The sequence below is a fragment of the Methylomonas lenta genome, from assembly GCF_001644015.1.
Classification (GTDB): Bacteria; Pseudomonadota; Gammaproteobacteria; order Methylococcales; family Methylomonadaceae; genus Methylomonas; species Methylomonas lenta.
The window spans coordinates 1-53,468 of record NZ_LUUI01000151.1; the positions used below are offsets into that span (position 1 = coordinate 1).

Consider the following 53,468-nt stretch of genomic DNA (forward strand, 5'->3'; position numbering starts at 1 on the left):
CGCGAAGCGGTTTAGTCCAGGGGTCGCTATGGATAGCTATCCATGGCGACCCCAAGCGGCCGTATCCGCAATATTTCCAAATGGCTGATGTTTGCCATAAAGCTGACACACAGGTAGGATGCGGTGAGGCACGAACCGCATCGCTCGACAAAATTAATAGCATAAAATAAAACGATGACAGAATATCGTCGCTTTCGGCATCCCGGCGCTACATGGTTTTTTACGGTTAATTTGGCTGAGCGCCATGACAATCGGCTGTTAACGGATCGGATTGACCTGCTGCGAGAGGCCTTTTCTCATGTTAAAGCCAAGCACCCTTATAAGATTGATTCCGTTGTTATTTTACCAGAACACCTTCATTGCATCTTGACTTTGCCGATGGGTGACTCTGACTTTTCAACTCGCTGGGGATTGATCAAAGCCTATTTTTCCCGCAATATCACAAAAAGTGAAAGGATCTCCAAAAGCCGCGATAAGCGGGGCGAACGTGGCTTATGGCAGCGACGGTTTTGGGAGCATCTAATTCGCGACGAAGCCGATTATCAGCAGCATGTCGACTATATCCATTGGAATCCGGTCAAGCATGGTTGGGTGGAACGCGTGAAAGATTGGACGCACTCAAGTTTTCATGGTTATGTGCAACGTGGCCTTTATCCTGAAAACTGGGGTAATGATATTGATTTTTATAAGGTATCCGCAGGAGAATAACTCGATCGATGCGGTTCGTGCCTCACCGCATCCTACCGCGCTGATGGCTTAATTGATGAATTTTAATTGTCAACGTTTAGTTGCAATTGCATAAACTACATTGGTGTTAATCGACGTAACCTGCTCGCGATGAAGACAGGATAGATTGGCATTACGCACTCGTTCAAACGTTTCGACGTCTAATTGCGCAAGGGTCCCGCGATATCCACTACCCATAGCAATGGCCCACCAGTCATTTGGCGAATTCAAAGCATGCATGCCACTTTCCGCCAGAATGTCATCAGCATATATACCCGCTTCAGCGAACAGCTCACGCAACCCTGCTGGTTTTGAAATGCGATCCCATGGATTAAAGCTGCGCTGAAGATCTGGGCGTGCGCTGCCTATGGCATCCCAAAAAGCACTATTAGCTGGCTCAAAAAGATCAGGTCCCCAAGTGGTGATAGCCAATCGACCTCCGGGTTTAACCATGCGCCATAGTTCCTTAACGGCGTCTGCCATATCCGGTACAAAAAAGATGCCAAACACGCAAACCACAGCATCGAAACTGCCATCTGGATACCCCAAGTCAAGCATGTCCGCTACGCGAAATTCTATGTTGTCGAGTTTTTTGACTTCGGCCTTGGCTTTCGCTAACGCAATCAAACGTTCCGCAAGGTCTGCGGCGATGACTTTGCCCTGCGACCCCACTTGCTCGGCTGCCGGCAGTGCAGAGCCGCCACTGCCTGAACAAACGTCCAAAACTGAGTCCCCTGGACGTAAAGCCATACGTTCGATGGTTTGTCGTCCAAAGCAATGCCAGAAAGAACTCACGGGGTGGTCAAAATAATCTGCCGCCGTGTTGTAAGTTGCCGCCGCTTTAGCTTTGGCTATTTCATGCCCGTTCATTAAATTCACTCGGTATAACTCGTAGCCGTATTTAGAATTTTAATTATTGCACAGCAAATAGCTGTTTTCTGAAAAAAACACCACATTCAGCAGCGTAATCATCACCGGTACTTCTTATTAGTGGCCCACTGGCTGCAGCCATGATGCTACAAGCCGAATTACCCGTACAGAGGAATTAAACGTTATAGGTCTTATCGGTCATTGCAACGCCCTGATACCATCAATGATGGCCGGCTAGTTCCAACAAACGATCAACGCCGACGGGTTCTTCGCGCAACAGCGGTACGACGGCATAACGCGGCGCGTATTGCTGGACTATCGCGTCAATCTCTTGCAGTTCATTCGCTGCACGTTGCCGTAATAACGACGAATGCACCGTGGTCGCAGCAACGCTGTTGTTGATCACCCAGGCCCAGGGCTCTATCCCGGCACGACGCAGATCGGCTTGCAGATTGGCTGCTTCCAATACCGGCGTGGTTTCCGCAAGCGTAACTAGTAGTACCTTGGTTTGTTTGGGGTCTTGCAGTTGCATCATCGGTGTCAGGTAATGGCTATTGCTACCCATCTGCCGACTGACTTCGCGGTGATAAGCGCCCGTTGCATCCAGCAGCAACAAGGTATGGCCGGTCGGTGCCGTGTCCATCACCACGAACTTTTTACCGGCTTCACGGATGATGCGTGAAAAAGCCTGGAATACGGCAATCTCTTCGGTACAGGGCGAACGCAAATCTTCTTCCAAAAGCGCTCTGCCCGGTGCGTCCAGATTAGCGCCTTTGCTTTCCAACACATGTTGGCAATAGCGTTCAGTTTCGGCGTGCGGATCAATACGACTGACGGTGAGATTATCCAATACACCGTTTAGTGTTTCTGTTAAATTGGCAGCAGGGTCTGAGGTGGTGAGATGTACCGGTAAACCTCGTTGTGCCAGCTCCACGGCTACGGCGGCGGCTAGAGTGGTTTTACCGACGCCGCCTTTGCCCATTAACATCACCAAGCCATGACCATCGACCGCAATCTCATCGACCAGTTTTGCGAGATTGGGCACCTGAATGGCCTGTGTCGCCACCTCGCTGACAGAGCTCGTCAGTAAGGCAGTCGTCAGCAATTGCCTTAGCGCCGCCAAACCCACCAGATTAAACGGTTTCAGTTCGATGCAATCTAGGGGCAGCGTCTTTAGCACTTCAGGGATTTCGGCTAGTGCCCGTTGTTCACGCTGGCAAATAGCGATTGCCAAGGAATCTTGCCCCGCTTCAGCCTCAGGCAAAATGCCATTCACGACTAAATATTGCTGGGTAAGGCCGATAGCGTCCAACTCTTCGTGGGTGCGTGCTACTTCTCGCAAGGTCGATTGCTGAGCGCGTGCGACCAGAATCAAACGACTACGTTGCGGATCGGCAAGTGCATCGACGGCTTCCTTATATTGGCTACGTTGTTTTTCCAGGCCAGCCAAGGGACCAAGACAGGACGCATCGCCTTTGCCTTCATCGAGAAAGCCTGTCCAGGCACCGGGGAGTTGCAATAGGCGGATGGTATGGCCGGTGGGGGCGGTATCGAAAATGATATGGTCGTAATCTGCCGTAAGGGTTGAATCGGTTAGCAGGGCGGTGAATTCATCGAAGGCGGCAATTTCAGTGGTGCAGGCGCCGGACAATTGTTCTTCAATACCTTTCACCACGGTTTCAGGCAATACGCCTCGCACAGGGCCAACGATACGATCACGGTAGGCTTGTGCTGCAGCTTGCGGATCGATTTCCAATGCGGCCAAACCTGCTACCGCTGCAATAGGGGTAATTTGGTTGCCAATACTGATACCGAAAACCTGGCCGACATTCGACGCCGGGTCGGTGCTGACCAGCAATACCTGTCGTCCGGCATCCGCCAGTTGTATGGCAGTAGCGCAAGCGATAGACGTCTTGCCGACACCGCCCTTACCGGTAAAAAACAAAAAACGGGGCGGTTGGTCGAGAAAATCTAGTTCGGTCATAACAGCAACTCCTAATGGTGACGCCACACTTTTATTGCCGAAATCAGCTGGATCAAGGCGAGAAAGGGTAGCAGCACACCCTCTGGAATAACGCCCAGCAACCGATCACCCAAGAATGCACCAACCAGGGGGCTGGCAGCACTTGCTAAACTGGATTAGCCTGCCCTCAGGCAGCGATCAATCAGCAGCAACGACTACCACCGCAGCAACCGGACTCAGACTTTTCTTCAGTGGCAACCATGCCAGTCCAACGTGCTAATTCAGTACGATTAGGGTAACGACCGGCTAAAGCCACCTCACCATCGACCAAAATCAAAGGCAAGGCTTCTGCACCGGAACGTTCCAGAAAAGCTTTTACTACTGCGTTTTCGGCGAAAGCCATCGGTTGTTGAGCCAGATTAAAACGCTCGATTTGAGCGCCATTTTGTTTGGCCCAATCCAGGTCGGCGGAAAAATCGACCAATTGCTGATCGACGTCCACACCGCAGACGCCAGTGCTGCAACATAAGGCAGGATCAAAAATATGAATAGTGCTCATAACAAACTCCCAATAATCAAGGTAACAAGGTGCCGATTCGATCCAGTTCAGCTTTCAGACGTGCTGGATCGTTCTTCAGTTCATCTAATGGCAAGGCCAGAAATGTCTCGATGCGGTGACGCAAAATGCCATAAGCGGTCTCAAATGCCGCTTTGATTTCGGCTTCGGTACCTTCCGCGTGTGCCGGGTCTTCCACCCCCCAATGTGCACGCATGATCGGGCCAAGATAGGCGGGACAGGTTTCGTTAGCGGCATTGCCGCAGACGCTGATGACGATGTCCGGTGTGACAGGTAAATCGTTCCAGGATTTGCTGTAATAGCCTTCGGTCGAGATCCCTTTTTCTTCAAGTAAAGCCACGGCTCCGCTGTTTAAACGACCGATGGGCTTGCTACCCGCGCTGATCGCATGCCAACCTTCTGGGGCCAAATGATTAAAAGTGGCTTCTCCCAGCAAAGAACGACAGGAATTGCCGGTACATAAAAATAAAACATTCATGGTGGATAGTTCGTAGCTGTAGATGGAAAAAATTAGTCGCTATCACAACACCCCGAAGCTTCACCGGTATCGAGACAAAGTTCCGGATGACCTGTGCAGCATTCGGCCGTCAGATAATCGATTAGCGACTGCATGACGGTTAAATTGGCTCGGTAACGTTGATAGCGTCCTTCTTGGGTGACGTTGACCAAGCCCGTATGCGTCATAGCTTTCAGATGAAATGACAGATTGGTTGGCGGTAAAGCCAATTCGCTGGCAATTTCCCCGGCAACCAAACCGGTTGGCGCATGTTTGACCAATAACCGAAATACATCCAATCGAACACCGGATGACAGTGATTCAAAAAGTGAATTAGCAAGTTCTTTATTCATGCTATTACTATACAACTATAATTGAAGTATACAAATGAAATTACTAAGTTCAGGTAAGTATTTTTCATTCGCGGCAATGAGCTCTCTAAACAGCGTCATGTCACTTTTGATAAAAATCTGCTCCTCAACCATCACCTTAGCTGGATGGGGGGCTACTTTAGTATGGATTTAGGCGCACTCTGCGCTGCATGAAGCTGCAAGAATTTCGGCAACCGGAAGAGTCAACAAATTTTCGGCAAACCGGCAGGCTTGTTGCAGGTTTTTGCTGGCGGCCGGACTCAAGGCTTCACCCAGTTCAAATGATTCTGCTTTGATACTGAATAAAAAACTGGGTGGAGCTGTCTGGCCGGTGACGCTTTCATAAACCTGCAACAAAGATGCCGGACTCATGGCATGCGTGGTGTAGCTGTTGTCACGGCAGGCTTGCAGGGGCTTGAATGCGAAAGCGCTCTCCCCTGCTACCGAGGCATCAACAAACACCACTAATTCACGCCCCTGCAAATCAAGCGCATGTTCGATCTGTAGCTGGAAATCGCAGAGCAATTCAATCTGTGTCAGATCAACAAATTCCTCCAGATATTCCAGTAACAATGGGCCTACCGCATCGTCACCACGACTGAGATTACCGTAGCCGAATACCAATATCGGTTTCATAGTTTTAATCAATGCTCGAAGCGGCCATCACTGTGGCGAACCAGCTTATCGACCATTTGCCCGTCTGCAGCGATTAATTCCAGCTGTAACGGCATTTTACCCACAGCATGCGTTGCACAGGACAAGCATGGGTCGTAAGCGCGAATAGCCACTTCCAGATTATTTAACAAAGGTTCGGTTAACTCCTGGCCGGATAGATATTCAGCCGCTACTTGTCGCACCGATTCATTCATACCCATGTTGTTGTTGGTAGTAGACACAATCAGGTTGGCTTTAGTGACAATGTCGTTTTCATCGACTTGGTAATGATGCAACAAGGTGCCGCGTGGCGCTTCGATCACCCCAATGCCTTCGTAACGTTTTTCGCCGGTTGCCATCAAGTCATTACTCATGATGTCAGGATCGTGCAGCAAGGTTTTGATACTTTCCGCACAGTGAAGGACTTCGATCATGCGTGCCCAATGAAAGGCCAGTGTACTGTGCACCATGGCTTCGCCGCTATGCTGCTTGAATTCCACCCGAGCGGCTTCTGCCATCGGCGTGTCGATAAAGTCGCAGATGTTCACGCGCGCCAAAGGTCCTACGCGATACCAACCTTGGTCTTTGCCGATCGATGTCAAATAGGGGAATTTCATGTAGCTCCAGGAGCGCACTTCTTCGTGTATCAAATCGGTGTAATTACAGTAATCGAAATGATCCACCAAGGTTTCGCCACGGTCATTTTTGGCGCGTATGCCGCCGTGATAAAGCTCCAGAGCGCCATTGGTTTTAGTCAACCCCAAATAATTGCTACGGATGGTAGCAAAATCATCGTAATACGGCAGATTGGAGGTATGGACTTTCTTGATCAGCGCAACAGCGGCGGCTGACCAAGTAATGATTTGCTCAATATCCTGCAGTAAATAATCCCGTTCTTCCTTGCTCAAGGCTTTATTCATGCCGCCAGCAATTGCACCTGTGCCGTGTATACGTTTGCCTGAAACCATGCGTATCACTTCCTGGCCGTATTTACGCAGCTTGACACCTTGTAAGCCTATCTCGGGATAGTTGGCTAGCACGGCGATGATGCTACGTTTACTGATCTCGCTTTCAAAGCCAAACAGTAAATCCGGACTGGATAGGTGAAAAAAATGCAGCGCATGCGATTGTAATACTTGACCGAAATGCAGCAAACGGCGCAATTTATCAGCGGCTGGCGTCAGATTTTCGGGGTCGACTCCCACCAATTGATCGATGGCTTTAGCAGCGGCCAAATGGTGGCTGACCGGACAAATACCGCACAATCGCTGTACCAGTACCGGCAATTCCCAGTAAGGGCGGCCTTGAATAAATTTTTCAAAGCCACGGAATTCAACGATATGCAATCTTGCTTGCTGTACTTTGTTGTTTTCATCCAGCAGCAGAGTGACTTTGCCGTGACCTTCGACGCGGGAAACAGGGTCAACAACGACACGTTTCAATGTAGTGGGATTTTCTGCGGTTTCGAGATGTTCGTACATAATCAGTCTCTCTTGTGTATTTTGGCTGGGCAAGGCCCGGGCCTTTTAATCGTAATGAACCAATTCGTAAGGATACGAGGGCTCACGGCCTTCCAGCAATGCGGTCAAAAAAGCCCAGAATACATCGGCAGAGGGCGGGCAGCCAGGGAGGTAATAATCGACTTTGACCACTTCATGTATCGGGTGAACTTTGTCCAGTAATAAAGGTAGTTCCGGATCATTGGGGATTTGTGCGTTTTCCACGCCTATGCCATCCCGATAGGCCTCCAGCAAACAGTCTTCCAGGGAAATGTGATTGCGCATCGCCGGTAGGCCACCGTTAATTGCACAAGCTCCCACCGCAACCAATATCTTGCAGTTTTTGCGAAATTCACGCAGCACGTGTACGTTTTCGGAATTGCAAACCCCGCCTTCAATCAGGCCGATATCACAAGGGCCGCAATGTTCAATGTCGGTAATGGGGGAACGGTCGAATTCGGCTACTTCAGCCAGGGCTATTAAACGCTCGTCAAGATCGAGAAACGACATGTGGCAACCGAAGCAACCGGCCAATGAGGTGGTTGCCACTTTGATTTTATTTGCCATGTTCGCGCTCCTCCATTAAAGCGACTTCACTAATGTCGTGATGATCGTAAATACGTTTACCGATGGGGACTTGATAACCCGTGCGCTTGATTAAAATAGCGCCGGTTGGGCAAATGTGGGCGGCACAATCGTTAACATCGATGTCGCTGTCTTTCAATTGCCCGCTATCTGAATTGATAATCAGTCGTTTGTTGATGCCACGTCCGCTAATACCAAATACGTTTTTGCCGTCTTTTTCACGACTAGCCCGCACGCATAAGTTACAGAAAATACAGCGATTGTGATCGATCAAAATATCCGGGTGCGAAGCGTCCATTTCCCGATTTGCAAAAAAATGTGGGAAGTGGTTATCCAGCATATTCAAATGATAGGCCACACCTTGTAATTGACAGTTACCGGTTTTTTCACAAGACGGACAGAAATGATTGCCTTCCACGAACAACATTTGCGTCATGCGGCGTCTATCCTGCTCCAATTCCGCACTGTTATTGACTATCGTTTGCCCCTCTACAGCAGGAAATGTGCAGGCTGAGCAGTTACGTCCGTTGACATTAACCGTGCAAACCTTACAGCTACCATGCGGGGTATAGCCGGGTTGATGGCATAGATGCGGAATATATACACCCGCTGCGGTTGCAGCCTCGATTATGGTTTGGCCTTCCTCGAATGGAATATTTTGGCCGTCGATATTGATAGTGCCTGACATTTTAATCCTCCACTTGAGACAAGTGCGCGGCGGCATCGTCTCGATGCGCCATGCGGCGAGCAATTTCCAATGAGCCATCCAGATCAAAACCGGGTTCGTAGCTGATACTTTTCAACTGCTTTTCATATACATCCGGATAACGTTGCAAGGTCGATAAAATCGGGTTGGCAGCTGTTTGTCCCAAACCACAGTGGCTATTACTTTTTACCAATTGACACAAACTTTCCAGCTCGACTACGTCGCCGGCTGAGCCATGACCTTCGATGATTTTATCCAACTGCTTTTTCAGCAAAGCGGTACCGACTCGACACGGCGTACAAAAACCGCAGCTTTCATGGGCAAAAAAGTGTGTGAAATTTTGCACGATTTCGAGAATGTTGCGGCTATTATTGAAAATAATGAACGAACCGCCAGTGGCCAGATCTTCAAACGCCAGTTGACGATTAAATTCTTGGTTAGAAATAAAAGTACCGGATGGACCACCAACCTGAATGCCTAAAACATTCGATGCCCCGCAATCAGCCAGAATTTGTTCTATGCTGACACCGAAGGGATATTCATAAATGCCAGGTCGGCTACAATCTCCACAAATGCTTAATATTTTGCTACCGGCAGATTTTTCAGTACCAAAACTGGCAAACCAGTCTCCGCCCTCAATTGCAATTTTGGCGACGGCAAGAAAAGTCTCTACGTTATTAACCACGGTGGGTTGATTTAAATAACCACTAGTAACAGGATAAGGCGGACGGTTGCGGGGTATGCCAGGCTTGCCTTCCATCGACTCGATCAATGCCGACTCTTCTCCGCAGATGTAGGCGCCAGCACCAAGCCGAATTTCTATATCAAAATCAAGACCTTGACCAAGAATATTAGCGCCTAACAGTCCAGCATTACGACGCTGCTGCAAAATAGCCTGTAACTTATCGAATATATGTAAGTATTCGCCACGCAGATATAAAAAACCCTGATTGGCACCAATAATGGCTGCAGCAATAGTCATACCCTCAAAGACTTGCTCGGCATGACTGTTTAATAAGACTCTATCTTTAAAAGTGCCCGGCTCTCCTTCATCAGCATTACAGACCACAAAGTGTTGCTCGCTTGGCTCTTCAGCACAGAAGCGCCATTTCATCGCGGTTTTAAAGCCGGCACCACCGCGTCCACGTAATCCGGCACGATCAAGCTCTTCCAGCGTATTGTTTATGCCACGAGTATATGTGGCCTGAATGGCTGCTCCATTTTCAATAGGCCCATTCAGTAACAAACCGGCTTTATAAATGTTATCGTCCACTGCAAACAAATGTGGCGGCCATTCGCCAAGCGGTTTTTGCTGTTCCACTAATGCCGCAATTTCGTCGATACGGGGTCTGTCCAGTTTGGTCAATGCGTGTCCGTTGACAAGTCCGGCTGGCCCCTGATCGCACATGCCGGTGCAGGAGGTATTATTAAGACTGACGAGTCCGTCGTCACGCACTTGCCCCGCTTTTACCTTAAGAGCGCTGGACAGGTAACCCAGCAGATTTTCTTTGCCCTGCATGCGATCGGTAATTGAATCGCTGATTAAAATGTCGTAACGACCTTGTGGTGTTAAATGCAGAAAACTGTAGAATTCGACCACCGCGATGATCTGTGTGCGGGGGATGTTTAGCGCGTCTGCCAAAATATCAATGGCATCTATCGGTATGTGCTGGTATTCGGCTTGCAAGGCTCTTAATATGGTTAGCAATCTAGCCGGTTGGTAGTCTGCATCTGTCAGCACTTTTTGTATAAACGTTTTCATCATTGTGTTACCGCTTATTTAAGTTACTTGGAAGGGTATGAATCGCTCAAAAAAATCAGTTTTCAAGACGGCCCTGGATTTTGAGTTTAGGCCGATGGTGAAATGCTTGGAAATCATCGCCGAACAACAACAGTTGCTAAGGCTTGTTCGGATGGCATTACCCATAAGCATAGCTGAACATGCGACGCATTGTGTGTTAAAGGATGCTATTTTGTTGGTTTATACCGACTCGGCGGTTTGGGCATCGCAAATTCGATTTTACCAGGAACAAATACTAAGCAAAATGCACACCTCAGGCCGGCTAAAGATCAGTCGGATACAAGTCAAAATAACTCAACCGGTCGATATACCCGCTGTACATCGAGGGGCACAATTCCCTAGTAACGATACTGTTTTAGCAATTTTGAGCCAGGTCAATGATAAAAGCAATGATGTTTTGGATTTAGCTTTGGCAAATTTAGCCAAAACCTTGTTAAAGCGAAGTAAAGACTGAAGCCTGCTGCTAAAAAAGCAGACTTCAATGTGTTCAATTATCTACCTAGTCAGCTATCGAGGCAGACGTTTGCGCAGAACGCATGAATGAAATCGGCGCTTGATCAAGACTGTCGAAAGTTACCATTTCCCAGGCATCTTTATTTTCCAGCAAGGTCAACAACAATTTATTGTTTAACGCATGACCGGATTTGAAGCCTTTGTATTCACCAATCAGGCTGTGTCCTAATAAATACAAATCACCTATCGCATCGAGAATTTTGTGTTTTACAAATTCGTCAGCGTATCGCAGACCATCTTCATTTAAAACCTTGTCATCATCCACAACGATGGCATTATCCAGACTACCGCCCAACGCCAGATTGTTTTCCCGCAAAAACTCAATATCCCGCATGAAACCAAAGGTACGTGCGCGACTAACTTCCTTAACAAAGGTCGTTGACGAAAAATCCATCACAGCGGTTTTCAAATGATCGGAAAACGCAGGATGTTCAAAATCAATGGTAAAAGTGACTTTAAAGCCATCGAAAGGCTCGAAAGCAGCCCATTTGTCGGCATCTTCTACCTTAATAGCGCGCTTGATGCGAATGTAATGTTTGGGTGCGTCCTGCTCGACCACGCCTGCTGATTGCAGTAAAAAAACGAATGGGCCCGCACTACCATCCATGATAGGCACTTCCGGTGCGCTAACATCGACAATTGCGTTATCAATGCCTAAACCGGCCATGGCCGACAATAAATGTTCTACGGTCGAGACTTTGATATCGCCACGAGTCAAGGTGGTAGAAAGCATGGTTTCTCCCACATTCTCTGGGCGCGCCTCTATCATGACCGGAGTTTCCAGATCCGTGCGACGGAAACGAATCCCGGTATTGACTTCGGCCGGGTGTAAGGTCAGATAGACTTTGTCGCCTGTGTGCAAGCCAACGCCAGTGGCTCGGATAGTGTTTTTAAGAGTGCGTTGTTTGATCATTAAAAGCCGACAGATAAATAAAACGAAGCAGGGGAGTCTATCATATTTTACCTAATAGCTCCCCGCGGAGGCATGATGCTTTTAGTCGGCCTGACGTCTTAAAAACGCAGGTACATCCAAGTACTCCAGATCGGCATCAGATTTAGGTTGCGCGCCAAAACGAGTTTCCCGGGTAGGTGCTTCAGGTTTTTGACGCATAACAGTGGGTTTTTGCAATTGGTCGTAATTGATTTCACCTGCAGCCACTTTTTGCACCAGCTTGATGGGTGCATTGACTTTGGCTCTTTCACCCATACCGGTAGCAACCACGGTGACTTTCACTTCATCGCCCATGGACGAATTGACCGCCATACCGATTTTGATGTCGGCATCGTCGGATGCGAAAGCATGCATGATGCTGCCGATTTCGTCAAACTCGTTCAGCCCCAGATCGCCGTTAGAGGTAACGTTAACCAGAATACCCCGTGCGCCTTGTAGATTAATGTCTTCCAACAAGGGACAGGCAATGGCTTTTTCTGCCGCTAATCGCGCGCGGTTTTCACCATTCGCCACACCGGTACCCATAATCGCGCTACCCATATTGGACATCACGGTTCTGACGTCGGCAAAATCCACGTTCATCAAGCCTGGATGGGTAATTAACTCTGTAATGCCTTGTACAGCATCCAGTAGCACATCGTTGGCAACGCGGAAAGATTCCACCAACGAGCGGTTGTTACCTAAGGTAGGCAACAGTTTTTGGTTAGGAATAATGATCAGAGAATCAACCAACTTTTCCAGATCGCGCAGGCCACTTTCAGCCACAGATTTTTTCTTGGTACCTTCAAAATCAAAAGGCTTGGAAACCACAGCCACCGTCAGCACGCCCATTTCTTTAGCTTCTTCAGCAAAAACGGTTATTGCGCCGGTACCTGTTCCGCCGCCCATACCTGCGGTCAAAAACACCATATCGGCACCCTGGATGACTTCACGGATACGCTCGCGGTTTTCTTCCGCAGCTGCTCGACCCACTTCAGGACGGGTGCCAGCACCCAGGCCTTTGGTCAATTCCACACCCAATTGCACGATACTATCGACATTCATTTGTCTCAGTGCCTGAGCATCGGTATTGGCACAAATAAACTCCACGCCATCAATACCGGTTTCTATCATATGATTAACGGCGTTACCGCCGCCACCGCCTACACCAATGACTTTGATAACGGCATTGCCACTATTGTCCATTAATTCATATTTCATTTTCACACCCTCCAGACACACATATATTAAAAATTACCTTGAAACCAGTTTTTGATATTTGACCACAGACTGGCGCCGTCATTGTTTAAACCTAATGCACGACCATGATGATCTTTGCCGTAAATCAGCAAACCTACCGCAGTCGAGTAAATCGGGTTATGCGCCACATCAGTCAACCCTGACACATGTAACGGTGTACCCATACGGACCGGCATGTGGAAAATTTCCTCAGCCAGTTCCGTCAACCCCCTTATTTGTGAACTACCGCCAGTGATAACCATGCCGGCAGCGATCAAATCTTCGTAACCACTCCTTCTTAGTTCCGCCTGCACCAACAACATTAACTCCTCGTAACGCGGCTCAACGATTTCAGCTAGATTCTGAGCAGAGATTTTGCGCGGTTCGCGATCACCAATACTGGGTACATTGATCATATGCTGAGGATCGGCCATATCGGTCAATGCACAGGCATGCTGCCGCTTAATTTCCTCAGCATTCTTGGTCGGCGTTCTTAATGCGACGGCGATGTCGTTGGTGACTTGATCGCCGGCGATAGGAATCACCGCCGTATGCTTGATAGCTCCTTCGGAAAATATCGCCAGATCAGTGGTGCCGCCGCCGATATCTATCAAACATACGCCCAAATCCTTTTCATCATCAGTCAGTACCGCAGAACAAGAGGCAAGTTGTTCCAGAACGATATCATCCACATCCAGACCACAGCGGCGGATACATTTGACGATGTTTTGTTCGGCGCTGACGCTGCTGGTGACCATATGCACTTTGGCCTCCAGCCGAATACCGGACATGCCGATAGGTTCCTTGATACCTTCCTGCTGGTCGATCACAAACTCCTGCGGCAAAATGTGCAAGATTTTCTGATCGGCCGGAATCGCCACGGCACGCGCAGAATCGATGACTCGATCGATATCATGCTGCGTCACTTCTTTTTCCCTTATCGCTACGATACCGTGCGAATTCAAGCTTTTGATGTGACTACCGGCAATACCGGCAAATACAGATTTTATCTGGCATCCGGCCATCAATTCCGCTTCTTCGATCGCGCGTTGAATGGAATGTACGGTAGATTCCAGGTTAACCACGATACCTTTTTTCAGGCCCTTGGAGGGTGCGGTGCCGATACCGATGACTTCAATTTCGTCACCGCCACGGAATTCACCGACTATAGCTGCCACTTTCGACGTGCCGATGTCCAAGCCCACTAATAAATTTCGATCTGTCTTTTTGGCCATTTTTTTTGCTCTATAAGCGTTCACCCCTAAGGGCATAAGTAAATCAGGATTTAATTTTTCCGGCGTCCGTACCTGACGGTACTGTACCGTCTACTTCCGTGTGTTTCTCTGTAACTGCTTTCCAATCGATTTTAGGTGTATCCGGTTTCCAGGTTACGGCATAGCCATTGGGATATCGAGTATCAACGCTGGCTATCATGGCCAGTTGCTCTTCACCCAACAAATCCATGGTTTTCAAAAAGCGCTGCATATTCTCCAACGGTGCCTTTCTACCTAACTGCATCTCCAGACCGTTAGCGAGCTTAATTTGCCAGGCCCGCCTATCATTGACATGGAACTCAGCCAATTGCATCGATTTATCCTTTAATACGATGTAAATACCCTTCATGATTTCCAATAATTTCTTTTCCTGCCCCTCGGGACCGGTAATTATCGGCAAATTTTTAAATTCGCTGATATTGTCGGGTGTCAACACATCCCCCTGTTTGTTAAGCAACGCGTGATCCCCCCAACGCACAATCGGCGTTTGTTCAGTGATCTTAATATGCACCGCATCCGGCCATACCCGCTTTACATCCACTTTTTCCACCAAAGGCAAATGACTGATCAAATGATGGATGTTATCCATATCAGCATGGTAAAACCCCCGCTTCATCTCAGGTGTGAGCACCGCTTTTAATCTGTCCTTACTGGTGTACTGAAACGCCCCTTCTATCTTTACATAGCGTATCGGCTTGCTGATGGCATCTTGATTGTGCATACGTTGCCAGCCATACCAGCTACCGGCAAAAACCAGCAAAACAAACCCGATAAATTTCAATCCAGCCATGTTTTAATCTACCAGACTGGTTTCCAGGATACGCCATACCAACTCATTAAAATCCACACCTGCGACTTTTGCCGCCATCGGCACCAGACTATGATCTGTCATCCCCGGCACAGTGTTGACTTCGATGAGTTGCGAACTACCGTTAGCGTCAATAAAAACATCGACTCGGGCCCAGCCTTCAATAGCCAAACCTTGGCAGGCTTTAACAGCCAATGCCTGCAATTGTTGTTCGCTTTCTATACTCAGACCACATGGACAATGGTATTGCGTGGTGTTAGCCCGGTATTTGGCATCAAAATCATAAAATTCGTTTGGGGTTTGCAAACGGATGACGGGAAGTGCTTCGCCATCCAATACGCCAACGGTATATTCCTGACCTTGAACCCATTGCTCGGCATATACATCGCATTGATATTGTTGCGCTAATGTAAAAGCCTTCGTCAGCTCATCTTGGTTATTGGCTTTACTCATGCCTATGCTAGAGCCTTCCTGGGCCGGCTTCACAATCAGCGGAAAACCTAGAGCAGCTATACAGCTGTCTATGTCTTGTGCACTTTGCATGACAAACCATTTAGGTGTAGACAAACCCATGCCCTGCCAACACAACTTGGTACGCAGTTTGTCCATGCTTAACGCCGAAGCCATGACACCGGACCCGGTATAAGGTAGCCCCAAAACCTCTAATACAGCCTGCAGCACACCATCTTCGCCACCACGGCCATGAATAATGTTGAAGACCCGATCGACTTTTACAGCAGACAAGGCCTCGATCGGACTAGCGATCACATCAACAGCAACCACATCTACGCCTTGATTTTTCAGCGCTTGATACACTGCATTTCCGCTATTCAAGGAAATCTCGCGCTCTGCAGCAGAACCGCCCATCAGTACTGCAACTTTACCGAAATCTGCCGCATTGGTTATTTTCAGTGCTTTCATGCTTTTTCACCTATCCGACAGACTTCGGTCTGTAAAGCGATACCAAACTGAACTTGCACCTGGTTTTGAATATGTTCGATCAAGGTTTCAATATCCACAGCAGTGGCGTTTCCTTTGTTCTCAATGAAATTGGCGTGCTTTTCAGATACCACTGCCCCACCGACTGTAAAACCTTTCAGGCCGCAGCTTTCGATCAAGCGTGCAGCAAAATCACCGGGCGGATTTTTAAACACGGAGCCGCAGGTCGGTTTATTAGTCGGCTGGGTGGTATTACGTTTTTCCAATAAGGCTTTGATTTGTTGCTGACTGGTTTGACTATTGCCGGTTGCCAGCTTCAATTGTGCCGACAAGAACCATTCATTTTCCAAGCCTTTGACGGATCGATAAGCGACTTCAAATTCATGATGATCACGCTCGATGACCTCGCCATGCAGATTGATCATTTCTACCCGATCGACTATGCTCCAGGTTTCGCCACCGAAGGCACCGGCATTCATCCTCAGCGCGCCACCCATAGTGCCTGGGATACCCGCTAAAAATTCCGCACCGGTCAAACCTAAATCGCTACAAAATCGAGCTACATGTGCGCAGGGTATGCCAGCTTCAACATAGACCCGCCCGGAATCAATCAATTTCATGTCCTTCAGGCGACTGCGGGTATTGATAACAGTGCCGCGCACACCGCCATCACGCACCAGTAAATTACTCCCGAGTCCTATCCAAACCAGAGGCTCACCTTCCGGCAGGCTGGCGATAAACTCGATCAGATCAGCTTTGTCTTCCGGTATATACAGACGCTGCGCAGGACCACCAACACGCCAGCTAGTGTATTTGGCCAGCGGTTCGTTGTTGAGCAAAGTGCCTCTTAATTTTGGCGCTGTCAGCATGCCAACGCCTCCTGCAATTTTTGTGGCAACTCAGCGGCGATTTGAGCCACATTACCGGCCCCCATAGTCAGTAACACATCATCCTTTTGGACGATGCCTGCCAAAATGGTGGCTAAATCATCGCGATTTTGTACAAAGACAGGATCGACTTGGCCGCGAATACGGATGGAGCGACTTAAGGCTTTACCGTCGGCACCGTTGATTGGGGCTTCCCCGGCCGGATAAACATCCAATAAAATTAAAACATCAACACTGGACAGCACTTCAACAAAATCTTCAAACAAGTCGCGGGTCCGTGTGTACCGATGTGGTTGAAACACCACCACTTTGCGACGATCGGGCCAGGCTTGACGCAAGGCTTCCAAGGTTGCTGCCAGTTCACGCGGGTGATGGCCGTAATCATCCACTAAAGTCAGTTTGCCGCCATCGACAGCCAGATCACCGTTAATTTGAAAACGTCTACCGACACCGTTGAATTCCGCCAAGCTTTTTACAATGGCCGCATCATTCACGCCCAATGCAGTAGCTATTGTGATGGCTGCCAAGGCATTGAGCATGTTATGCCAGCCGGGCAAATTCAATGTCACTCTTAACGCCGGTAGATCATCCCAGCGCACCACAGTGAAATGCGTTTGCAAACCATCTTGGTGAATCTCGATAGCTCGCACATCGGCTGCTTCAGCAACACCATAGGTTTTCACCGGCTTGGAAATTGATGGCAAAATTTCGCGAACACCCTCATCGTCAATACACAATACTGCCAATCCGTAAAAAGGCAGTTGATGTAGAAATTTTACAAAGGTATCTTTCAGGCGATCGTAGCTACCGCCATAGGTTTCCATATGGTCCTGATCGATGTTGGTGACAATCGCCATCATCGGTTGCAAATATAAAAACGAAGCATCGCTTTCGTCAGCTTCGGCGATCAGATACTTACCTAGCCCCAGTTTGGCATTGGTGCCGGCGCTATTCAGTCGACCACCAATCACAAATGTTGGATCTAATCCACCCTCGGCCAGCATCATGGTTGTCAAACTGGTCGTCGTGGTTTTACCGTGGGTGCCGGCAACCGCAATACCAAAACGAAAACGCATCAGTTCAGCCAACATTTCCGCTCTAGGAATCACCGGAATACGGTTTTCATAAGCGGTAGTAATTTCCGGATTTTTGCGATCAACGGCGGTTGATGTGACAACTACATCCACATTGGCCACGTTTTCGGCAGTATGTCCAAAAAAGACTTTTACGCCCATGCGTTGTAGATGATCGGTAACCGCCGAGGCTTTGATGTCTGAGCCGGAAACGCTATAGCCCAAATTCGATAAAACTTCGGCTATGCCGCTCATGCCTGTACCACCGATACCGACAAAATGAATTCTATCGATGCTACCGAGCACTTGTGCGGGATGAATACTAGGGTTATTCATAGCCTAGCCTCTGCTGCACAAATATCGGCTACAGCTTGCGTGGCATTGAGCTTGGCTAGGCTTTTAGCTGTCCGGCTCATCATAGGTAAAGAGGTCATAGTTTGTTCAATCAGTTTGCGCAAGTTACTTGCGTTTAATTCGGGCTGCGCTAGCAACAAAGCCGCGCCGCTCTCGCATAAATAGTGGGCATTAGCCGTTTGATGGTCGTCTATTGCATTTAATAGAGGAACAAAAATGGCCGGTAAGCCGCAAGCTGCGACTTCACTCACAGTCATTGCACCAGCACGGCAGATAATTAAATCTGCCCATTGGTAGGCAGCGGCCATATCTTCGATAAACGCCAAAATCTCTGCATTAACCCCCAGACGTTGGTAGCGATCTACCACTTCAGCCTGCATGGCATTGCCAGTCTGATGTTTAATGTCTAAATTGCTTAAGCCGGCCAATGCGTCCGGAACGTTGTCGTTCAAGACTTTTGCGCCTTGGCTGCCACCCAACACCAAAACTCTTAAAGCACGTTGAGACGCAGGCGTCCATTCGGCTTTTTCAGACAATCCATTAAATGCCTTACGTAATGGATTTCCGGTGCAGATAGCATTAATCGATGCAGAAAAACTGCCGGGAAAAGCTTCTAAAACTTTGCTCGCCGCCAGCTTTACCAGCCAACGATTGGTGGTGCCGGGGATTCTATTTTGTTCGTGTATCACCAGTGGGATGCCCAGCACTTTTGCCATCAAACCACCCGGACCGGCGACAAATCCGCCCATACCCAAAACTACATCGGGTTTGCGTTGACGCAAAATACGCCGCGCTTGCAAGCAAGCTTGTGCCAATCGCCAAACAGCTGTGAATTTAGACAACAGCCCTTTACCCCGCATGCCTTCTACGGATAACCAGTCAATGTCAATCTTGTGTGCGGGAACCACACGACCTTCCAGACCTTTGCGAGTACCCAGCCAGCTCACTTGCCAACCGCGTGCGCGCATTTCCTCAGCTACGGCCAATGCCGGGAATACATGTCCGCCGGTGCCGCCGGCCATGATTACGATAGCAGGGGTGGCTGTGCGATTGCTGTCAATAGCGCCACTCATCGCCGAGCTCCTTTCACATTACTCTTATGCAGTTCTGTCACTTCGTAATGAATGCGAAACAGCACAGCCATTGCACCACACATAATGATCATGCTACCGCCGCCATAACTCATCAGTGGCAGCGTCAAGCCTTTAGTCGGCAGGATGCCCATATTGACACCCATATTCACAAAAGATTGGAAACCAAACCATATAGCTAAGCCATATGCCACCAAGGCAGAAAATTGTTCACCGGCTTGCTCTGCTTGCTGGCCAATAGCGAAGCCACGAAAAATCAGCGTCGTAAACAAGGCAATAACGACTATAACGCCGATCAAACCAAGCTCTTCTCCCAGTACGGAAAATAGAAAATCAGTGTGTGCTTCCGGCAGATAAAATAATTTTTGTAGACCATTGCCCAAACCAACCCCGGTTACTTCACCGCGACCGAAAGAGATTAAGGCCTGAGTCAATTGATAACCACTATCTCTGGCATGCTCCCAGGGGTCGACAAAACTGGTGATACGTTTCAAGCGGTAAGGCGAGGTATAAGCTAATACAACTGCGGCACCTGAAACCAATCCCACGAGCGCAACAAACGGCGACAGACGAGCACCACCCAGAAACATCATGCCCATTGCAATGATTAATATCACCACGGATGAACCAAAATCCGGTTCTAACAGTAATAAAATACTCGCCAGCGATAACAACATGAGTGGTCGTAACAAACCAAATATGGAGTTTCGCACATGCTCCCTATGCCGAGTGATGTAACCTGCCATATAAACCACAGAGATGAATTTCATCACTTCCGAGACCTGGATACGCAAGCCCAAAATTGATAACCAGCGGGTACTGCCGTTAACTTTGACCCCGATACCCGGGACCAAGACGACTAATAACAATACCAGGCCTGCGATAAATAGGGGCTGGCCGATACGCTGCCAATATTTCATTGGAATCATCAGAATGCCCGCTGAAAAAACCAAGCCTAAAATGATGTGTAATAATTGTTTAAACGGGTAGTAAGACACATCATCCGCCATCTTTACCCCCAAATGCATGGAGGAAGATGCCACCATGACAAAACCTATGCCAAGCAGACACAAACAGGTTGTAAGCAAAGTTTCATCGATATGAAACTTCTGATTAGGGCGAGATTTGGGAGATGCATCGGCCATCAGATCAACTCCAGCACGGCTTCTGTAAACTGATTGCCGCGATCGGCATAACTTTTATATTGATCCAGACTGGCGCAGGCCGGTGATAACAATACGCTATCGCCAGCTTGCGCCAAACCGGCTGCAATATTCACCGCTTGCTTCATGCTGCCGGCAAAATGTGTGGGTACTGAATGATTGATGGCCTGATCGATTACAGACGCATCTTTGCCCATCAAAATGACTGCTTTGGCTTTTACCTGTACTACAGGCGCCAATTCAGTCATATCAGCGCCTTTGGCATCGCCACCTGCTATCAAAATGACTTTGCGGTCATAACCATTCAATGCGGCCACGCAAGCGCCGATATTGGTGGCTTTGGAATCGTTAACCCAGCGGACACCCTGGATATCTGCGACTTTTTGCATGCGATGTGGCAAGCCTTTAAATTTTCTTAATGCCCGGCACATCGCATTAATATCCATACCCATAGCGTGACCCAATGCCAGAGCAGCCAAAGCATTTGCGATGTTATGACTGCCTTCCAAGTTCAGATCAGTGGTGTTCATCAAAGCTTGATCGCCCTGCATGATGCGATCAACCTCACCCCGTTGCAGATAAAAGTCGGCTGTTTGTTGCACGGAAAAGGTGAAGCAGGTTCGCCGGCTATCTTGCATGGCCATCACCATAGCGTCATCCGCATTAAGTATCATGACGCCATCGCCACGAAATATGCGTTGCTTTTCTTCGGCATAACCGGCCATGCCGTCATGTCTATCCAGATGATCAGCGCTGACATTTAATACCGTAGCCGCACTGGCATTAAGCGCAGTGGTGCGCTCTAGTTGAAAGCTGGACAGTTCCAGTACATATAAATCAGCATCCTGTTTTAATAAATCCAATGCAGGCGTGCCCAGATTGCCACCGATGGCGGTTTTAAAGCCTGCTGCACTCCCCATGTCGCCCAACATGGTTGTGACAGTGCTTTTACCGTTTGAACCAGTGATGCCAATAATGGGTTTATCGGTAGCACAGGCAAACAAATCAATGTCACTCATGACAATGACGCCGGTTTGCACTGCTCTACGGATGGCTTTTTCGTTGAGTGAAACACCTGGGCTGATCAGTAAATGGGTGGCGACATCAAACGCTGACTGATCGAAGCCGCCGCAAAATACCGGCACATCCGGCATTTGTTCTCGCAGGCTATCAATTTGTGGCGGATTGCTGCGGCTATCGATGACGGCAAACTTGATTGGCGTGGCTTGCAAAAATTGCGCGGCAGAATAGCCGGTCGCGCCCAATCCCACAATCAACAGCCTTGCATCGGCCGGATTCAGCTTGAATCGGGTTTCCAGAGCGTTGAGAAAGGTATCGTTATTCATGATTATCTCAGCTTCAAGGTCGCCAAACCAATCAACACTAGAATGACGGAAATTATCCAGAATCGCACGATGATACGTGGCTCAGGCCAACCTTTTAACTCGTAATGATGATGAATCGGCGCCATCAGAAACACACGTTTTTTGCGCGTTTTGTAGGAACCCACTTGAATGATGACTGAGATGGTTTCCACCACAAAAATACCGCCCATGATCACCAGCACTATTTCTTGCCTGACCAGTACCGCAACAATGCCCAATGCCGCACCCAAGGCCAGTGCACCGACATCGCCCATAAATACCATAGCGGGATAAGCGTTAAACCATAAAAATCCCAAACCGGAACCAACCAGAGCCGCGCAAAACACTACCAATTCACCGGATTTAGGTAGATGTGGAATATGTAAATATTGGGAAAAGTTAACGTGTCCGGATAGATAGGCAAAGATAGCTAAAGCGGCTGCTATCATGACGGTTGGCATAATGGCCAAGCCATCCAGGCCGTCTGTCAGATTGACGGCGTTGCTGGAGCCAACGATGACAAAATAGGTCAACACCACGTAACCCCAGCCCAAATTCAAGGTTACACTTTTGAAAAATGGCACGATAAGCTGCGTTTCTGCCGGTACTTGCGCGGTCTGATACAGGTAAATACCGGCGCTTAGTGCGACTACCGATTGCCAAAAATATTTGGCTTTAGCCGATAAGCCATCGCTGTTCCCTAGCAATACTTTTCGGTAATCATCGATAAAACCGATCACACCATGGGCCAGGGTAACCAGCAAAACCACCCAAATATAGCGATTACTTAGATCCGCACACAATAAAGTACTGGTGGCTACTGCAAACAGAATCATGGCACCACCCATAGTGGGCGTGCCGGACTTGGATAAATGACTTTGTGGACCATCGTCACGCACACTTTGACCAATTTTTTGTCGCGTCAGCTTTTCGATCATAACCGGACCGATTAAGAAGGAAATAATCAGCGCTGTCAGCACACCCAAAATGGCACGAAAGGTCAGATAGTTTAAAACTCTGAAACCGCTGTCTAAACTGATTAGATAGTCTGCAAATAAAAGTATCATTATGCCGCCCTAAAATTGTCTACCAGCGCAGCAACCACATTTTCCATTTTTTGTGCACGCGAGCCTTTAACTAAAATAATTTCCTGACCCGTTATAGCCTGGTCCAAGGTATTGATTAACTGATCTTGTTTATCAAAGAATTGACCATTGTCGCCATAGGCATTGACGGTATGCCTGGCCAATTCACCGGTTGCGAATAGCCTGCTAACCGGCATGCTCTTGATCATTGCCCCCATCTCGGCATGAATTGTGGCGCTGTCGCTACCCAGTTCACCAAAAGCGCCCAGCGCCAACCAAATGGGTTGTTGGCATTGACTGACGGCATCCAGAGCCGCTTGCAATGATGCCGGGTTGGCGTTGTAACTGTCATCTATGATGATATTGCCTTTGCGGCCGACTAAAGCTTGCATACGACCAGTGACAGGCGGCATGCTCTCTAACCCGCGCTTGATAGCCGCTAAATCAATGCCAAACTGAAGCGCGACGGCTGCTGCTGCCAAAGCATTTTTTACGTTGTGATTCCCGGCCAGTTTTAATTCGATACTGACGCCGCCATTTGGCGTTTTTAAATCAAACCGGGTGACAAAGCCTTGTTGATCCAGACGCGATTGAATGTTTTCGGCACGAATATCAGCCGCAGCAGAAAAACCAAAAGATACGGACTTACGTTGTCCGGCTTTTTTCACTAATAATTCGTAAAAAGCGTCATCACGATTGATGACGGCTATGCCATTTGAGCTCAGGCTTTCGATGATCTCGGCTTTAGCGTTGGCAACCCCGAGGATGTTGCCGAAGCCTTCAATATGCGCTGGCCCTATGTTATTAACGATGCTGACAGCAGCTTGCGCATAATGACTGGTGTAGGCAATCTCTCCAGCATGATTTGCGCCCATTTCTATCACGGCAAACTGATGCTCTTCGTTTAAGCGCAATAAAGTCAACGGTACGCCAATATCATTATTCAAGTTACCCTGGGTAAACAAGGTGTTGCCTTGCGTAGCAAAAATCGCCGCTATCATTTCTTTGACGCTGGTTTTACCGTTACTGCCGGTGACACCCGCAATTTTGACAGGCAACTGTTTACGCCAATAGCCGGCTAACTCCGCTAATGCTAAACGAGTGTCGTTAACCAGAATTTGCGGTAATGGACTCGATATAGACTGGCTGACAAGTAAGGCTGCGGCACCGGCTTGCATAGCATTGGCGATAAAATCGTGACCATCAAAATGCTGACCTTTGATGGCGACATACAAATCACCGCAACTCAGCGTGCGAGTGTCTATACCCACGCCACTAATCGTCAGGTCGTTACCCAGCAGACGGCCCTGGACGGCGTTTGCAATGTCGCTTAACTGCAATTTCATGCTTTGGGCTTCCATGTGGCTAATGCCTGTTGCACCACAGCTTGATCACTAAATGGAATTTTGACACCTTTGATCTCCTGATAATTCTCATGGCCTTTACCGGCGATAACGATGCAATCATTTTGAGCTGCTTGGTGTATCACTGTATTAATGGCTAGTGCTCTGTCGTTAATAATGCTGACTTTTTGGGTTACGCAGCCCTGCAAAATATCCTGAATAATTGTCTCCGCTGCTTCTGTACGTGGATTGTCATCAGTGACTATCACATGATCGGCACAACTTTCGGCAATTCGACCCATTTGCGGACGCTTTCCAGTGTCCCGGTCGCCGCCGCAACCGAATACAGCCCATAACTGCCCATTGCCTTTACAACTAAGCAGTACTTTCTCTAATGCATCCGGAGTATGTGCATAATCCACAATCACTGCAGGCTTATCTTGCCCGCCAAATTTTTCCATACGCCCGACTACGGGTTTTAAGTTGGCCAATTGCGCCACGGCTTTAGCAAACGGCCAATCTTGGGCTAGTAATACACACAACACTGTCATGACATTTTGCAGATTAAACGTACCGACTATCGGTGTGCTTGCCTGTGCGGTCTGGCCAGCCCAGTTCACATCAAAAAAAATACCATCCTGGCGATGCTGAACATTGCTGGCTGTCAGGCATTCCGCGCCCGCCACCGTTTGATTCGAAGTACTGAATGTCCAACGCTTTACGTCTTTCTTAACCGCTTGCAATACTTGCGGACTGTTAGGATCATCCAGATTTACAACCACAAACTTTAAAGCCGAATTAGTGAACAAACCCAGCTTGGCTTGTAAATAAGACGCCATGCTGCCGTGATAATCCAGATGGTCTCGGCTTAAATTGGTGAATACAGCGCCTTTAAAATCAACAGCATTAACCCTGCCCTGTTGTAATCCATGGGATGACACCTCCATAGCCACAGCAGATTTTTTTTGTTCTACAAACTTAAGTAGCATTTTCTGTACAGCCACAGCATCCGGGGTGGTGTTTGCAGTGTCCTGTAATTGCCCAAGCTCGCCCCAGCCTAATGTGCCGATAACGCCACAGCCGGTTAAGGCTTGCGCGATCAACTGGCTACATGTGGTCTTGCCATTGGTACCCGTTACGCCTATCACATCAAGCTGTCGCGAGGGATATTGATAAAAGCGTGCTGCAATTTCACCCAGTTGTTGAGATAAATCTCTTATCGGCATCGCTATAAAACCTGCGGTTTTATGTTGCGGCTGTTTAAATCCTGCAGGATCGTAAATTACTGCAATCGCACCATTTTTGATGGCCTGATCGACATAGTTAAGTCCATGCTGCAACGCACCATTCAAGGCAATAAACAAATCACCCTGTTTTGCGAATCTGCTGTCCAGACATAGCCCACTGCATTCGATATCAGTATCGACTTCAACTATGCTATTTAATAATGCGCTTAGCTTCATTCTTTGGTCAGCAATAAGGGCATAGTGTCCATGCCATCCGGTTCTACACCGTAAATACGTAATGCACCTGCCATCACTCGGGAAAATGCAGGCGCAGCCACCAAACCACCGTAATATTGTCCGGTGGTAGGCTCATCGACGACGACAGCAATCACAAAACGCGGATTGCTAGCTGGCGCCATACCAACGAATACCGATAAATATTTATCGTGGGTATAACCACCAGTTGCAGAGGCTTTTTTTACTGTGCCGGTTTTACCAGCAACTCGATAACCCTCTACTCTGGCTTGATAAGCTGTACCTTGTTTGCTAATAACACGCTCCAACATGGCTCTAATACTTCGCGCTGTTTCCGGTTTGAAGATCTGTTTTGCATCCGGATCTTCATCGCGCTTTAATAATGAAACAGAATGTACGATACCGTCATCCGCAATGGCCGTATAAGCCCTGGCTAGTTGCAAAACCGAGGTCGATACACCGTAACCGAATGACAAAATGGCCTGATCAAATTCATGCCAGCCCTGGTAATCCAGTAACGAGCCACTGGCTTCGCCAGGAAAACCAACACCCGCCGAGTTCCCGAATCCAAGACTGTTATAGATGCCCCAAAAATATTCCGGCGGCATGCTCATCGCAAGCTTGGTGACTGCGATGTTGCTGGATTTTTGCAACACCAGCGTCAAGTCCAGCGTGCCGTAATTATGTACGTCTTTCACAACGTTTCTGCCGACGTGATACACACCATGAGTTTCAATCATTGCATTTGGCGCCACATATCCGCCATCGAGTGCAGCGGCTACCACAAATGGTTTGACCGTCGACCCCGGTTCGAAACTATCCACCATGGCTCGATTACGATAGCGATTACTGCGCAATTCTTTTCTGTTGTTCGGATTAAAGGCCGGCTGGCTGACTGAAGCCAGTACATCACCATTTTTTGCATCTAAAACCACCAGTGAAGCCGAATGCGCCTTATGATTAAGTACAGCTGTTTGCAATTCCCGATAGGCCAGATATTGAATCCGCTCATCTATGGTTAAAACTAAATCCTGTCCGGGCACCGCTTCCTTGATGTTTTCCACGTCTTTGATGATGTGGCCTTTGCCATCTTTTATGACGCGTTTTTTACCAGGGTTACCGCGCAAAATGTGTTCATAACCGCGCTCCATGCCTTCTTGACCGATATCGTCGATATTTGTGAAGCCTAGTAAATGCCCCGCTGTTGCGCCGGCTGGGTAATAGCGCTTGAACGCACGCTCAAAATAAACCCCGGTAATTTCCAACGCTTTAATCTTTTCGGCTAAATCCGGGTTGATTTGACGTTTCACGTAAACAAATCGCTTGCCGGCTTCTTTCTTTAAGAATGCATCAAAATCTTTGCTGGGCATGCCAAGTATTTTGGCCATTTCCCCAAGTTTTTCTCTGTCACCGTCTTTTATTTGACGCATGTTCATCCAGATTGATTGCACTGGAGTACTGATCGCCAACGGCTCACCGTTACGATCTTTAATTTGTCCACGATAAGCTGAAACATCAACAACGCTGACATGTTGCAAATTCCCTTTGTCTTTTAAAAATACTCTATCAAGCACCTGTAAATACACGGCGCGTCCCGACAACACCAACATCGCAGTTGACATGATTCCCAACAGCAAATATCGCCTGACGGGAAAGTCTAGCGATGGCTGTATGGTTGTCCTGACTCCAGTCGAAATACGCATTAGGGTTTGATATACACAATTTCATTTTGGACCGGCAAAGTCAGCATCAGCCGGTTTCTTGCCTCAACCTCGACCCGCGTCTCTTCGGTAAGCGTGGTCAGCTCCAGCTGCAATCGCCCCCATTCCACCAGATATTCATCCAGTTGCTTTTCCTTGTTCTGAACTTCAATAAACAACAGTCTTGACTGATATTTACTGTAAATAACGGCCACAGCCGACAGCATCAACATGGCAATTAAAATACTCAGAAAAATGGTTTTTATGGCGGCCATTAAATTTTCTCAGCCACCCGCATAATCGCGCTTCGGGCTCTTGGGTTTTGCTTTATTTCTTGTTGTTGAGCGCGTATCGATTTACCCACTTTTTTTAATAAGCCTTTTGCAATATCCTGTTCTTTTATCGGCAATTTACCGGGATCATGCTTGTGACCGGACTCGCTCCTGATAAAGCGTTTTACAATTCGATCTTCCAATGAATGAAATGCAATGACGACTAAGCGCCCACCCGGAACCAAAACCTCAACCGATTGTTTTAAAACAGCTTTAACCTGCTCCAACTCCTGATTAATTTCAATCCGGATGGCTTGGAAACTCCGCGTAGCCGGATGCTTGTATTTATCTTTAAAAGGCACACAATCTTCAATTAACTTTGCCAACTGCAAAGTGGTTTGCAATGGCTGTTTTTGTCGTTGCTCGACGATTGCCCTCGCAATACGTCTGGCAAAGCGCTCTTCGCCGTATTCAAACAACACTTTAATCAGATCCTGTTCTGCGACCTGAGCTAAATACTGAGCGGCGGTTATCCCTTGACTGGTATCCATGCGCATATCTAAGGGGCCATCGCGTAAAAAACTAAAGCCACGTTCGGCACTATCCAGTTGGGGCGACGAAACGCCTAAATCCATCAAAACGCCATCTATCTGGCCGAAATAACCTAATTGTTCTACGGCTTTTGCCAGCTCTGCAAAACTTGCGTGGTGTAGGCTAAAGCGCTCATCCAGCAATAATTGTTGAGCTTGATGACTGTTGATAGCCTCAATATCTCGATCAAATGCCAGTAAACGCCCAGACTCGCCCAGCTGCTGCAAAACACCAGCGCTATGACCACCGCGACCGAAGGTGCAGTCTATGTAAACGCCATTAGCTTTAACGTTTAGGCTGGCCAAAGCCTCCTCAAATAAAACAGGCTGATGCGGCGGCATGCTGATCAAAATGATATATTGCCGAGCTCTTCCAGACCCTCGGTATCACTACCGTCCAACCACTCTTGTTCTTTTGCCTCCCAACTACTATCACTCCAAATTTCAAATTTATTTAGCTGTCCAACTAGAAAAATATGCTTTTCCATCCCAGCAAATTCACGCAATTTTTCCGGTAGCAATAATCGTCCCTGCGCATCCATTTCGCATTCTGTGGCATGCCCAATAACAAAACGGCGCAGCTTACCTGCCATTTTATTGAGGGTTGGTAACTTGCTGATGGTTTGCTCAAGCTTTTCCCATTCCGGCAGTGGATAGAGCCATAAACAGCCAGGCTCCCCGATACACTTGTCATCGACGGCAACGGTTACAACCATCTGGCGGTCGCAGCATTCCTGTAACTCCTCCCGATATCGGGTAGGAATTGCAATGCGCCCTTTCGCATCCAAATTGATCGAACTTATGCCTCGGAACAAAACCTGCCTCAATTAAATCTAAAAAAACCCTTTTTAACCACTTTACATCATTTTTAAACCACTATAGTTTTCAATACAGGCTTAGTCAAGAGGCTTTCAGATTAAAATCTTTCTTTTTCTACAACGACTTACGAATTATTTGCAGATACAGAAAACTGTCGAATATTTAAAAAGATAAAGTTGATTTGTTTCAGCTGCTTAATCGTTTTTTTTGAAGTGATGTGTATCTAAGTTAATAGAACTTTTTTTGATGGTTATTTTGCCAAAATGAAGGCTGCATAACAGTTTTTGAATACCAACCTGTGATAGATCAATAGTGGGATTTTTTTTCAGCGCAACAGATGAGCTAAAGCAGTAAACCGCTTAATTTTCCGGCTTTTGATCGCGAGCCAACAGATTTTGTACGGCTTGTTTCGGTGGGAGATTATTGAATAAGACCTGGTAAATTTGTTCAGTAATCGGCATCTCAACCTGGTGTTTTTTTGCCAAAAGATAAGCTTCGCGAGCGGCGTAGACACCCTCTACTGACTGATCAATTTCTTGAGCCGCCTGCTCCAGGGTTTTACCTTGACCCAAGGCCAGGCCAAGGCGACGGTTTCGGGATTGATTGTCAGTGCAGGTTAAAATTAAGTCACCCAACCCAGCCAACCCCATGAAAGTATCAGGCTGCCCACCTAATACGATACCTAAACGCATAATCTCAGTTAAGCCACGGGTAATTAATGCCGCGCGGGTATTGGCGCCAAAGCCTAGCCCATCAGCTATGCCGGCCGCAATGGCAAGCACGTTTTTACAAGCTCCGCCTACTTGTACGCCAATAATGTCTCTACTGGTGTAGACTCTGAAACGATGATTATGAAATAAAGCAGCAACTTGCGTCGCAAATACGTCAGATTTGGATGCCACTGTAATAGCTGTCGGCAAACCATCCGCAACTTCACGGGCAAATGTCGGGCCGGAAAGGGCTGCAGTTAAAGTATCTTGTCCAAGTATTTCAACCACCACCTCACTCAGCAGCGCCCCCTGAACACGATCAAAACCTTTGCTGGCCCAAGCTATTTGCTTAGGATGCTGTAAAATAGGCTTGATGTTTTGCAGGGTTACCCGGAACGCATGACTGGGTACAGATAGCAGCACAAACGAGCTGAAACTGACGCATTCTTGCAAGTCGCTAGTGACTCTTAAATTGGATGGAAAGGCAGCGCCAGACAGGTAGCGCTGATTCTCTGCCATCTGCTGCAGCACTTGAATATGCTGTGGATTATGCCCCCATAGCAAGGTATTACAACCATTTCTCGCGGCTTGTATCGCTAAAGCGGTGCCCCAAGAGCCGGCACCCAGAACGCTGAGTGATGGGGGCATATCAATTAATTAAGCGTTTTTGATTCTGCGGGGCTTTGCTGATTTTGCTGCAAATGCTGCATGTATAGGGCATCAAAATTGACGGGTGCCAGAATCAGCTGCGGAAACCCACCTTTGTTAACTAGGTCCGAGACTGCTTCACGGGCATAAGGAAATAGAATGTTTGGACAAAAGCTGCCTAACATGGGCCCCATTTCCTGCTCTGCAAAACCAGAGATGGTAAAAATGCCGGCCTGATTAATTTCAACCAGATAAGCTGTGGCTTCGCCAATTTTGACCGTGACAGTAATAGTCAAGGAAATCTCAAACATCGAGTTTTCTAAAGTTTCGACATGAGTACCAAGATTCAAGTCAAGTGCCGGCTCCCATTTTTGGGTGAAAATTTGCGGAGAATTGGGGGTTTCGAAAGAAATATCTTTAGTGTAGATTTTCTGGATAGCGAATTGCTTTTCGCTAGCTGCATTTGTTTCTGCCATGACTCAGTACCAGGGGTTGTTTAAATTAATTGTTATTTACTGCTTTTTTTGATCGGGAGCTTATTTTCTTCCCAAGATTGCATGCCGCCAGTCATGGTAAATAACTGATCAAAACCAGCTTTGGCCAAGGTTTTGCAGGCAGGAACCGATCGTGCGCCGGTCTGACAGACCACGACTAAAGGGCTTGTTTTGTATTTTTCCAACGTGGGAAGCTTGCCTTCTATTCCGTCAAGCGGAATGTTAATTGCATTTTCTATGTGGCTTTTAACGAATTCATTTGCTTCTCGCACATCAATTATCACTGTCTTGTCGTCATTCATTTTAGTGACAGCTATCAGGGGAGAAATTGCTTCGAAACTGTTGAAAGAGTTAGATATCAAATCCTGAATTAGCAAAAAAATTACGCAAACTAGCGCAAATGCAAGTAAATAGTGATTGGTGATAAATTCTATATATTGGTCCATTGCAGCTTTTAATGGGTTGATTTTGGAAAAATTAGGATTCGCAAAAAATAGTGCGCATCATTTTAATTAAATGAATCACACGCTTGTCGTCGATAAAGTAAAAAACACGGTTGGCATCTTTTTTAAAATCCAGAATACCTTTGTCGCGCAGTATCGCCAAATGCTGTGAAATATTGCTTTGACTAGTACCCACTTGCTCAACGATATCTTGGACGCTGATAGATTGATCTCCAAGAACGCAAAGAATCTTCAGTCGTAATGGATGGGACATGGCTTTCAGGCAGCGTGCAGCCCGATTAATGTCGTTATCATGGTAAAGAATGTGATCTTCGTTATCTTCCATATTATTCATCATTAGATTTTAAATGTGCCTTCAATTCAGTGCCATTTTCACGCTACGCTAGCAAACGCCTACTGTATAATGACAAACAATCCAAGTGAATTTATCGCTTGAGTCGCCACAAAAGGTCAGCAAATCTAACAGAGTGAGCCTTAATGTTCAATAGCTGACCCTGATTGGGTCAATATTTGATGAGTTTAACTTGTCTATACAACAAAAGTGACGACAACCCAAAAATTTACAAAACCTTTGGAGTTTAAAACTATGGCTAATCGACCGAAACCTTTGGTATTGCTGATATTAGATGGCTTTGGCCTTAGAGCAGAGCGCGATAACAATGCTATCGCATTAGCATCGACGCCCTGTTGGGATAAGTTGCAACTTGACTATCCGATGACAGCGCTTGACTGTGCAGGCGATGTGGTGGGATTACCCGGCGATCAAATGGGAAATTCCGAGGTAGGCCATCTACATATTGGTGGGGGGCGATTATTGCGTCAAGAATTAACCCGGGTCAGCCATGAAATTGAAACCGGCGCGTTTTTTAATAATCCGGCACTTTGTCGTGCGGTAGATGAAGCGATTCAAAAAGACAAAGCGCTGCACATCATGGGTTTATTGTCTCCTGGCGGCGTACACAGCCACGAAAAACAGATCATGGCTATGATCGAATTGGCAGCAAAACGCGGGTTGAAAAAAATTTACTTACATGCCTTTTTAGACGGCCGGGACGTACCACCCAGAAGTGCTGAAGCGTCGCTCAAGTTAGCCGAGGACACTTTTAAAAAACTGGGAACAGGTCGTATCGCCTCGGTGAGCGGACGTTTTTACGCCATGGATAGAGATAACCGCTGGGAGCGCGTTCAGGTTGCTTATAATTTAATTGCTAAAGGCGAAGCGCAATACACGACGCAATCGGCGCAAGAAGCTTTGGCCACAGCGTATCTGCGAGATGAAAATGATGAGTTTGTCACCCCAACTGCCATTTTAGATGCAAATGGTCAAGCCGCTGTTCTCGACAAAGACGATTCGATAGTGTTTATGAATTTTCGCGCCGACCGGGCAAGAGAAATATCACAGGCCATCACCAATCCGGATTTCGATAAATTTGAACGTGGCTGCGAGCCACTGCAAGGCTGTTACGCAACATTAACCGAATACCATCAGGATTTCGATTACCCTGTCGCCTACCCCTCTATTGATGTAAAAAACAGCATAGGCGAAGTATTATCAAATCTGGGCTTGAAACAATTGCGACTGGCAGAAACCGAAAAATATGCCCATGTAACTTTCTTCCTCAGCGGCGGACGAGATGCGCCTTTCGAAGGCGAAGACCGTATTTTGGTACCCTCACCAAAAGTTAAAACCTATGACATGCAGCCGGAAATGAGTGCGCCGGAAGTCACTGAGCATTTGGTTAGCGCCATCACGGGCGGAAAGTACGATGTGATTATCTGCAATTACGCCAATTGCGATATGGTTGGGCATACTGGAAAACTGGATGCTGCTATTAAAGCAGTGGAAACCGTAGACAGCTGCCTGGGAGAAATCGTCACTGCTCTTAACAAAGTAGGTGGACAGATGCTATTAACTGCCGATCATGGCAATATCGAGCAAATGCTGGACGAGGAAACCGGTCAGCCACATACCGCACACACCATGAACTTAGTACCATTAGTTCATGTCGGTGGCAGTAAGCCATTATTGGAAGGCGGCAGTCTGGCCGATTTGGCACCCACCATGCTGGCAATATTAGGCGTACAACAACCGGTGGAAATGACAGGTCGCTCTTTGATCGGACAGTAATGAAACACCGCTTTTCTGTTTGGCTTTTGTGTGTAGGCATCAGTCCAGCCCCATGGGCTGAGACTGATGCCGAAAAAACGCATGAATTGGCTGAGGTGCATGCCGAAAGACAGCGAGTTGACGCTGCTGTTAAAAAGCTGGCATTGGAAAAGTCAGCTCAGCTAGAGCAATTAAGAAAACTTGAGAAGCAGTACGGCGATCAGATTAACACTCTGAACAGCCTGAAAGCTGAAATTCAGCAACAAGAAAATACCTTACAGGATGTTAGGAATAAAATCACCACCACGCAAAAAGACATTCAAACACAACGTCGCGGCCTGGAAGGTTTGATTAAATCGGCGCACGCCATGGGTGACAAACAAGGACTGGATGTACTGTTAAACCAGAAAGACGCAGCATTATCGGGGCGAATGCTGGCGTACTACAATTACATTAGTAAAGCGCGGGTAGAGAAGCTGAATGCCATTCAGGATGACATGTTAGCTTTAAAACAATTGGAATCTCAAAAAGATACGGAAAACCAATTGTTGCAAGTATCGCTGGAAAAGAAACAGCAGGAAACTGATGAATTACAAGCACTAAAAGATCAGCGCGAAAAGCTGTTAACTCAGATAGATCATAACTACGCTTTAAAGCAGCAGGAATTGACCAATCTGATACATGATGAAAAAAAATTAGAAGCCTTGCTGGCATCATTACAAAAAACTGATGATAATGCCGAGCAATTGCCCCCGCCAGAACCGATCGTTGAAAAATCGCCTCCTGCTGCAGCTGTCAAGCAGCCGAGGCCAGAAGTTCAGCCTAAATCGATTGAGCGACCAAAAACCATAGCAGCGCCAAAAAAAGAGATTCAGACAGGCATAGCATTTGCCGCATTACAAGGTAAATTGCCTTGGCCTGTGCAGGGCGCGATAGTGGAACGCTTTGGTAGTCGGCGGTTTGAAACGACTTGGGATGGTACGGTTATCGCCGCACGGGAAGGCGCCGCCATTCATGCTGTGGCTACGGGGCGAGTCGTTTATGCTGATTGGCTGCGAGGATATGGCTTAATGATCATTGTTGATCATGGCAAAGGCTTTATGAGCTTATATGCTTTTAATCAAAGCTTACATAAAAGTCTCGGTGAATATGTTAGAGCTGGCGAGACTTTGGCCTCGGTAGGACGAAGCGGGGGACGTTCGCGTGCCGCGCTTTATTTTGGCATACGTAAGAAAGGAAAGGCCGTTAATCCGGAAAAATGGTGTCGAAAGCCAGGAAAGGGTTGATTTTTTAGGAAACAGGTTGTTGGAGTTTTAAAACACATGCGGAAAAAAACAAATATTTTAATTTTATTAGTCGGATTCATGCTCGGCGCCATGGTCAGTGTCTGTACCAGTGTGCTGGCGGAAAAAGAATCACCCGTTTCTTTGCAATCAGACGATATGCAATCGTTGCCATTTGACGAATTGCGGACATTCACGGAAATTTTCGGCCGCATCAAACAAGATTATGTCGAACCCGTCTCGGACAAAAAACTGCTGGAAGATGCAATTCGCGGCATGCTGACAGGTTTGGATCCGCATTCTGCTTACTTGGCGGATGAAGAATATAAAGAATTGCAGGAAGGTACTACAGGACAATTCGGCGGCTTAGGCATCGAAGTCGGCATGGAAAACGGCTTTGTCAAAGTTGTTTCTCCCATTGACGACACCCCTGCACAAAAAGCCGGCATTAAAGCGGGCGATTTGATTGTGCGTCTCGATGAAAGACCCGTCAAAGGCATGACACTTGGAGAAGCCGTCAAACTGATGCGTGGCGAACCCGGCAGCCAAATCGTATTGACCGTGATTCGTGAAGGCGAGGAAGCCCCGCTAAAATTTGAAATAACCCGCGACATTATTAAAGTCAAAAGCGTCAAAAGTCGCCTATTGGAAAAAGACTACGGTTATCTGCGTATAAGCAGCTTCCAGTCCGGCACCGGCGAGGGCTTGATTGAGGCTATCGATAATTTGAAAAAAGAAAACGAAACACCTTTAAAAGGTATCGTGCTGGATTTGCGTAATAATCCCGGCGGCGTACTGAATGCAGCGGTAGACGTAAGCGATGCATTTATCGAATCCGGCTTGATCGTTTACACCGAAGGTCGGATCAAAAACTCTGAAATGCGCTTTAACGCTACCGCAGATGATGTTTTAAATGGTGCTCCGATTGTAGTGTTGATCAATGGCGGCTCGGCTTCAGCTTCTGAAATTGTGGCGGGCGCTTTACAGGATCACAAACGCGCCATTATCATGGGTGAAAAATCCTTTGGTAAAGGCTCGGTGCAAACCATACTCCCCACCAGCAATGGCGGCGCCGTTAAACTGACCACTGCACGATATTACACGCCGTCCGGCCGTTCGATTCAAGCGGAAGGTATTGAGCCTGATGTAACGCTGGCGCGAGTGAAGCTGGAAACACTGGATAAATCCAAATTCGAATCGATCAAAGAAGCTGACTTGTCTGGCCATTTAACCAATGGCAACAAAACGGATAGCAAATCGGCGGATGAAGATCAGTCTGATGAAAAAGATACCGAGGATAAAGACGCAGATCCAAGCAAAGCAGAGACCGATGTGCGCGATTATCCGCTGCATGAGGCTTTAAATCTGCTCAAAGGTGTTAGCATTATGAAAAGTAGATAAGCTTAAAGCACAATAAAAAACCGGCTGACCATTAGGTTAGCCGGTTTTTTTATGCCAAGCATGGATGAGTAGTTATCGAGTTAACGCTGGATAAATCTGACAAAATCAGATCTATTTGTCTCGCGCAATAATATGTTCCAGCCTGGTTTTGGCTGCTATGCCAAATTCCGAATCAGGTTCTTTTTGTATGATCTGCTGCAATACGGACTGGCTAGTCTGTTCCAAAAGATCAATCGCTTTAAATCGGACTGCAGCGTGGTATGCGGATAAAGCTGCCAATTCTGTAAGATAGTTATTGGCATTATTTAGTAGCTTGAGTATGACTTTTTCCGGATCTTCGGTAAGTAGGTCCCGCACCAAATTGCCATATTGCTCTTGCAGCCGAATTACATCCCGCCTATCCATTTTTTTGGGTTCGGTAGGATCGTCGCAGCAACCCATTTCAGGACTCCAATACCAATAATTTTTGGCTGTCCAGCAATTCTTGCAAATCAAACTCACAGCCTCCACAGCCGGAGGCGGCTCCGGTAATGCGAGATATTCTGTCCATATCGACGACCCCTTCGCTGATCAGTGCTTGAATCTGGCCGACAGTAGTACCACTGCAGCCACAAATTACATTGTTTTTCAGTTCATCAATCATAGGAAAAACCTACCCCCTAAAACATCAAGCTGTTTTAAAAAATCTTCTACAAAAACAACCCATCAATCGGCGAAGAGGCCGAAGCAAATCGCTTGCGCGGCATACGGCCGGCTAGAAATGCTTCGCGACCGGCTTCGATGCCTTTTTTCATCGCTGACGCCATCAATACCGGATTTTTGGCAGCCGCAATCGCAGTGTTCATCAACACGCCGTCACAACCCAATTCCATCGCCATCGCCGCATCAGATGCGGTGCCAACGCCGGCATCGACCAAAATTGGCACGCGGGCATTTTCAACGATGGTCAAAATATTGTATGGATTACGAATCCCTAAGCCTGAGCCAATCGGGGCAGCCAGTGGCATCACCGCTATACAGCCGATTTCTTCCAAGCGCTTGGCCGCAATTGGGTCGTCGTTGGTATAGACCATGACATCGAAACCGTCTTTCACCAATATTTCGGCAGCGACGTAAGTTTCGGATACATCCGGAAACAAGGTCAGCTGATCCGCCAATACTTCCAGTTTAACCAGCTTGTGTCCGCCCAGCAGTTCGCGCGCCAAGCGACAGGTGCGCACGGCATCTTCAGCAGTGTAACAACCGGCGGTATTTGGCAAGATGGTGTATTTATCCGGTGAAATCACGTCCAGCAAATTGGGTTCGCCTGGATTTTGACCAATATTGGTGCGACGTATCGCTACCGTAATAATTTCTGCGCCGCTGGCCTCGGTGGCCAGGCGGGTTTCTTCCAGATCTTTGTATTTGCCGCTGCCGACCAACAATCGCGAACGATAATGTTTGCCCGCCAGGGTGAAATAATCGTCCTGCCCACCACCAATGGCTTGCACAATTTCCAGTCTGTCGCCATCTTGTATCGGCTGGGTGGCATGCTGGGTAAATGGTAGGATTTCCTTGTTCAATTCCACCGCAATCCGTTTGCCGGTCAAACCCAAATCGGCTATCACATCAGCGACGGTGCAATTGTCGCTATATTCTCGATTATCTCCATTAACCTGTATTTTCATATTTTAAACCTTGCCTTGTGTTACGGCACGACGTCGTTTTACGGCGTTGGCCAGTTCAAGTAATAATTTGACACTGTCATCCCAGCCCAGGCAAGCATCGGTGATGCTTTGGCCATAAACTAGTGGCTGGTCATCTTGTATATCCTGCCTACCTGCAACCAGATGACTTTCCACCATAGTACCGATGATACGATCATCACCCTGCCCGATTTGTCCAGCCACATCCTGCGACACCAGCATTTGTCTTTCGTATTTTTTCAGACTGTTGGCATGACTAAAGTCGACCATGATATTAGGGCGCAAACCAGCTTTTTGTAACCCCTCCGCCACTTGCTCGACACTCACTTCATCGTAATTAGGTCTGTCGTTACCACCGCGCAAAATGATATGCGCATCTTCGTTGCCACGCGTGGAGAAAATTGCCGAACGGCCCTCTTTGGTCATCGATAAAAAGTGATGCGGACTCATGGCCGCATTAATGGCATCGATGGCAATTTTGATCCCACCGTCGGTGGCATTTTTAAAACCGACTGGGCAGGACAAACCAGAAGCCAGCTCACGATGAACCTGGCTCTCGGTGGTTCGGGCGCCAATAGCCCCCCAGGAAATCAGGTCGGATACATATTGCGGCGTAATCAAATCCAGATATTCAGTGGCTGCTGGCACACCCAAATTATTGACATCCAACAATAATTGCCGGGCCATGTGTAAGCCCTTATTGATATTAAAACTGGCATTCAAATCAGGATCGTTAATCAGCCCTTTCCAACCGACAGTGGTTCGGGGCTTCTCAAAATACACGCGCATCACAATGACCAAATCATCTTGCAACTGATCAATCATGGTTTTTAATTTGCCGGCATACTCGACGGCGGCTTTCGGGTCGTGAATCGAACAAGGGCCAATAATAACCAGCAAGCGATCGTCTTTGCCTGTCAGAATATTGTGAATGGCTGTCCGAGTGCACAATATGGTATCGGCAGCAGCCTGGGTCATTGGGATTTCTTCATGAACCCGAATCGGCGGTACCACTTCCTTGGTTTCACAAATTCTTAAATCATCGGTGTTATAGTTAGTTTGCATGACACTGAGCACTAAGCTTTTAGATAAGCGAAAACATCTATTTTAACCATTTTGCCGACCCGGTGTTACAAACTAATCGCAAAGCCAACATCACGAAACATGAACATGATAAACAACAGACCTATCAAACACTGTCTAACAGTGTGTCTGGCAGAATCGTTTCAGTATACAAAACTGCGGGACAAACTACTCGACACCACCCGTGCACAGGTATTTAGAAATGCATTAATCGTGGACTTTAAGACCGGTTGCTCGGTGATATTTTCCTACGGCGTGGTGGCACATTGGAATGTCAGCCTGGATGACAGACATAATTTGCGTGAAATATTGCTCGAATACGCCAGTAAACCGGATGCAGAACCTCAGGAAGATAATTTCAGTTACGAAGTTGGCTGCCCGCAGGACAGATTTCAGCATGATCATATCGAATTACAATCCGACGACTTTAAAGTGCTGTTAGCTTTATCACATGCCATGGCGCAATCGATCAAACTGGCAGCCTTTGAAGGTCAAGCTATTGATACCATTCGCGCCACCCATTATCTGCCGCAAGCACTAGCACGTGAAGGCATTATCAAGCTGAATCGCAAGGCAATGGCCAAGATTCGCGGCCAGTTGTTTCTCACCAAAAGCGACATCATCCTGAATTACGATTTGCTGGATACCCCGGAGTTTTTCTGGGAGCACCCCGAGTACCAACATATTTATTCCATGGCCGCCAATTACCTGGAAATTCGCCAGCGTACGGACGTATTATCCAAGAAACTGGAAACTATTCATGAACTGTTGGAAATGCTGGCCGACGAACAAAAACATCAACATTCCTCTGCGCTGGAATGGATCATCATCTGGCTAATTGCTGTGGAGATTGTGATGTCTTTGCTGGATAAGTTATTGTAAGACTTTAGCGTAGAACTAAGGCCATCAAACCATAAGCTAGTCCAACAACACATAGGCGATTTTTTGAACATACGAAATTAAAATACCCATCGTTAGTCATAGCCAAGACAATAAATCTTGATTAAAATACTAGGTAAAAGCATAATCATTTTTTATCAATCAGTTACAGAGGTTACTATGGCCGATCCTATTATTTTTTCCGATAGCGCTGCAAGCAAAGTTGCAGGTTTAATTCAGGAAGAGGGTAACGACAATCTCAAGTTACGGGTTTATATCACCGGCGGCGGTTGTTCCGGGTTTCAATATGGCTTTACCTTTGATGAAGAAGTTAACGATGACGACACGCAAATTGAAAATGGCGGCGTCACTGTATTGATCGATTCCATGAGCGTGCAGTATTTAAACGGTGCCGAAATCGATTATAAAGAAGATGTAACCGGAGCTCAGTTTGTGATTCGTAATCCTAATGCGACAACAACCTGTGGTTGCGGATCGTCTTTTTCAGCTTAAAGATCAGCGTTCTAAGGTGATCAGTTTTTCAGCCAATTGATTTCACGCGCGGTTTGCTCGCTGATCACGCATTCTTGCAAACTATTAGCCATCCGCATTTGGGTTTCTGATAACGGAATCCTACCCACCATGATTTCTGCTTGGGTTTGCGGATACAGCGGCGTTTGCTCGGGATTGGCAAAACCATCCGGAAAAATAGCACTATTGTCAGCAGCGTATTTATCACTTGCACCCACGGTATGCAAAAACTCGTGAGCAATAACAATATTGTTTTGCTGATCCTGTTCGATAGCAGCAAACGCATGTACTACAGCAACCAAACCTTTATCCAGCCCTAAAGAATGCTGTAAACGTTTGCCTTTGCCGGCTTCATGGTAGAGCACAAACACCCGCACTCGGCGGATGTTGGAGGCCGAATCCGGTGTGTGCTGGTAAACCCAATAACGAAATTGCAGACCCCACCAGATAATTGCAGCATAGCCTGCACTAGGTAATGGTGCTGGTGGCGGCTGTACTGTTAAAACTTGACCTAGTTTAGTGACTGTCGGTCGTTCGCTGATAAGTGAGTAGCGCTGAGCTTGCTGCTGCATAAAATCATCTATTGCAGCAAAAACGCCATCATCCAGCTCATTGATGTAGACATCAACCAGCGGGTTTTGCTGATCGGCATTGATAGGATAAATCACGATTTGTAAAGGCTCAGTCCAGGACCTGGATTTGAGTTTTTGCTGTTGAGCATAAAAAGCCAAACCGACAAATATTACCAACAAACCCATGATACGGATGATTTTGAATACTGTCATACAAACACATTCAACCCCTGGCTTTCATGGCTGCAAGTTCATTGATCGCCGATAGCCTGATGGGCAAACTTATAACTACCTTTGCGTATATTGATAAACGCCAGTTCTGGCAGACTCATCATCAACCCTCGAGTACCCTTAGATAAGGTTATGCCATCATCAATAGGTAGCCTGATCAGTCCCAGCAGACTTTGACCGATACCGGTTAGCGTGTTGAAGGCACCGAACAAGGGGCGCAGCAAAACCCCATCGTCGGTAAAAAACATAAACGCCGCGTCATCAGGGTTGTAGCTATACAGCTCGGCACTGAAGACATTCGATTCCCGAGCATACATCCAAGGTATGAATGCGTGCTGATACTGATTAAGCAGAGCCTGTTGCCGAAACGAGAGCAGCACTTGAGTATCGCTAACGGCATAATGATTTTGTACGCTTTCAAAGGCCACGAAAGGGACAAAGCTGATGTCTGGATCAATGCGACCACCCAAGCGTTGCTCAGTTTCATTCGCTAAAGCCAGATTGATATTGCGAAAAATTTCTGTCGCGCAATTTCGGCTAAACAGATCGTAAGCGTAATCTTCTTCTAATACGGCGGCTTGAAGCGGAATCGTATTTTGCATGGCCTGTAAAGCGACTACTAATTGCGCTTTGGATAAATCGGGAACTATCCAATGCGGTAAGTCTAACGACTTGACCGGCATGAGTTGTTGGCCGTGATAGCGCAAGCTATTGCTAGTCTGACTGGCTTGCCATTCGTGATAACGGTTGGCAGTCAGTTCCAAGTCGACATAGCTAAGATCATTCAACGCTTTACTGGTTATTAAGGTTTGCCAATTCTGGCGCCAGCTCTGTTCGGCCGCCTGGCGTTGTATCCGCATTTCATCGGCTTGACGGCTATAGGTTGCCGTAGAAATGACATCGGCATCGGGGTTGAAGTCATTTAAAAACACCCATAGCCCCGATTGCAGGCTTTGCTCAACCACGATCAAACGGGCCAGGGTAACCAGTAATGCCTGCCCCCAATCCGGCCGCTTTGATGAAAGCAGCGCTTGCGCCGTTTTCAACAGGTGCTGCTGAAATGTTTTTAAAGCCTGTTTCTTGTCGTCATCCAGCTGCCATTGCGGATCAACAAGAACTTGGCAGGCGTCGACGGTTAGCGGCCTGGTTTCTTGCAACACACGCACAGCCAAAAGCCCTGTCAATAAATCGCTATAGTGCTGGGAAAATGAATAATGACTCGGCAAACGACTTTCATCGCTTGTCGGTGCCGGCAACTTCAGGATGGCCTGTTCCAGCGTCAGCGATCGATGCTGTAAAAAATCAGCGCCATATTGTTGGAGTAACTGTTGCTGCAAGACGGCCAAGATAGCGCCAGCGGCAGCATGGGTTCGGCAATTTCCCGCAGGTTTTTTTACATCGGCAAAATCGCTGGCGCTATAAAACAACCCGGCAGCGGGCAGTTGTAAGGCAGGATCGGCAGCAACCGGATGCAGACTGTCAGCTTGATTTAACAGCCATTCCAGCAATAAGCGATCATTTTTCAAAGCTTGCAAACGTTTGAACTGTCTGTCCTGATCCCAGTATTGGCGCTTGAAATGGTCTTGCAGTAAATCCAGGGTTTGCTTGGAGGCCTCAATATCTGCAACGTGTATCGTGCGATTTTGCAGATAACGATAGTCGAACCGAAAGTCTGCGCTATATTCTTTCGCCAAACGGGTCAGGCCGCCAGTATATTGGTAATGATAAACCTCATCATCAAATTGCAGCGCAGTATGGCCGCCGCTGGCCGTGCCTTCGTTGGCTTCGATGTAGAGAAATTTAAATGTGTCAGCGCTGGCGCTGGTAAAACCCAATGCCAGTGCTAACAATCCTGCAGAAAGTCTCAAGTTCAGCGACTAGTTACTATCGTAACCATCCTGGATAGCTTTCATATTATCGGGATTGCCGTTGGCAAAATTCTGTTTAAATGTGTCGTAACCGACACCAGAGATATTGGCTTTTTTTAAGGCTTTACCAATACCTTGGTAAGTATGCGGGTCCGATTCCCAATCACTGATACCGCGTTTTTCTGCGATATCAGCCAAGCCTTTTTGAAAACTGGCGTAGTCGGTTGGGGTGGAGGAAGATTTTAAATAAGCGTAAGTGTAATCAGCTACATCGGACTCGTATTTTTGAGAACTGCCGGATGAGGATATTGACGATGGGGAAGAGGCTATATCAGAGGAACTTTCAGAACTATACGAAAAAGAACAGGCATTTAATACCACTAAAAAACACAAGGGGGCAACGATTTTGGCGCTAGATTTTAAACCAGACATTGGAACTCCTGAGTAACGAAAAGTTGGATTGTAGTTGATGATGCTATAAAAAAATATTTTTCTGGGCGAGAGCCTCCGTAACATGATTACGGCCCTGCCCTCTGCCATTTATTCATTCCATCAGCGCTTGCCAGATTCTATCCACCTGAGTGCGCAATTCACTAAATTCATCATCACTGGCAGTGGCGCTTTCGCCCTGCAATACCTGATGATGACCGTAATCGCGATAACTGCAATAAGCTTTTTTTAGTAGGACAGCATCACTTGCGTTGATAAAACCATGTTCTGCCAGACCATCCAAAAGCCTGACATTGTCGGTGTAAGTCGCTAAACGGAGATTATTGGCGGTTTCGGCTAATACACCAAACTGAACCATAAATTCGATATCGGCAATACCGCCTTTGCTTTGTTTTAAATCGAAGACATTTTTATCCTGGCTATCCAGGTGTTCCCGCATTTTTTCCCGCATTTCCCGCACTTGTTGCTTCAAGTCAACGATATCGCGCGGCATGGCTAAAATACGGCTACGGATAGCTTCGTATTCGGTTTTTAATGACTCATCACCGGTAATGAAACGACCACGGACCAGAGCCTGATGCTCCCAAGTCCAGGCTTGCTCGCGCAGATAATCCTCGTAATGATGAATATGCGTCACCAACAAACCAGAATCGCCATTCGGGCGTAAACGTAAATCGCATTCATACAACACACCGGAGAGCATTTTGGTGTCGAGTATATGTCTAATTTTTTGCGCCAAGCGCAGATAAAACTGACCACTGTTGATAGGTTTATCGCCATCGGTCACGCTGTTACCATCGGCGCAATCGTAGACAAATACCAAATCAAGGTCAGAGGCATAGCCCAATTCGATACCGCCGAATTTACCAAAGGCAATAATGCCAAAACCAGCTGCTTTTGCCGGATCTTTACCGGGCGGACAGCCATGCTTTTCTGTCAACATTAACCAGGCCCGCTCCAGCAACTGTTCCAATATCACTTCGGCAATCCAGGTTAAATAATCACTAACTATCATCACCGGCACCGCGCCCATGATGTCGGCAGCGGCCACTCGCAGGACATTCTGATGCTTGAACTGGCGTAAGCTAATCATTAACTGCTCGCTATCGCTGCTGTCGACTTTATGCAGTTCACGCTGTAAATCCCGGCTTAAGTCGGCTTTTTTCAGTGGCTCAAACAATGCCCGCGGATCCAGCAAGGCGTCGAACAAAATCGGATACAGCGCCAGATATTCACAAATCCAGGGGCTGGCAGCAGCCAAAGTAATCAATTGGTTCAGCGCATCCGGGTTTTCGGCTAATAAGGATAAATACACATTGCGACCTGCCACGGCTTCAAACAAATCCAGAATCCGCAGCAGAGTAACGTCACGGTTTTCCACACTCGGTAAACGCTCGATCAACAGCGGTATCAGCCGGTCTAATACGCTGGCACCTTTGTTGGTCATGCGTTTAACCGGATGAGAAATTTTGAAATCCTGTATGGCGGTGTAAATCGTTTGTGGGTCATCAAAGCCATAATCCACCAAGGCTTCCAGCGACTGGACTTCGTCTGCACCTATCCAAATCAGGCGAGCCACTTGTTTTTGATTGTCCTGTTCGCTGAGCGAAAACACCACGTCGAAGATGGCATGTACGCTTGTGCGCACCAAATCCAGTTCCTGTTTAAAACTATCCCAATCCTCAAAGTCCATTGAATAGGCCAGAATTTGCTGCACCAGTGCTTGCTTGGGCAAGTCGTGCGTTTGTTTGTCCTGATATTGCTGGATATGGTTTTCTACTCGACGCAGAAAGCGGTAGGCAAACTTTAGGGTTGCCACATCGTCCGGCCTCATCAGCTTTAGCTCATCCAACACCTCTAAAATCACCTGAATTTCACGTTGCTGCAAGGCGTGATCCTGGCCGCCACGGATTAATTGGAAAGCCTGGCCGATAAACTCTATCTCACGGATGCCGCCGGGGCCCAACTTGACGTTGTCCATGCGGTCTTTGCGCCTCAACTCCTGCGTAATCTGAAATTTTAAAGAACGCAATTCCTCAAAAGCACCATAATCCAAATAGCGGCGATAGACAAAAGGTTTGATCATCGCTGCAAGTTGCTTGCCGGTGACATAATCGCCCGCTACCTGGCGGGCTTTAATCATGGCATAGCGTTCCCATTCCCTGGCTTGGGTTAAATAATAATTCTCCATACCGTCAAAGGTCATTATTAACGGACCACTATCGCCAAAAGGACGCAAACGTACATCGGTACGAAATACAAAACCGTCTACGGTGATTTCGTCCAGCATTTTTACCAGCGACCGGCAAATACGGGTGAAAAATTCACCATAACTGATTTCTTTTTTCGCGTTCAATACACCATCTTCGGCATAAGCAAAAATCAGGTCGATGTCAGAAGAATAATTCAACTCCCAGGCGCCGAGTTTCCCCATACCCAGCACAACGATATTAAACGCCGAACCATCGCTCAACGTCGGCACGCCCCAGCGCTTACAGGCTTGTTGATAAAAAAAGTCCAACGCGACCTGAATACAGGCTTCTGCCAGCGCAGTCAAATCACTCAGGGTTTCATCCATATCCGACCAACCGGCCAAGTCGCGCCAGGCGATACGGACCATTTCCCGACGGCGAAATAATCGTAATTGCTTAGCCAGGCTAGCTTCGGCATCGACAGGATGGTCTTGTAAAAAGGCAAGATAACTTTCTCGGCGACTAGTGGAAAACAAATCGCCCGACTGAACTAGATCGGTGATTAACGCCGGGTTGCGCAGCCAGCTTTCGCTGATAAATTGACTGCAACAACACACTTTAAATATCGAATTGCTAAATACCTCGTTGGCAAAAATCTCTAAATCGTCCGAACTGAGTTTGTCTTCCAGTTGCGCAGAAAAAGCCTGGGCCTGACTTTGCAAGGCATCCGGTAAATGTACGGAGTGTTTGGCTAGCAAAGTCTGAAGCGTCATAGAGATCATCCGGTTAATAGGTCAGCTGCTAATCATACCTAAACTCAGTCGCTTACCCTACCTACAAGTCAAATCTAAGTTAAAGAGCTTTTCTAGAAACAGATGCTTCGATACTCGCATTGAAACCGATAGCAATATCATCCATAGAAAAGCGCAGCCCCACTTCACGTAATGTGTGCATTTTGATGATAGTCGTTTTCAACACTCTCAGACCATTGATGTGTAAGCTCAATTGAATCTCGGTTGGCAGTTAAATTCATTGTAAACTTAACGCTAGCAGCAATTAATATTCGTTTTTGCTAAGGATTTAGCCAGAACAAACTCTATTATTGAACAATGCTGTCGTGTATTGCCTACCTGTAAGCTTAGTTTTGAGCAATTTTGGGTTCCACGCACGAAAATCATGGGCATTTTTGGGTATAAATCCGATAATAAACCAATCCTTGAAATCCACCATGAAAAACAATCTACACAAATACGCCGAATTCGATCCACCCAGAATTCAGTGCTCGTCGTCGCTTCCGGTATTAATTAAGTTGCTTGACAGGGGGATCAATCGTTCGCCGGTCAATTTAGAAAAAATGATAATTCAGCATCCAATACTGCCCACTCGTTCTAGACCTCGATGATTTGAGTTTTGTAGTACCAATCAATGCAATGACGTAAAACTGTATACTCTACTTAAGTTTAAATTGCTGAGTATCTATGCTTATCACTACTATCATATTTTTATAATTTTAATCTTTGCATACCCCATATCAAGATGACATGAATATATTGGTAACCCTTGCGGGTCTATGCATTTTTTTACAGTTGACAGCCTGTGAGCCACAATATCCCGAGGACAAGCCACTACATTACAGTAGCGCCCCGTTAGAGACTGCCGTACCGATCTATCGCTTTGCAGTTCACCCGCTGCACAATCCACAAAAACTGAGTGAGGCCTATCAGCCTCTGATTGATCATCTCAATAGTCAATTAGAGGGCGTACAACTGGAATTGGAAGCTTCGCGTGATTACCAAGCCTACGAGCAGAAATTCCGCGAACGCAGCCCGGCTTTTTTGCTGCCCAATCCTTGGCATACTCTGCAAGCACAGAAAGTCGGCTATCATGTGATTGCGATGGCGGGTGATGCGGAAGACTTCAAAGGTATCTTTATCGTTCGGCAGGATAGTAAGATCGAGAAGCCTGGCGATCTCAAAGGCAAAGTGGTGAGTTATCCGTCACCCACTGCGCTGGCTGCTGCCATCATGCCGCAATATTTTCTGTACACGCATGGCATCAACATCAATCGTGACATTAAAAATGTCTACGTTGGGTCGCAAGAATCGTCCATTATGAATGTCTATCTGGGTAAATCGGCTGCCGGCGCCACTTGGTTACCACCTTGGCGCTTGTTTCAAAAAGACCACCCGCAAGAAGCCGCACAGCTCAAGCTGATTTGGGAAACCCCACCACTGATTAATAATTCGGTGATGGCGCGGGATGATGTGTCTGAAAGTGTCCGCGAACAAGTCAGGAAATCACTTCTCGACCTGGCTCAGACGCCGGAAGGCGTAGCCATTCTTTTGGGTATGGAGACTACCGGTTTCCACGCAGCTAACGATGCCAGCTATGCTGTAGTATCGGACTACATCACACACTTCGAGAAAAAAGTACGTCCAGTGGAAATTGAGTAATGTTAAGGAGATTGAAAAAGCTACTGTTTGGCAACCTCCGCAAGCAGTTAATCGTAGGCGTGACGCTCACAGTCACTCTAATGATGTCTATATTCGTCTGGGATATGGTCCATCGCCAGGAAGTTAGGGATATTGAACACAATGACCAGCAGTCCATAGCTCTTGCCAGCAGTTTAGCCACCTCTTCGGCTGTATGGGTTCTATCGCGTGATTTTAGTGGCTTGCAAGAAATCGTCCAAGGCGCTTCGCGCTACCCCAATCTGACTTACGTTATGGTGCTTGACCTTACCGGCCAAGTGCTGGCGCACAACAATCCCGACAAGATTGGGCTGTATCTGACCGACCTGCCCGAAAGAATAGACGCGCCAGTTTTGCAACGGACCACGAGTAGGATAGATGTCATCGGCCCCATTGTGCTCGGCCAAAAACAAGTGGGCTGGGTGCGGCTTGGTTTGGACCGCAAACCTTTCATCGCCGAATTAGTCAATATAAAGCAAAGTGGTTTGTTTTATGTACTGATAGCGATCGGCTTGAGTGTATTTTTGGTTGTACTGGCTAGCCGTATTCTGACACGTCGACTGTATGCCATCCAGAAAGTGGCTGATGCAGTGCAGGCCGGGGAATCTCATTTGCGGGTGGAACTGTCCGGTACTGATGAAGCGGCTAAACTGGCCAAACAGTTTAACGTCATGTTGGACAGTTTAAATCAACGGGAACAACAACTCAGATCATTTTATGATTTAAATCTATTGGGTTTGACAATTATCTCGCCCAATAAAGGGTGGCTGCGCATTAATGATTATTTGTGCAACCTGCTGGAGTATTCGGAACAAGAGTTGCGCGGCATGAACTGGGCGCAGTTAACCCATCCAGAAGATTTGGCAGCCGACGCGGAGCAATTCAATCGGCTACTAACGAATGAAATTGACAGCTATAGCATAGAAAAACGCTTCATCAGTCGAACTGGCAAAGTCGTACCCGCAAAATTGGTGGTGGGGTGTGTTCGCAAGCTCAATCATGAGGTGGATTATCTTACTGCTATGGTGGAAGACATTACCGATCGCAAAAAAGCAGAGCGTGAAATTGGCATAGCGGCGACTATCTTTGATTCGCAGCAGTGCATGCTGATTTCGGATGCGAATGAATTGATCTTACGGGTAAATTCGGCTTTTACACGAATCACCGGCTACAGCCAGGAAGAGGTCATAGGCAAGAATCCAAGCCTGCTCAAATCAGGCAAGCACGATGCAAGTTTTTACGCTGCCATGTGGGAATCCATTAATAATCAGGGCATGTGGGAAGGTGAAATATGGAACCGACGCAAAGATGGCGAGGTTTACCCCGAATATCTCAATATTACTGCTGTGAAAGACAACAACGGCTTAGTGACCAATTACGTGGCCACCTTCACCGATATCAGCCAGATTAAAGCGGCAGAAATCGAGATCAGAAATTTGGCGTTTTACGATCCGCTGACCAACCTGCCCAATCGTCGGCTACTTTCAGACCGTCTCAAGCAGGCAATCAGTTCGAGCAATCGTACTGGAAAAGCAGCAGCCTTGCTATTTCTGGATCTGGATAATTTTAAAGTCTTAAATGACAGTTTGGGTCACGCTATAGGAGACCTGTTACTTGAACAGGTTGCAGAGCGACTCAAGGGTTGTGTACGAGAATGCGATACTGTTGCGCGTTTGGGGGGCGATGAGTTCGTTATCATGCTCGAAGAATTAAGCGAGCATGCCATAGAAGCTGCCAAGAAGACTGAGTTTATTGCCAATAAAATCCTGACGACACTGAATAAGCCCTATCAGTTGGCCCAACATCCCTATAACAACACCCCTAGCATCGGCATAGTGGTTTTCAATGGCAAAAAGCCACAGCCGCATGAAGACCTGTTGAAACAAGCCGACATCGCCATGTATCAAGCCAAAAAAGCTGGCCGCAACGGCATCTGCTTTTTTGATCCTAAAATGCAGGAAAATATCACCGCACGCGTCTTGCTAGAGTCTGATTTGCGAAACGCGATTACAGACAAGCAGTTCAGTCTTTATTATCAGATGCAGGTTGATCAATATGGAGAAATTAACGGCGCCGAAGCATTGCTCCGCTGGCAACATCCTAAACGTGGCTTGCTACTGCCCAATGATTTTATTGCACTGGCAGAAGAAACGCGTTTAATCCTACCGATCGGTGAATGGGTGATTGAAACGGCTTGTCGTTTGATCAAAGCATGGCAGGAAAACGAAACAACCAAGCATCTGATTCTTTCCATCAATGTCAGCGCCAAACAATTTCAGCAAGCTGACTTTGTGACCAAAGTTAAGGCTATTGTGCAAACCCATGCTATTCAGCCTAGTCGGCTAAAACTGGAATTGACTGAAAGCATGTTACTCAGCGACGTTGAAGACACCATTACAAAAATGACGGCATTGAATTCCATAGGGATTTGTTTTTCATTGGACGACTTCGGTACCGGCTATTCATCTCTGCAATACCTGAAGCGTTTGCCACTGCATCAACTCAAGATCGACCAATCATTTGTGCGTGATATTGCCATCGACACCAGTGATCAAGCGATTGTACGCACCATCATTGCAATGGCCCAAACTCTAAACCTGACGGTTATTGCCGAGGGCGTGGAAACCCAGGAACAAAGACAGTTTCTGATGGACAATGGCTGCACACACTTTCAAGGCTATCTGTTTGGCAAGCCTATGTCACTTGAGCAGTTCGAAATGCGATTAGGCATAAACGCTGTTGATGATATTGGCCACTGAACGGCAAATTATGCGTTTTAACCGGGCTGCCGGTGGATATTTACAGCTAATTACGGCTGAATTAAGTTTGTTATTTTGGCTTTTAGCCTCATAGACCAGTTTAAAACAACGCCCGTCGCTTTACTTGCGCATGATCCGCTGCCTTTATTTAGCCCACCCAAGCTGATGAGACAACTTGTAGCAGCATTTTTTTAAGATGTTGTAGCAGAGGCGAATTCGCAGTTTATTAGGTAGTATGATGGTATCTAATTTATAAAATGCCGAGGTTGCTTATGCCTAGACTTACGCTTATTGTCAAATCAACGCTGTTTTTTGCAATCTGGCTATTCTTTGCCCCTGTATTACAGGCCGAAACAATAAAAGTCGGTCAACCGGCTCCCCAGTTTCAATTGACAGCACAGGATGGTAGTCAGGTCAGCCTGGCAGATCGTCTGCATAAGGGCTGGACGGTGTTGTATTTTTTTCCTAAGGCGGGTACGCCAGGTTGCACCACGCAAGCTTGCGCTTTCCGCGACGCCATTAATGTCATCCGCCAGCAAAATGCCGAGGTGTATGGCATCAGCACCGATAGCATGAATGATTTGCAAGCGTTTCATGAAAAATACAAACTGTCTTTTAGCTTGTTGTCCGATCCGGATGCCAAAGTCACCGAGGCTTATGCTGTGAAATTTCCGGTGTTTAATTTTGCCAGACGCTGGACATTTATTATCGATCCCAACCTGGTGATTCGCCAGATCGATGACGATGTCGATCCTGCACTGGATGCCGGCCGGGTGGCCAAGAGCTTGATAAAATTGCAGGCGCAGCCCTAGCTTGGATAACTGATTTAATCTCGATTAGCCTAGACTCTTCCCAGGGGATTTTCATGATCAAGCCAACTAAATCAACAGCTGACGATGACTTCAATCACTATTTTTCCACCCCACTGGATCAGCTGCTGGTCGAGAATGCGGCTTTAGATCCACAGCAAAAGCTGCTGGCTTTATTTAAGCGCTGTGCTGAGCAAGTGCCCGCTTATCAGCACTTTCTGCAATTACGGCAAATAAATCCCGCCATGATCAGCTCTTTTCAGACCTTTGCATCCCTGCCGTTGACCGGCAAAGGCGATTATATGCAGGCCTACCCTTTGCCGGAACGTTGTCTTGGCGGCAGTTTGCAGGGTGCAGACAGGGTGGCGGTATCATCGGGCTCAACCGGTCAACCGACTTTTTGGCCACGTTCAGCTGCGTATGAATTGGATGTGGCGGTGCGGTTTGAACAGGTCTTTGTCGACAGTTTTGCCGCAGATCAGCGCAGCACTTTGGCGGTGGTTTGTTTTGCCTTGGGAAATTGGGTAGGCGGCTTGTTTACCACCTCGTGCTGTTGGCATTTGGCGCGTAAGGGTTATCCGTTGATGGTAGCCACCCCGGGTAATAATAAGGCCGAAATTTTTCGGGTAGTCCGAGAACTGTCGCCGCATTATGATCAGGTCGTGCTGTTGGGTTATCCGCCCTTTGTCAAAGATGTGATCGACGCCGGTGCCGCAGAAGGTATCGATTGGGCGGCTTGCCATACCAAACTGGTGTTTGCCGGTGAGGTTTTTAGCGAGGAATGGCGGACTTTGCTTGGGAAACGCATCGGATCGACGGCGATGTGTTTTGATTCGACTTCTTTATATGGCACCGCTGATGGCGGTGTACTGGGTAACGAAACACCGTTGACTATCGCCATTCGCCGTTGGCTGGCTAAGCATCCGGACGCGGCCCGTGAATTATTTTCTGAATCACGTTTGCCGACCTTGGTGCAATACGATCCTTGTAGTCGTTTTTTTGAGGTGCATGACAATACCCTGGTTGTTTCCGCCGAAAATACGGTCCCCTTATTACGCTATCACATCGCCGATAAGGGTGGTGTGCTAAGTTTTGCCGATATGTGGGCCTATCTCAGAAAGCAGGGCTTACAAACCCTGGCAGATTTAGGATTACCCGCAGACTTTCAGCCCCGAAATTTGCCGTTTGTCTATGTATTTGGTCGGGCTGATTTTACCGTGTCTTATTATGGCGCCAATATTTACCCGGAAAATGTCACGGTGGCCTTGGAACAAGCCGATTTTGAGCATCAAATTAGCGGAAAATTCGTCTTGCAAGTCTTGGACACTGAAACGGCTGATAAAGAACTGCATATTGCGGTGGAGTTATTACCCAAAGTTCAGCCGGATGCCGCTTTACCGGCAAAAATTGCCACCGCCATAAAGAATCAGTTATTACGCTTAAATAGCGAGTTCACCCATTACACCCCTGCTGAGCGGCAATTGCCTTCGGTAACTTTATATAGCTTTGCCGATCCGGAATACTTTCCGGTTGGGGTTAAGCATCGCTATACCCGGCGATAAATCCTGCTTGAAATCAGTTAGGAATATGCATGGAATATCATATGCAAGAATCCTGTGTAGGTGCGGATTTATCCGTACAGTGCGAATAAATTCGC

Annotated in this window: 50 protein-coding genes; 11 read left to right on the top strand and 39 right to left on the bottom strand. The window is 47.3% G+C overall.

Annotated features, from left to right (window positions below):
* Nucleotides 1-174 precede the first annotated feature (174 nt).
* Complete coding sequence (locus tag A1359_RS18655) at nucleotides 175-708, top strand: REP-associated tyrosine transposase (RefSeq protein ID WP_066986910.1); 534 nt, start codon at nucleotides 175-177, stop codon at nucleotides 706-708.
* A 69-nt stretch (nucleotides 709-777) separates the two neighbouring features.
* Here A1359_RS18655 and A1359_RS18660 read toward each other — a convergent pair whose 3' ends face one another.
* From A1359_RS18660 to A1359_RS18705, 10 genes are all read right to left on the bottom strand, one after another.
* A complete protein-coding gene (locus A1359_RS18660; RefSeq protein ID WP_066986913.1) occupies nucleotides 778-1,596 on the bottom strand; it encodes a class I SAM-dependent methyltransferase in 819 nt (272 codons plus the stop codon).
* A gap of 220 nt (nucleotides 1,597-1,816) precedes the next feature.
* A complete protein-coding gene (gene arsA, locus A1359_RS18665; RefSeq protein WP_066986916.1) occupies nucleotides 1,817-3,580 on the bottom strand; it encodes an arsenical pump-driving ATPase in 1,764 nt (587 codons plus the stop codon).
* 181 nt (nucleotides 3,581-3,761) lie between these two features.
* The gene (gene arsD / locus A1359_RS18670) at nucleotides 3,762-4,118 is read right to left on the bottom strand and encodes an arsenite efflux transporter metallochaperone ArsD (protein WP_066986919.1); all 357 of its coding nucleotides are present in this window, start codon (nucleotides 4,116-4,118) and stop codon (nucleotides 3,762-3,764) included.
* Nucleotides 4,119-4,134: 16 nt separating this feature from the next.
* Nucleotides 4,135-4,614 carry an arsenate reductase ArsC gene (locus A1359_RS18675; RefSeq protein WP_066986922.1) on the bottom strand — a complete coding sequence of 160 codons (480 nt, stop codon included), beginning with the start codon at nucleotides 4,612-4,614 and terminating at the stop codon, nucleotides 4,135-4,137.
* A gap of 32 nt (nucleotides 4,615-4,646) precedes the next feature.
* Nucleotides 4,647-4,985, bottom strand: a complete 339-nt coding sequence (locus tag A1359_RS18680) for an ArsR/SmtB family transcription factor (RefSeq protein WP_066986925.1) — start codon at nucleotides 4,983-4,985, stop codon at nucleotides 4,647-4,649.
* 168 nt (nucleotides 4,986-5,153) lie between these two features.
* Entirely contained in the window at nucleotides 5,154-5,639 is a 486-nt protein-coding gene (locus tag A1359_RS18685; protein WP_066986928.1) for a hydrogenase maturation protease, read from the bottom strand.
* Between the two features lie 8 nt (nucleotides 5,640-5,647).
* Complete coding sequence (locus A1359_RS18690; protein WP_066986931.1) at nucleotides 5,648-7,138, bottom strand: Ni/Fe hydrogenase subunit alpha; 1,491 nt, start codon at nucleotides 7,136-7,138, stop codon at nucleotides 5,648-5,650.
* Nucleotides 7,139-7,183: 45 nt separating this feature from the next.
* A complete protein-coding gene (locus A1359_RS18695; RefSeq protein WP_066986933.1) occupies nucleotides 7,184-7,723 on the bottom strand; it encodes an NADH-quinone oxidoreductase subunit B family protein in 540 nt (179 codons plus the stop codon).
* Nucleotides 7,713-8,429 carry a 2Fe-2S iron-sulfur cluster-binding protein gene (locus tag A1359_RS18700; RefSeq protein ID WP_066986936.1) on the bottom strand — a complete coding sequence of 239 codons (717 nt, stop codon included), beginning with the start codon at nucleotides 8,427-8,429 and terminating at the stop codon, nucleotides 7,713-7,715. Before A1359_RS18700 ends, A1359_RS18695 begins: the two co-directional genes overlap by 11 nt.
* A gap of 1 nt (nucleotide 8,430) precedes the next feature.
* Nucleotides 8,431-10,209: an NAD(P)H-dependent oxidoreductase subunit E gene (locus A1359_RS18705; protein ID WP_066986939.1), complete on the bottom strand. Its 1,779-nt coding sequence runs from the start codon at nucleotides 10,207-10,209 to the stop codon at nucleotides 8,431-8,433.
* A gap of 37 nt (nucleotides 10,210-10,246) precedes the next feature.
* Here A1359_RS18705 and A1359_RS18710 point away from each other — a divergent pair, with 37 nt between their 5' ends.
* Nucleotides 10,247-10,702 (top strand): DUF721 domain-containing protein, encoded by a 456-nt coding sequence (locus A1359_RS18710; RefSeq protein ID WP_066986942.1) that lies wholly within the window; start codon nucleotides 10,247-10,249, stop codon nucleotides 10,700-10,702.
* 45 nt (nucleotides 10,703-10,747) lie between these two features.
* On the opposite strand, the gene lpxC is transcribed toward A1359_RS18710, so the two are convergent.
* From lpxC to A1359_RS18815, 21 genes are all read right to left on the bottom strand, one after another.
* On the bottom strand, nucleotides 10,748-11,674 hold the full coding sequence (gene lpxC, locus A1359_RS18715) for a UDP-3-O-acyl-N-acetylglucosamine deacetylase (RefSeq protein WP_066986945.1): 927 nt from the start codon (nucleotides 11,672-11,674) through the stop codon (nucleotides 10,748-10,750).
* A gap of 81 nt (nucleotides 11,675-11,755) precedes the next feature.
* A complete protein-coding gene (ftsZ, locus tag A1359_RS18720) occupies nucleotides 11,756-12,913 on the bottom strand; it encodes a cell division protein FtsZ (protein ID WP_066986948.1) in 1,158 nt (385 codons plus the stop codon).
* 26 nt (nucleotides 12,914-12,939) lie between these two features.
* Nucleotides 12,940-14,166: a cell division protein FtsA gene (gene ftsA / locus A1359_RS18725; protein WP_066986950.1), complete on the bottom strand. Its 1,227-nt coding sequence runs from the start codon at nucleotides 14,164-14,166 to the stop codon at nucleotides 12,940-12,942.
* 43 nt (nucleotides 14,167-14,209) lie between these two features.
* Complete coding sequence (locus A1359_RS18730) at nucleotides 14,210-14,995, bottom strand: cell division protein FtsQ/DivIB (RefSeq protein WP_232322373.1); 786 nt, start codon at nucleotides 14,993-14,995, stop codon at nucleotides 14,210-14,212.
* 3 nt (nucleotides 14,996-14,998) lie between these two features.
* The gene (locus A1359_RS18735; RefSeq protein WP_066986951.1) at nucleotides 14,999-15,934 is read right to left on the bottom strand and encodes a D-alanine--D-alanine ligase; all 936 of its coding nucleotides are present in this window, start codon (nucleotides 15,932-15,934) and stop codon (nucleotides 14,999-15,001) included.
* On the bottom strand, nucleotides 15,931-16,821 hold the full coding sequence (gene murB, locus A1359_RS18740) for a UDP-N-acetylmuramate dehydrogenase (RefSeq protein ID WP_066986954.1): 891 nt from the start codon (nucleotides 16,819-16,821) through the stop codon (nucleotides 15,931-15,933). The genes A1359_RS18735 and murB overlap by 4 nt, the downstream gene beginning before the upstream one ends.
* On the bottom strand, nucleotides 16,815-18,248 hold the full coding sequence (murC, locus tag A1359_RS18745) for a UDP-N-acetylmuramate--L-alanine ligase (protein WP_083960725.1): 1,434 nt from the start codon (nucleotides 18,246-18,248) through the stop codon (nucleotides 16,815-16,817). The genes murB and murC overlap by 7 nt, the downstream gene beginning before the upstream one ends.
* The gene (murG, locus tag A1359_RS18750) at nucleotides 18,245-19,339 is read right to left on the bottom strand and encodes an undecaprenyldiphospho-muramoylpentapeptide beta-N-acetylglucosaminyltransferase (protein WP_066986956.1); all 1,095 of its coding nucleotides are present in this window, start codon (nucleotides 19,337-19,339) and stop codon (nucleotides 18,245-18,247) included. Before murG ends, murC begins: the two co-directional genes overlap by 4 nt.
* Nucleotides 19,336-20,502 (bottom strand): putative lipid II flippase FtsW, encoded by a 1,167-nt coding sequence (ftsW, locus tag A1359_RS18755; RefSeq protein WP_066986959.1) that lies wholly within the window; start codon nucleotides 20,500-20,502, stop codon nucleotides 19,336-19,338. Before ftsW ends, murG begins: the two co-directional genes overlap by 4 nt.
* Nucleotides 20,502-21,866 (bottom strand): UDP-N-acetylmuramoyl-L-alanine--D-glutamate ligase, encoded by a 1,365-nt coding sequence (murD, locus tag A1359_RS18760; protein WP_066986966.1) that lies wholly within the window; start codon nucleotides 21,864-21,866, stop codon nucleotides 20,502-20,504. Before murD ends, ftsW begins: the two co-directional genes overlap by 1 nt.
* A gap of 2 nt (nucleotides 21,867-21,868) precedes the next feature.
* Entirely contained in the window at nucleotides 21,869-22,951 is a 1,083-nt protein-coding gene (gene mraY, locus A1359_RS18765) for a phospho-N-acetylmuramoyl-pentapeptide-transferase (RefSeq protein WP_066986969.1), read from the bottom strand.
* The gene (locus A1359_RS18770; protein ID WP_066987041.1) at nucleotides 22,951-24,315 is read right to left on the bottom strand and encodes a UDP-N-acetylmuramoyl-tripeptide--D-alanyl-D-alanine ligase; all 1,365 of its coding nucleotides are present in this window, start codon (nucleotides 24,313-24,315) and stop codon (nucleotides 22,951-22,953) included. Before A1359_RS18770 ends, mraY begins: the two co-directional genes overlap by 1 nt.
* Nucleotides 24,312-25,775, bottom strand: coding sequence for a UDP-N-acetylmuramoyl-L-alanyl-D-glutamate--2,6-diaminopimelate ligase (locus A1359_RS18775; RefSeq protein ID WP_066986970.1), 1,464 nt, complete (start codon nucleotides 25,773-25,775; stop codon nucleotides 24,312-24,314). Before A1359_RS18775 ends, A1359_RS18770 begins: the two co-directional genes overlap by 4 nt.
* Nucleotides 25,772-27,496 (bottom strand): peptidoglycan D,D-transpeptidase FtsI family protein, encoded by a 1,725-nt coding sequence (locus A1359_RS18780; RefSeq protein WP_066986973.1) that lies wholly within the window; start codon nucleotides 27,494-27,496, stop codon nucleotides 25,772-25,774. Before A1359_RS18780 ends, A1359_RS18775 begins: the two co-directional genes overlap by 4 nt.
* A complete protein-coding gene (ftsL, locus tag A1359_RS18785; RefSeq protein WP_066986976.1) occupies nucleotides 27,496-27,768 on the bottom strand; it encodes a cell division protein FtsL in 273 nt (90 codons plus the stop codon). The genes A1359_RS18780 and ftsL overlap by 1 nt, the downstream gene beginning before the upstream one ends.
* Nucleotides 27,768-28,697 (bottom strand): 16S rRNA (cytosine(1402)-N(4))-methyltransferase RsmH, encoded by a 930-nt coding sequence (gene rsmH, locus A1359_RS18790; RefSeq protein WP_066986978.1) that lies wholly within the window; start codon nucleotides 28,695-28,697, stop codon nucleotides 27,768-27,770. The genes ftsL and rsmH overlap by 1 nt, the downstream gene beginning before the upstream one ends.
* 5 nt (nucleotides 28,698-28,702) lie before the next feature.
* Nucleotides 28,703-29,170 carry a division/cell wall cluster transcriptional repressor MraZ gene (gene mraZ / locus A1359_RS18795; RefSeq protein ID WP_066986981.1) on the bottom strand — a complete coding sequence of 156 codons (468 nt, stop codon included), beginning with the start codon at nucleotides 29,168-29,170 and terminating at the stop codon, nucleotides 28,703-28,705.
* Between the two features lie 363 nt (nucleotides 29,171-29,533).
* Nucleotides 29,534-30,532 (bottom strand): NAD(P)H-dependent glycerol-3-phosphate dehydrogenase, encoded by a 999-nt coding sequence (locus A1359_RS18800; protein ID WP_066986984.1) that lies wholly within the window; start codon nucleotides 30,530-30,532, stop codon nucleotides 29,534-29,536.
* A gap of 5 nt (nucleotides 30,533-30,537) precedes the next feature.
* The gene (gene secB, locus A1359_RS18805) at nucleotides 30,538-31,008 is read right to left on the bottom strand and encodes a protein-export chaperone SecB (protein WP_066986987.1); all 471 of its coding nucleotides are present in this window, start codon (nucleotides 31,006-31,008) and stop codon (nucleotides 30,538-30,540) included.
* A 32-nt stretch (nucleotides 31,009-31,040) separates the two neighbouring features.
* Nucleotides 31,041-31,472, bottom strand: coding sequence for a rhodanese-like domain-containing protein (locus A1359_RS18810; protein WP_066986990.1), 432 nt, complete (start codon nucleotides 31,470-31,472; stop codon nucleotides 31,041-31,043).
* A 31-nt stretch (nucleotides 31,473-31,503) separates the two neighbouring features.
* On the bottom strand, nucleotides 31,504-31,815 hold the full coding sequence (locus A1359_RS18815) for an ArsR/SmtB family transcription factor (RefSeq protein ID WP_066987044.1): 312 nt from the start codon (nucleotides 31,813-31,815) through the stop codon (nucleotides 31,504-31,506).
* Between the two features lie 261 nt (nucleotides 31,816-32,076).
* Here A1359_RS18815 and gpmI point away from each other — a divergent pair, with 261 nt between their 5' ends.
* The 3 genes from gpmI to A1359_RS18830 are packed head-to-tail and all read left to right on the top strand — an operon-like array spanning nucleotide 32,077 to nucleotide 36,281.
* Nucleotides 32,077-33,618: a 2,3-bisphosphoglycerate-independent phosphoglycerate mutase gene (gpmI, locus tag A1359_RS18820; RefSeq protein WP_066986993.1), complete on the top strand. Its 1,542-nt coding sequence runs from the start codon at nucleotides 32,077-32,079 to the stop codon at nucleotides 33,616-33,618.
* A complete protein-coding gene (locus A1359_RS18825; protein ID WP_066986996.1) occupies nucleotides 33,618-34,883 on the top strand; it encodes a murein hydrolase activator EnvC family protein in 1,266 nt (421 codons plus the stop codon). Before gpmI ends, A1359_RS18825 begins: the two co-directional genes overlap by 1 nt.
* A 36-nt stretch (nucleotides 34,884-34,919) precedes the next feature.
* The gene (locus A1359_RS18830) at nucleotides 34,920-36,281 is read left to right on the top strand and encodes a S41 family peptidase (RefSeq protein WP_066986999.1); all 1,362 of its coding nucleotides are present in this window, start codon (nucleotides 34,920-34,922) and stop codon (nucleotides 36,279-36,281) included.
* A gap of 111 nt (nucleotides 36,282-36,392) precedes the next feature.
* Here A1359_RS18830 and A1359_RS18835 read toward each other — a convergent pair whose 3' ends face one another.
* Genes A1359_RS18835 through aroG form a run of 4 tightly spaced genes read right to left on the bottom strand, consistent with a single transcriptional unit; the run spans nucleotide 36,393 to nucleotide 39,031 of the window.
* Complete coding sequence (locus A1359_RS18835) at nucleotides 36,393-36,722, bottom strand: hypothetical protein (protein WP_066987002.1); 330 nt, start codon at nucleotides 36,720-36,722, stop codon at nucleotides 36,393-36,395.
* A 1-nt stretch (nucleotide 36,723) separates the two neighbouring features.
* On the bottom strand, nucleotides 36,724-36,924 hold the full coding sequence (locus tag A1359_RS18840; protein WP_066987004.1) for a (2Fe-2S)-binding protein: 201 nt from the start codon (nucleotides 36,922-36,924) through the stop codon (nucleotides 36,724-36,726).
* A gap of 46 nt (nucleotides 36,925-36,970) precedes the next feature.
* Nucleotides 36,971-37,948 (bottom strand): sulfur carrier protein ThiS, encoded by a 978-nt coding sequence (gene thiS, locus A1359_RS18845; RefSeq protein ID WP_066987007.1) that lies wholly within the window; start codon nucleotides 37,946-37,948, stop codon nucleotides 36,971-36,973.
* Between the two features lie 3 nt (nucleotides 37,949-37,951).
* Nucleotides 37,952-39,031 (bottom strand): 3-deoxy-7-phosphoheptulonate synthase AroG, encoded by a 1,080-nt coding sequence (gene aroG / locus A1359_RS18850; RefSeq protein WP_066987009.1) that lies wholly within the window; start codon nucleotides 39,029-39,031, stop codon nucleotides 37,952-37,954.
* Nucleotides 39,032-39,136: 105 nt separating this feature from the next.
* Between aroG and A1359_RS18855 the strand changes: the two genes are divergently transcribed.
* Nucleotides 39,137-39,931, top strand: a complete 795-nt coding sequence (locus A1359_RS18855; protein WP_066987048.1) for an RMD1 family protein — start codon at nucleotides 39,137-39,139, stop codon at nucleotides 39,929-39,931.
* A 177-nt stretch (nucleotides 39,932-40,108) separates the two neighbouring features.
* Complete coding sequence (erpA, locus tag A1359_RS18860; protein WP_066987012.1) at nucleotides 40,109-40,441, top strand: iron-sulfur cluster insertion protein ErpA; 333 nt, start codon at nucleotides 40,109-40,111, stop codon at nucleotides 40,439-40,441.
* A gap of 20 nt (nucleotides 40,442-40,461) precedes the next feature.
* Here erpA and A1359_RS18865 read toward each other — a convergent pair whose 3' ends face one another.
* The 4 genes from A1359_RS18865 to glnE all read right to left on the bottom strand — a co-directional run bounded on the left by A1359_RS18865 (nucleotide 40,462) and on the right by glnE (nucleotide 46,545).
* A complete protein-coding gene (locus A1359_RS18865; protein WP_066987015.1) occupies nucleotides 40,462-41,244 on the bottom strand; it encodes a hypothetical protein in 783 nt (260 codons plus the stop codon).
* 38 nt (nucleotides 41,245-41,282) lie between these two features.
* Nucleotides 41,283-43,130 carry a hypothetical protein gene (locus tag A1359_RS18870; protein WP_157200607.1) on the bottom strand — a complete coding sequence of 616 codons (1,848 nt, stop codon included), beginning with the start codon at nucleotides 43,128-43,130 and terminating at the stop codon, nucleotides 41,283-41,285.
* Between the two features lie 9 nt (nucleotides 43,131-43,139).
* On the bottom strand, nucleotides 43,140-43,562 hold the full coding sequence (locus A1359_RS18875) for a putative lipoprotein (RefSeq protein ID WP_066987021.1): 423 nt from the start codon (nucleotides 43,560-43,562) through the stop codon (nucleotides 43,140-43,142).
* A gap of 112 nt (nucleotides 43,563-43,674) precedes the next feature.
* Nucleotides 43,675-46,545 carry a bifunctional [glutamate--ammonia ligase]-adenylyl-L-tyrosine phosphorylase/[glutamate--ammonia-ligase] adenylyltransferase gene (gene glnE / locus A1359_RS18880; RefSeq protein ID WP_066987024.1) on the bottom strand — a complete coding sequence of 957 codons (2,871 nt, stop codon included), beginning with the start codon at nucleotides 46,543-46,545 and terminating at the stop codon, nucleotides 43,675-43,677.
* A 768-nt stretch (nucleotides 46,546-47,313) separates the two neighbouring features.
* Between glnE and A1359_RS18885 the strand changes: the two genes are divergently transcribed.
* The 4 genes from A1359_RS18885 (at nucleotide 47,314) to A1359_RS18900 (ending at nucleotide 53,373) form a co-directional block, all read left to right on the top strand.
* On the top strand, nucleotides 47,314-48,225 hold the full coding sequence (locus tag A1359_RS18885) for a phosphate/phosphite/phosphonate ABC transporter substrate-binding protein (RefSeq protein WP_066987027.1): 912 nt from the start codon (nucleotides 47,314-47,316) through the stop codon (nucleotides 48,223-48,225).
* Nucleotides 48,226-48,236: 11 nt separating this feature from the next.
* Nucleotides 48,237-51,002 (top strand): EAL domain-containing protein, encoded by a 2,766-nt coding sequence (locus tag A1359_RS18890; protein ID WP_232322377.1) that lies wholly within the window; start codon nucleotides 48,237-48,239, stop codon nucleotides 51,000-51,002.
* A 272-nt stretch (nucleotides 51,003-51,274) separates the two neighbouring features.
* Nucleotides 51,275-51,814 carry a peroxiredoxin gene (locus tag A1359_RS18895; protein WP_083960727.1) on the top strand — a complete coding sequence of 180 codons (540 nt, stop codon included), beginning with the start codon at nucleotides 51,275-51,277 and terminating at the stop codon, nucleotides 51,812-51,814.
* Nucleotides 51,815-51,867: 53 nt separating this feature from the next.
* Nucleotides 51,868-53,373: a phenylacetate--CoA ligase family protein gene (locus A1359_RS18900; RefSeq protein WP_066987032.1), complete on the top strand. Its 1,506-nt coding sequence runs from the start codon at nucleotides 51,868-51,870 to the stop codon at nucleotides 53,371-53,373.
* Nucleotides 53,374-53,468: the final 95 nt, after the last annotated feature.

Coding starts and splice junctions, on each gene's coding strand:
- A1359_RS18825 (WP_066986996.1), top strand. CDS start 33,618: ATGAAACACCGCTTTTCTGTTTGGCTTTTGTGTGTAGGCATCAGTCCA.
- arsA (WP_066986916.1), bottom strand. CDS start 3,580: ATGACCGAACTAGATTTTCTCGACCAACCGCCCCGTTTTTTGTTTTTT.
- A1359_RS18705 (WP_066986939.1), bottom strand. CDS start 10,209: ATGAAAACGTTTATACAAAAAGTGCTGACAGATGCAGACTACCAACCG.
- aroG (WP_066987009.1), bottom strand. CDS start 39,031: ATGCAAACTAACTATAACACCGATGATTTAAGAATTTGTGAAACCAAG.
- A1359_RS18885 (WP_066987027.1), top strand. CDS start 47,314: ATGAATATATTGGTAACCCTTGCGGGTCTATGCATTTTTTTACAGTTG.
- A1359_RS18655 (WP_066986910.1), top strand. CDS start 175: ATGACAGAATATCGTCGCTTTCGGCATCCCGGCGCTACATGGTTTTTT.
- rsmH (WP_066986978.1), bottom strand. CDS start 28,697: ATGCCGCCGCATCAGCCTGTTTTATTTGAGGAGGCTTTGGCCAGCCTA.
- lpxC (WP_066986945.1), bottom strand. CDS start 11,674: ATGATCAAACAACGCACTCTTAAAAACACTATCCGAGCCACTGGCGTT.
- A1359_RS18875 (WP_066987021.1), bottom strand. CDS start 43,562: ATGTCTGGTTTAAAATCTAGCGCCAAAATCGTTGCCCCCTTGTGTTTT.
- ftsW (WP_066986959.1), bottom strand. CDS start 20,502: ATGGCCGATGCATCTCCCAAATCTCGCCCTAATCAGAAGTTTCATATC.
- thiS (WP_066987007.1), bottom strand. CDS start 37,948: ATGAAAATACAGGTTAATGGAGATAATCGAGAATATAGCGACAATTGC.
- A1359_RS18895 (WP_083960727.1), top strand. CDS start 51,275: ATGCCTAGACTTACGCTTATTGTCAAATCAACGCTGTTTTTTGCAATC.
- murG (WP_066986956.1), bottom strand. CDS start 19,339: ATGAGTGGCGCTATTGACAGCAATCGCACAGCCACCCCTGCTATCGTA.
- A1359_RS18865 (WP_066987015.1), bottom strand. CDS start 41,244: ATGACAGTATTCAAAATCATCCGTATCATGGGTTTGTTGGTAATATTT.
- A1359_RS18840 (WP_066987004.1), bottom strand. CDS start 36,924: ATGATTGATGAACTGAAAAACAATGTAATTTGTGGCTGCAGTGGTACT.
- ftsZ (WP_066986948.1), bottom strand. CDS start 12,913: ATGAAATATGAATTAATGGACAATAGTGGCAATGCCGTTATCAAAGTC.
- A1359_RS18700 (WP_066986936.1), bottom strand. CDS start 8,429: ATGTCAGGCACTATCAATATCGACGGCCAAAATATTCCATTCGAGGAA.
- mraY (WP_066986969.1), bottom strand. CDS start 22,951: ATGATACTTTTATTTGCAGACTATCTAATCAGTTTAGACAGCGGTTTC.
- A1359_RS18730 (WP_232322373.1), bottom strand. CDS start 14,995: ATGGCTGGATTGAAATTTATCGGGTTTGTTTTGCTGGTTTTTGCCGGT.
- A1359_RS18770 (WP_066987041.1), bottom strand. CDS start 24,315: ATGAAATTGCAGTTAAGCGACATTGCAAACGCCGTCCAGGGCCGTCTG.
- arsD (WP_066986919.1), bottom strand. CDS start 4,118: ATGAGCACTATTCATATTTTTGATCCTGCCTTATGTTGCAGCACTGGC.
- A1359_RS18815 (WP_066987044.1), bottom strand. CDS start 31,815: ATGGAAGATAACGAAGATCACATTCTTTACCATGATAACGACATTAAT.
- A1359_RS18810 (WP_066986990.1), bottom strand. CDS start 31,472: ATGGACCAATATATAGAATTTATCACCAATCACTATTTACTTGCATTT.
- A1359_RS18835 (WP_066987002.1), bottom strand. CDS start 36,722: ATGGGTTGCTGCGACGATCCTACCGAACCCAAAAAAATGGATAGGCGG.
- A1359_RS18675 (WP_066986922.1), bottom strand. CDS start 4,614: ATGAATGTTTTATTTTTATGTACCGGCAATTCCTGTCGTTCTTTGCTG.
- A1359_RS18695 (WP_066986933.1), bottom strand. CDS start 7,723: ATGGCAAATAAAATCAAAGTGGCAACCACCTCATTGGCCGGTTGCTTC.
- murC (WP_083960725.1), bottom strand. CDS start 18,248: ATGAATAACCCTAGTATTCATCCCGCACAAGTGCTCGGTAGCATCGAT.
- secB (WP_066986987.1), bottom strand. CDS start 31,008: ATGGCAGAAACAAATGCAGCTAGCGAAAAGCAATTCGCTATCCAGAAA.
- A1359_RS18660 (WP_066986913.1), bottom strand. CDS start 1,596: ATGAACGGGCATGAAATAGCCAAAGCTAAAGCGGCGGCAACTTACAAC.
- A1359_RS18855 (WP_066987048.1), top strand. CDS start 39,137: ATGATAAACAACAGACCTATCAAACACTGTCTAACAGTGTGTCTGGCA.
- ftsA (WP_066986950.1), bottom strand. CDS start 14,166: ATGGCCAAAAAGACAGATCGAAATTTATTAGTGGGCTTGGACATCGGC.
- A1359_RS18685 (WP_066986928.1), bottom strand. CDS start 5,639: ATGAAACCGATATTGGTATTCGGCTACGGTAATCTCAGTCGTGGTGAC.
- A1359_RS18780 (WP_066986973.1), bottom strand. CDS start 27,496: ATGCGTATTTCGACTGGAGTCAGGACAACCATACAGCCATCGCTAGAC.
- A1359_RS18690 (WP_066986931.1), bottom strand. CDS start 7,138: ATGTACGAACATCTCGAAACCGCAGAAAATCCCACTACATTGAAACGT.
- A1359_RS18735 (WP_066986951.1), bottom strand. CDS start 15,934: ATGAAAGCACTGAAAATAACCAATGCGGCAGATTTCGGTAAAGTTGCA.
- A1359_RS18775 (WP_066986970.1), bottom strand. CDS start 25,775: ATGAAGCTAAGCGCATTATTAAATAGCATAGTTGAAGTCGATACTGAT.
- A1359_RS18710 (WP_066986942.1), top strand. CDS start 10,247: ATGAATCGCTCAAAAAAATCAGTTTTCAAGACGGCCCTGGATTTTGAG.
- A1359_RS18800 (WP_066986984.1), bottom strand. CDS start 30,532: ATGCCCCCATCACTCAGCGTTCTGGGTGCCGGCTCTTGGGGCACCGCT.
- A1359_RS18680 (WP_066986925.1), bottom strand. CDS start 4,985: ATGAATAAAGAACTTGCTAATTCACTTTTTGAATCACTGTCATCCGGT.
- glnE (WP_066987024.1), bottom strand. CDS start 46,545: ATGACGCTTCAGACTTTGCTAGCCAAACACTCCGTACATTTACCGGAT.
- erpA (WP_066987012.1), top strand. CDS start 40,109: ATGGCCGATCCTATTATTTTTTCCGATAGCGCTGCAAGCAAAGTTGCA.
- A1359_RS18900 (WP_066987032.1), top strand. CDS start 51,868: ATGATCAAGCCAACTAAATCAACAGCTGACGATGACTTCAATCACTAT.
- A1359_RS18830 (WP_066986999.1), top strand. CDS start 34,920: ATGCGGAAAAAAACAAATATTTTAATTTTATTAGTCGGATTCATGCTC.
- murD (WP_066986966.1), bottom strand. CDS start 21,866: ATGAATAACGATACCTTTCTCAACGCTCTGGAAACCCGATTCAAGCTG.
- gpmI (WP_066986993.1), top strand. CDS start 32,077: ATGGCTAATCGACCGAAACCTTTGGTATTGCTGATATTAGATGGCTTT.
- ftsL (WP_066986976.1), bottom strand. CDS start 27,768: ATGGCCGCCATAAAAACCATTTTTCTGAGTATTTTAATTGCCATGTTG.
- murB (WP_066986954.1), bottom strand. CDS start 16,821: ATGCTGACAGCGCCAAAATTAAGAGGCACTTTGCTCAACAACGAACCG.